Here is a 56,560-nt window from a genome sequence, read left to right as displayed (position 1 = left end):
ACGGCGGCCCGGCCCCCGGCCCCGGCCCGCCCCCGTTCTTCGCCTTCCCTTTCCCCTGTTTCCGGCTCCGGTTCCGGTTCCGGCCCCGTGTCAGGTATCGCCTGCAGTCCGGACCCGGGACATCCCGTTCGCCCTTCCCGAGTTGACCACCCCGAGAGGACACCTGTCACCATGTCGACATTCACCCCACTGAGCGGTTCCGCGGCCCCGAAGCCGGCCCGAGCGGCGGCGGTGCGCCGGAGCGCCTCCGTGGCGGCCCTGGCCGCGCTCGCCCTCGCCGCGACCGCCTGCTCCTCCTCCGGCGGCGACCCGCTGGGCGGCGGCTCCTCGACCTCGGCCGCCGGCGGCGCGTCGACCTCGGCGGCGGGCGCCGCCGGGACCTCCCCGGCCGCCGCCCCGGGCGGGACGGTCGTGGTCGGTTCCGCGAACTTCCCGGAGAACGTGCTGCTCGGCTCGATCTACGCCCAGGCGCTCCGGGCCAAGGGCGTCAAGGTCGAGGAGAAGTTCAACATCGGCAGCCGCGAGGTGCTCTACGGGCAGCTGCAGAGCGGCAGCCTCTCCGTGCTGCCCGAGTACAACGGCGCGCTGCTCGCCTACCTGGGCGGCAAGTCGGCCGACCCGACCGCGGCGGCGGTCAATGCCGAGCTGACGAAGACGCTGCCCGCCTCGCTCGGGATCCTGGAGTCCTCCCCCGCCGAGGACAAGGACACCCTGAGCATCAGCCAGGAGAGCGCCGACAAGTTCGGGCTCAAGACCATCGCGGACCTGGCCGCCAAGGCGGGCGAGTTCACCATCGGCGGTCCGCCGGAGTTCAAGTCGCGCCAGGAGCAGCCGCTGAAGGACGTCTACGGCCTGACCTTCAAGGAGTGGAAGTCGACCGGCGAGACCACGGCCAACGCCGTCAAGGACGGCTCGATCCAGGTCGGCAACGTCTTCTCCACCGACCCGAAGATCACCCAGCTGAAGCTGGTGCCGCTCGCCGACCCGAAGAACCTGTTCGGTGCCCAGAACGTCACGCCGCTGGTCAACAAGGCCAAGGTGGACGCGACGGCGACCGGTGCGCTCAACGCGGTGTCGGCCAAGCTGGACACGGCGGGGCTGCTGGCGCTGATGAAGAAGGTCGCGGTGGACAAGGAGGACCCGTCGGCGGTGGCCAAGGACTGGCTGAAGAGCAGCGGGCTGTCCTGACCTACGGGTCGCAGGGAAGCCGCCGCGGGGCGGGACCGGTCGGGAGGACGGTCCCGCCCTGCGGCGGCTTCCGCCTTCCGTCCCGCCCTCCGCCCTCTGCCCTCCGCCCTCCGATGCCGGAGCTCCGGGCGTCGATCCCTGGTTCGACAGATCTTCCCTTGAGCGGCGCGAACATGACAGTGTGACGGCATGCGCACTCGCCTTCTCGCCGCCACCCTCACGGCATTCGCCGCGGTGAGCCTCGCCGCGTGCTCCAGCTCCGGCTCGGGCTCCGGTACCACCGCGGCCGGCACCACGGCCCCCGGCTCCCCCGGTGCGTCGGCCACCGCGACCGACCCCGGGCCCGCCCCGGGAGCCACCGACACGCCCGGCACCGGCCCCACCGGCACGGCCGGCAGCTCGGCCGGAACGACCGGTGGAGCGACCGCCGGCGCGAGCACCGGAACCACGACCGGAACCACCGCCGGGGCGACCGGGTCCGCGACCGCGAACCCGCCCGCCCCGGCAGCCACCGCTCCGGCACCGGCCACCGGCGCCCCCGCCGACTCCCCGGCCCCGGCCGACCCCAACAAGCCGCCGGCCGAGCCCCCGGCCGCGCCGAAGCCGGCGCCGCCCACCGACGCGGGACTGCCCGGCAAGCCCGCCGCCGATGTCACGGCGCAGCTGGTGGCCGCCCTGGACGCGGTCGATCCGGCGATCGTCGGCGGCAAGCCCGAGCAGGCCGTCGAACGGGCCCGCAACCAGTGCCAGGCGATGTACCAGTTCCCGAAGGACCGGGCCAAGTTGATCGACCTGGCCAACCAGCGCTTCACCGATCCCGCCCATCCCCAGGGTTTCGGGGCCGAGAAGGCGGAAAAAATCCTCGACGCGCTGCGCACCGTTCTCTGCCCGTAGGTCCGAGCCAGGCCCGACGGGCCCCGATCGGCCCGGTGTCCTGAGCGCCGGGCCCGCCGTGGCCGCGCGCGACGACCACCCGCGCGGCCACGGCACCCTGCCACCGGCTCAGACGTAGCTCCAGGCGGTGTCCTTGTCGTCGGACGAAACGAAGTACATGGCTCCTCCTTTCCAGGGGTAGACGCGCACACGGGCACGAGCGTCGGCGGCGGGCGTGCCGGCGGACCGGCGCACCCGCGGACGGACGCGTACAGACGGAACGGACAATGGGGCGGCGGACGCACCGCGCGCGCCGACCGGTGCCCGGACGGACCGGAATCCGGCCCGACCGGGTGGCGGCCGCCACGACGGGCGGGCGCCGCGGCGGACGGACATCACAACGCGGGAACGTCACAACACGGGGACGTCATGGCGCGGGGGCGCCACGGCGCGAAAGGTGTTCGGATCCGCCGACGGACAAGGCGGCGGACGGGCGGCGAGGCGAACGGACACGGTCCGGCCGCCGGCCACCGGAGGCAGCGGGCGGGGACCCGGGAGCCGGGGGCTCACGCCTGCGGGCGGCAACCGCCCTCTCTGTCGAGCTTCCAGTCGAGGTCTCGCATGACTCCGATGATGTCGGAGCGTGCGCACCGGTCACAACCGGATTGTTCGACGGTTGACCGATCCTCGGCCAACCTCACCCCTTCGCCGACGAACTGTTAGGACTCTTGACAGACGAGTGGTCTAGTCCAACCATAGGCATGTCGATCCGACCGGGATGCACTGTGGGGGTGTGACCACCGGCGGCTGAGGCGCTGCCCTGCCCTGCTCCGCTCCGCCCCCAGGCCCCGTCACGGCCCATGCGCGCGTCCGCGCACGCCGCCCGCCGTGCCCTGCGTCCTTGGGGTTTGCACACCCCCGAGCACCGCCCCGCCGTACGGCCGAAAAGCTCCTCTCCCGGCCCGGCAGTCCACCCCGCACGTCCACCGCGGACGCCGCGGCACAGTCCCGCACGCTTCACCAACGTCCTGCCCCACCACGTCTGTTGGAGAAACAATGCGTCTACCCAGAACACTCCAGGCCGCCCTGACGGCCTGTGTCACGCTCGTCGCGTCGGCCGGCCTGGTGGCCGGCGCGACGTCGGCGGGCGCGGCGCCGACCGGCCCGGCCACCACCGCCGCGGCCGCGGCGACCCCGCTCCCCACCCGGGTGTTCGCCCCCTACTTCGAGGCCTGGACCGGCGAGAGCCCGGCCACGCTGGCCGCGCAGTCCGGCGCCAAGTACCTGACGATGGCGTTCCTGCAGACCGCCACCAAGGGCTCCTGCACGCCGTACTGGAACGGCGACACCTCGCTGCCCGTCGCGCAGTCCTCGTTCGGCGCCGACTTCGCCAAGATCCGTGCCAACGGCGGCGACGTCATCCCGTCGTTCGGCGGCTACACCGCCGACACCACCGGCACCGAACTGGCCGACAGCTGCACCGACGTCAACCAGATCGCCGCCGCCTACGAGAACCTGATCACCACGTACGACATCAGCCGGATCGACCTCGACATCGAGGTCGACTCGCTGGACAACTCGGCCGGTGTCGACCGCCGCAACAAGGCGATCAAGCTGGTCCAGGACTGGGCCGCCGCCAACGGCCGGCAGATCCAGTTCTCCTACACCCTGCCGACCACCACCAGCGGCCTCGCCTCCAGCGGCCTCGCGGTGCTGAAGAACGCCGTCACCAACAACGCCAAGATCGACGTCGTCAACATGATGACGTTCGACTACTACGACAACGCCGCGCACGACATGGCGGCCGACACCCAGACCTCCGCCACCGGCCTGTACAACCAGCTGGCGAAGCTCTACCCGACCAAGACCCCGGCGCAGCTGTGGGGTTCGATCGGCATCACCGAGATGATCGGCGTCGACGACTTCGGCCCGGCGGAGACCTTCACCCTCGCCAACGCCACCACCGTCTACAACTGGGCGGTCTCGAAGGGCATCAACACGCTGTCCTTCTGGGCGCTGCAGCGCGACAACGGCAGCTGCGCCGGCGCCGCCGCCCGTGACGACTGCTCCGGAATCGCCCAGAACAAGTGGGACTTCACCAAGATCTTCGCGCCGTTCACCAGCAACACCCAGCCGGTGAACGACTTCTCGGTCGGCGTGAACCCCAACTCGGGCACGGTCGTGGCCGGTTCCTCGGCGACGGCGACCATCAGCACCGCGGTGGTCTCCGGTTCGGCGCAGAGCGTCAACCTCACCGTGAGCGGCGCCCCGGCCGGGGTCACCGCCACCGTCAACCCCGGTAGCGTCACCGCCGGTTCCCCCGCGACGCTCACCGTCGCCACCACCGCCGGTGCTGCCCCGGGCACCTACCCGCTCACCGTCACCGGCTCGGCCGCCTCCGGCAGCCACACCGCCACCTACACGCTGAAGGTGACGAGCACCCAGCCGGGCAACGACTTCTCGGTCGGCGTGAGCCCCGCCGCCGGTTCGGTGACCGCCGGCTCCTCGGCGACCGCGACCGTCGGCACCACCGTGGTCTCCGGTTCGGCACAGAGCGTCAACCTCACCGTGAGCGGCGCCCCGGCCGGGGTCACCGCCACCGTCAACCCGGGCACCGTGACCGCCGGCTCCTCGGCGACCCTCACCGTCGCCACCACCGCCGCCACCACCCCGGGCACCTACCCGCTCACGGTGACCGGCACCGCCGCCTCCGGCAGCCACAGCAGCACCTACACGCTGACCGTCACCGGCGTCACCCCGCCCGGCGCGATCGTGAACGGCGGCCTGGAGACCGGCAGCCTCGGCCCGTGGACCTGCCAGACCGGCGGCAGCGTGGTGAGCACCCCGGTCCACTCCGGCTCGTACGCGCTCCAGGCGGCGGCCACCGCCTCCCAGAACGGCCAGTGCTCGCAGACCGTCACCCTGGCGCCCAACAAGGCGTACACCCTGACCGGCTGGGTCCAGGGCAGCTACGCCTATGTCGGCGTGAGCGGCGGCGCCACCGGCTCGACCTGGACCAGCGCCTCCGGCTGGACCAAGCTGAGCGTCCCGTTCACCACCGGCGCCTCCGGGACCGTGACCGTCTACCTGCACGGCTGGTACGGCCAGGGCAGCGTCTACGGCGACGACTTCTCGATCGCCTGACGGCCGGACCGGGCGCGGGCGAGAAGGTCCTGAGGTACTGAGGTACTGAGGTACTGAGGTACTGAGGGACGGACGACGGCGACCGGCCGAGCGCCACCGTCGGTCCCCGTCCACCGGCCGGCCCGCCCCACTCCCCCGCCGGGGTGCCACGACAACTGGTCGTGGCACCCCGGCGGACTCCGTTCAGCGGCCCTCCTGCGGCCGGAACGGCCCCGCCGTCGGCCGGAACGGCTAGGCGGCGGCCGGCTGCTCCGTCGCGTCGGCCGGGGCGGTCCGCGCGGGCCGCAGGAGCAGCAGGTAGGACGCCGCGGACAGCAGCGCGCAGCTGAGCACGACGACCGCGAGCAGCACCGCCGACGGGCTGCCGCCCAGGCTGCTGAGCGGGGCGACCACGGCGCCGCAGAGGAAGGTGCCGGTGCCGAGGAGCGCCGAGGCGGAACCGGCGGACTGCGGGGGGACCAGGCTCAGTGCCCGGGCGGCCGAGTTCGGCAGGACCATGCCGAGGCTGGCCATCATCACGAACAGCGAGGCGCACACCGCGACCAGCCCGAGGTCCCAGACCGCGGTGACCAGGACCAGGGACACCCCGGCGGTGATCATCACCGCGAGGCCCGTGCGCATCAGCGCCCCGGCGGTGAAGCGGGGTGCGAGGACCCGCCCGTTGAGCTGGGTGGCGCCGACGATCGCCACCGAGTTGAGCCCGAACAGCAGGCTGTAGGTCTGCGGCGACACGTGGTAGACGTGCTGGAGCACCACCGAGGAGCCGCTGATGTAGCCGAACAGCGCACCGAAGGCGAAGGTGCTGGTCAGCATCAGCCCCAGGAACGGCAGGTTGCGCAGGAGCCCGCCCATGGTGCGCAGGGTGCTGGTCAGGCCGCCGCCGCGCCGGGCCGAGGGCGGGAGGGTCTCGCGCAGGGCGGCGAAGGCCACCAGGGTGAGGAGCAGGCCCAGGGCGGCCAGTGCGCCGAAGGTGCCGCGCCAGGAGGTGAAGCGCAGCATCTGGGCGCCGAAGAGCGGCGCGAGGATCGGGGCCAGGCCGGATATCAGGGTGATCGAGGCGAGGAAGCGGATCATCGCGACGCCCTCGAAGCGGTCGCGGGCGACGGCCCGGCCGATGACCAGTCCGGCGGCGCCGGCGGCGCCCTGGACGAAGCGGGCCGCGATCAGCACGGTCAGGTCGGGCGCGATCACGCAGACGATGCTGGCGAGGGTGTAGACGACGAGTCCGGCGAGCAGGGGCGGACGCCGCCCGAAGCGGTCGCTGAGCGGACCGAAGAGCAACTGCCCGGCGGCCACACCGAACATCGAGAAGGTGAGGGTGAGCTGGACGGCGGCCGGTTCGGCGACGAGGTCCTCGGCGATCGCGGGCAGACCGGGCAGGTAGAGGTCGGTGGTGAGGGGGCCCAGGGCGACCAGGCCGCCGAGGACGACGATGGCGGCGCGGCCGGTCGCGCCGGCGGCGGCAGCGGCATCCGCAGCGGCGGCAGCAGCAGCAGCAGTGGCGGAGTCGCCGGGTGAGGCGGAGGCGGTCGACGTGTCACCGGCAGAGCCGGCGGTCGGACCAGGCATGGGGCTCCTCTCGGAACGAGCACGGCGATCGTGCTCGCTCCGTCCTACCCCAGCGCCCCGGGCCACCGACAGCCGGGGGCGGCCGCCCGGCCCATTTCGCCACCGGGCGCGAGCCCCGCAGCGGGTGCCCCGCAGCAGCGTCCCCGCAGCGGGAACGTCAGCGCGGGAGGCGCTCGGCGCGGAGGGCGGCCTGCACGGCGGCGCCGTCCTGCCAGGCGTAGAGCTGGTTGCCGGTCAGGGTGACCTTGTAGTGGCCGCAGGAGCCGGTGACCTTCGAGGTGATCCCCTCCGGGAACCAGCCCGCCTTGAGCGTGACCGGCGCCACGTGGTTGCCCTTGTTCGTCGCGGTGGTCGTGCACCCGGCGGGCAGCCGCCCCTCGGGGACGGTGGCGCGCAGCAGGCGGTCGTCGCCGGTGGTGGACATCAGGTAGTGCACCGAGGAGGCGTTGTCGGGCAGCCAGGCCGGCATCGAGCGGCGGTCGGCCTTGGCCTCGCTGCCGCTGGCGTAGCTGGCCTGCACCTGGTGCCGGCCGTCGTACCACTCGGCGACCCTCGGCCCGACCGCCACGGTGGCGACGGCGGCGGCCATGCCGGTGCCGACCACTCCGATTGCGATCTTGCCCGCGATGCCGTTCATGCCGGTGTGTCCTCTCCTGCGCCCTGCTGCTCCGCGCCGGTCCCGTCCGCCCCGTCGGGGCCGGGAGCGGCTCCCCGTTGTCTTCCATCCTGGTGGGCGCCGGGGGCCCTGACGTCACCAGGAGGTCTTGATCCACCGCCGTCCTTGGGGGGTACGACCTCCACCTTGAGAGGTACACGGGGACGACCGGTCTCGGGGTTCACCCCGGACGAGCCTGGCCCGGGACCGGTCGGCGCGCAGCCCGGCCGGGGCCGCCCGGGTGCCGTGACGGCGTGTCGCTCACCCGGTCGCCGGACGGGCGGCGGCGGGCGGCGGCGGGCGGCGGCGGGCGTCCCGCCGTTCCGGTGACCGGTCGCCCGGTCGGCGGTGGGGGCGTCAGGCCGCCGCGGTCGCGGGCACGGCGACCGGGAAGGGCCGGCCGTCCAGGGTCCAGTGCGGGTCGATCGGGCGGCCGAGGGCGGCGTAGACCTGGGCCGCGACGTCGGGGTGGCGGATCTCCCCGGTGGGCGGGGCGGCGGGGATGCCCGGTCCGGCGCAGGCCACCCAGGCGGTGCGCTCCTCGACGGTCCGTCCGCCGTGGCCGCCGACGTCCACGTGGCCGTGGTCGGTGACGACGATGACCGTCCAGGCCTCCTCGGCGTGGCCGGGCCGGGCGCGGACGGCGTCCAGGAGCCGGCCGAGCCGCTCGTCGGCGGCGCGCATCGAGGCGCGGTACTCCTCGCCGCAGCCGAGGAAGTGGGCGGTCTCGTCGACGGCGCCGAGGTAGACGAAGGAGGCCTCCGGGTCCGCGTCGCGCAGCACGTCCACGGCCTCCCGGGTGACCTCCTCGTCGACGGCCTCCCAGGCCTCGGGGGTGTCCTCGGCGGGGGCGACGTAGCAGAGGCGGCCGGGCGCGCGGAACAGCGGTCCGCCGGACTCGCCGATCACCAGCGGGTCCCAGCCGGCCGCGACGAAGGTACGGCGCCGGTCGCCCCGGGCCAGCCGGGTGGTGAAGTCGGGGAAGACGTCGAGCCGGTTGCCGCCGAGGTGGTTGCCCCAGACGCCGTGTTTGGCGGGCTCCACACCGGTCACGATGGTGGCCCAGCACGGTCCGGACATGGTGGGCGTGGACTCCGCCACCGTCACGGGCGCCAGGAAGCCGGCCTCGGCGACCTCCGCGAGCCTCGGCATCGGGACCTGGTCCAGCAGGTCGTACCGGACGCCGTCGATCCCGACGACGAGGACCCGGGGGCGCGGCAGCGGCGGTATGGACATGAGCGGGGCGGTTCCTTTCGCGGTGCGGGTGCCGACCGTGCCCGCACCGGGGCGGGCGACGGCGACCGGGCCATGCTCCACGGCCCGCCGAACCGCGGGGTTGCCTCCCGGCCAACGCCGGATGTCCTGGCCGTGTCCGGACGGCACCGTTCCGCGTCGGCCGGCACCGGGCCGGGGGTCAGCCCTGCGGGCGGAACTCGTGCACGACCTCGATGCGGCCGACGATGTGCCGGTTGAACTCAGCCAACTCCTCGGCCGGCACCCAGAGCTCGAGGATGGTGCGGCCGCCCGCCTGGCGGACGGGGTAGCGGCTCAGGAACGCGGTCTCCGCCTCGAAACGGGTGACGTAACCGCTCCCGGAGGCGGGGACGTTCCAGTCTCGCGCGATGCGGATCGCGTAGTCCTCGTTCAGCACCGGGTAGAAGATCGGCTGGTCCGGCAGGCGCGGCGGCCAGGCCCGCCAGTCGGACGCCGCGACCAGGGCCAGCTCCTCGGGGCCGGTGGGACGCCACAGCGTCGTGGTCGGCACGGCGCGCTGCACGGCGGAGGCGGTCGAGGTGGCGGTCGAGGTGGGCGTGAGCTGGTTCGTCGGGCCGTTCATGGGCACGAAACTAGCCATGAACGGCCCGGACGGGTACCGGTTTTCAGGCCCGCCCGGCACGCCCGGCGCACCGGGCGCACCGTCCGCCGGGTCAGTGGTACGCGGACTCGCCGGTGATCGCCTCGCCGAGGACCAGGGTGTGGATCTCGCTGGTGCCCTCGTAGGTGAGCACCGACTCCAGGTTGTTGGCGTGCCGCAGCACCGGGTACTCGGTGGTGATGCCGTTGGCGCCGAGCACAGTGCGGGCGCTGCGGGCGATCTCCAGCGCGGCCCGGACGTTGTTGAGCTTGCCGAAGCTGACGTGGGCCGGGCGGGCCGCGCCCTCGTCCTTGAGCCGGCCGATCCGCAGCGCGACCAGGTAGGCCTTCTCGACCTCCAGCATCATCTCGACCAGCTTCTGCTGGGTGAGCTGGAAGCCGGCGATCGGGCGGCCGAACTGGACCCGGCTCTTCGCGTAGTCCAGGGCAGCGGTGTAGCAGTCGCGGGCGGCACCGACGGTGCCCCAGAGGATGCCGTAGCGGGCCTCGTTGAGGGAGGACAGCGGTCCGCGCAGCCCGGTGACGCCGGGCAGCACGGCGTCGGCCGGGAGCACCACCTCGTCGAAGGAGAGCTCGCTGGTCACCGAGGCGCGCAGGGACAGCTTGCCGTGCACGTCGGTGGCGGTGAAGCCGGGCATGCCGGGTTCGACCAGGAAGCCCCGGACGCCGTCCTCGGTCTGCGCCCAGACCACCGCGACGTCGGAGACGGAGCCGTTGGTGATCCACATCTTGGAGCCGGCGAGCACCCAGTCCGCGCCCTCGCCGGCGCCCTTGCGACGGGCGCGGGTGCGCATGTTGGCGGGGTCGGAGCCGAAGTCCGGTTCGGTGAGGGCGAAGCAGCCGATCAGTTCGCCGGCGGCGAGACCGGGCAGCCAGCGCTGCTTCTGCTCCTCCGAGCCGAACGCGTGGATGGAGCGCATCGCCAGCGAGCCCTGGACGGAGACGAAGCTGCGCAGACCCGAGTCGGCGGCCTCCAGTTCCATGCAGGCCACCCCGTAGGCGACGGCGGTCGAGCCCGCGCAGCCGTAGCCGTCGAGGTGCATGCCCAGCACGCCGAGGGCGCCGAGTTCGGGGGCGAGTTCGCGGGCGGGGAAGACCCCGCGCTCGAACCAGTCGCCGATGTGCGGGCGGATCCGGTCCTCGGTGAACTTCCGCACGGTGTCGCGGACGAGCCGCTCCTCGTCGGTGAGCAGGTCACCGACGGCGAGCAGGTCGGCGGGGTCGATCCTGGTCGGCTTCGCCATTGAAGCTCCTTGTAGTCTCGGCGGCGCGGACCGGTCGCGGCGGCGGGACCGGTGGCGGCGTTGGGTACCGGCGAGTATTGCGCACCGGCCGCCTCCCGGGGCCGTCGGGAACGAGGGAGTGAGCATGTACACAGTCCGGCCGGTGACGGCGGAGGAACTGCTCGGCGCCGCCGAGCGGCTGGGCGGGCTGCTGGCGGACACCGTCGACGGCGGCGCCTCCGTCGGTTTCCTCGCTCCGCTCGATCCCGGCGCGGCGGCCGACTGGTGGCGGGCGCTGGCCCCGGAGGTCGGGGCGGGGCGGCTGCTGCTCTGGGTCGCGTACCCGGAGACGGGCGCAGACCCAGGCACCGACGCGGGCACCGACGCGGGCACCGACGCGGGCGCCGGCGCGGGCCGGCGGATCGCGGGGACGGTGCAGCTGCGGCCGGCGTCGACCGCCAACGGCCGGCACCGGGCGGAGGTGGCGAAGTTGATGGTCCACCGGGCGGACCGGGGCCACGGGCTGGCCGGCCGGCTGCTGGCGGCCCTGGAGGCGGCGGCCGTCGGACGCGGGATCCGGACCCTGGTGCTCGACACCGAGACGGACAGCCCCGCCGAGCGCCTGTACGCGGCGGCGGGCTGGACCAGGGTCGGCACGGTGCCGGACTTCGCGACCGACCCGGCGGGGGTGCCGCACGCGACGACCGTCTACTACAAGGCGCTGCCGGCGGCCGCCGACTCCCCTGGGCGCTGAGCGGTCGCGTCGCTACGATGACCGCTTTCGCACACGGACGAGTGACAAAGGGGTGGACCGTGGGACGTTGGGCCGTGGTGGTCGAGGAGACCGAGGGCATCGGGGACGACCGGATCTGGGGCAGCAAGGTGCTCGCCGAGGTGACGGGCACCCGGGAGGACGCCGTCGCCGAACTGCGGCGGCTCGTCCCGACCTACACCCCGCAGCACCCGTTCAACGCCCGGCGGCGCAGGCTGCTGCGGGACGGCGACAGCTACCTGCTGATCCTTCAGGGGAGCATGCGGGACTACCACTGCGTGTTCAAGGTGTGGGAGCTGCTGTGGGACAGCAAGCACCCCGAGGTGCAGCAGGAGCGGCTCGCGGCGGCCGAGGCCCGGGAGGCGGAGGCGGGCTGACGCCGGCGCCCCCGGCGGAGCCGGGGCCTCAGGCGACGCCGCACAGCCGCAGCACCGCCGTGGTCCCGGCGGCCGCGACCACCACCAGCGGGAACGGCGCGCGCCGCAGCGCCAGGACGCCCGCGACCAGGACGCCGGCGGGGCGGGCCCAGCCGGCGAAGTCGCGGCCGTCGGTGAGCGCGCCGGTGGCGACCAGGGCGACGAGCAGGACGGCGGCGGCGACGGCGAGCAGGTGGCGCAGCCGGTCCGAGACGGTGAGGCGGCCGCCGAGCAGGGGCCCGGCCAGCCGGAACGCGTAGGTGCCGGCGGCGAGCAGGAGGACGGCGAGCAGGGACATCAGTGGACCTCCTCGGCGAGCGGGCGGGGCTCACCCTCGGCAGCGGCGGCATCGGTGGAGGTGGCAGCGGCGGCGGTGTCCGGGCGGCCCGCGAACAGCAGCCCGGCCAGGGCGAGCAGCACCGGCAGGCCGGCCGGGACGAACGGGGTGGCGGCCACGGCCACGGCGGCGCCGGTCAGGGCGGCGGTGCGGGTGCGGCGGTCGGTGAGCGAGGGCAGCACCAGCGCGAGCAGGACGGCGGGGAAGGCCGCGTCCAGTCCGAGCGCGTCGGTGTCGCCGATCAGCCCGCCGGCCAGCGCGCCGACCAGGACGGAGGCGTTCCAGATCAGGAACAGGGCGAGGCCGCACACCCAGTACGCGGCCCGGCGCCGTCGCGGGTCGGGCTGGAGCAGGGTGAAGGCGACGGACTCGTCGGTGAGCAGCTGCGCCCCGAGCAGCCGCCGCCAGACCGGGCCGTCGAGGGTGTCCGCGACGGTGAAGCCGAAGGGCAGCAGCCGGGCGTTGAGGACGAGGCCGGTGACCACGGCGGCGAGCGCGCCGCCGCCGGAGAGCACGATGCCGACGGCGGCGAACTGCGAGCCCCCGGCGAAGACGAGGACGGACATGGCGACCGGCACCCAGAGCGGGAGGCCGCCGGAGACGGAGATCGCCCCGAACGAGGCGCCGACCAGGGCGTCCGCGAGGCACACCAGGGCGATGTCGCGGAGCGTGGCACGTTCGAGGGTTCGGAGGAGCGAACGCATGTCCAGTAGAGTGAACCCGAAGGGTGTCGTTCGTCAAGGCGAACGCATGGACCTGTGGAGCGAACGCTGATGAGTGGAAGCAACAGCGGACCCGGCGCCGGCGCCTCCGGGAGCGACGTCTCGGGGACCGAGCTGATCGGGCTGATCTCGGCGTCGATCCGGCGCGAGCGCGAACGCGCCGGACTGTCGATGGCCGAGCTGGCCCGCCGGGCCGGGATCGCCAAGTCGACGCTCTCCCAGCTGGAGTCGGGCGTCGGCAATCCGAGCGTCGAGACGCTGTGGGCGCTCGGCGTCGCCCTGGACGTGCCGTTCAGCCGGCTGGTCGACCCGCCGCGCCCGGTGGTCCGGGTGGTGCGGGCCGGCGAGGGCCCGGTCACCCACTCCGAGCGGGCCGACTACGCCGCGACCCTGCTGGCCTCCTGCCCGCCCAACGCCCGGCGCGACATCTACCGGATCGAGGCCGAGCCGGGCGAGACCCGGGCCTCCGACCCGCACATGCCGGGCACCGTCGAGCATGTGCTGCTGGGCACCGGACGGGCGCTGGCCGGGCCGACCGGGGCGCCCGTCGAGCTGGGCCCGGGCGACTACGTGAGCTACCCGGGCGACGCCCCGCACGTGTTCCGGGCCCTGGCGCCGGGCACCCTCGCGGTGATCGTGATGGAGCACGTCTGAGGCTGCCCGACGGGCTCCAGCCCCGGTCGGCCGACCGGGGCTAGAGCTTCAGCAGCCGGTCCAGGAACGGGTTGCCGAACACCCGGTGCGGGTCGTGGCGGTCCAGGACGGTGACCGCCTCGTCCCAGCCGGCTCCGCCGCCCGCGCGGTGACTGGCGGGAATGACCCGGTCCAGCATGTCCGCGTCCGCCCAGGCGGCGTCCTCGGTGTAGGCCCAGCCCTTGGACCACTCGACCCGCAGACCGGCCCGGGTGCCGTCGAAGGAGCGCAGCAGGGCCTGTTCGAGGTCCCGGGCGAAGCGGTGCAGCCCGGGGGTGCCGGGGAAGCCGAGCACGTCGAGCCAGACCGCGGTGTCCCACTCGGGCCGGTCGGGGCGCGGGCGCAGCGCGGAGAGCAGCGGCGGCCGGGCGCCGGGCACCCCGGACCAGGCCGGGTCGTCGGTGCCGGTGACCCGGATCTCCACCGCGCCGTTCACCGGGAACTCGCCGCGGGAGCGGTAGTCGTCGAGCAACCGCCGGTACTGGTCGGCGAATTCGGCCACCACCCACTGGAGGTCGGCGCGCCGGGCGAGGATCGCGTAGCCGTTCGCGGTGACCCGCAGGGTGGTCGGGCGGACGTACTGGAGCAGGGTGCGGGAGGGGCCCCAGAGGTCGGAGTGCAGGCCGCCGGCGAGCAGGTGGGTGAGCACCTCGCCGGTGAGCAGGTCGCGGATCAGCCCGCCGGAGAGCAGGACGTCGGTGATGTCGCCGGTGAGTCCGATCTTGGCGATCAGGTACTGGAGTTGGCCGAACAGCGGGGCTGATCCCCAGGCTCCGGCGAGGATTTGGCCGGCCAGCCGGGCGATGGGTTCCGGGATCGAGTCCGAGAAGGGGTAGTTGTAGGGCTCGTCGACGGCGCGGGAACCGAACGGGCGGTTCGGGGCGATGCTCCAGGTCTTCAGCCACGGCCGGTCGGTGTAGGCGAACCAGATCGCCTCGGCCCGGCCGTCGCGGTCGACGAAGTCGGCGAAGGTGCGCGGGCGGGAGAGGCCGCCGAGCCCGGTCGTGGTGCCGGGGCGGGCGAAGAGCTCGGTGGCGGGGATGTCCAGCCGGCTGACGCAGCGCAGCGGGCGGTCGGCGCCGGCCCGGAGCACCACCTCGGTGACGAACGCCCGGCCGAGGTGGACCAGGAAGGCGGCGCTGTCCGCCTCGGACCGGTCGAAGGTCCGCAGGGTGTAGCGGTCGGTGGCGGGGTCGAGGACGACGGCGGTCAGGCTGGTCACCTGGTTGCTGACCGAGCCGTAGCCGTGTCCGTCGGCGCGCAGTTCGCCGGCGGCGGGGACGGCGGTGCCGTGGCCGCCGATCGCGAGCACGCCGCCGACGGTGAGTTCGCCGGGGGCGGGGACGGCGGTGAGGCCGAGGCCCCGGTCGGCCAGGTGGACGAGCAGCGCCTCCATGGTGGCGCCGGTCTGGGCGCGGACGGTGGTGGGCGAGTCGGCGGTGAGGGCGGTGAGGTGGCGGGTGGTGTCGAGCAGCAGCACCCGGGCCGCCTCGGGGGTCCCGTCGGCGACGGTGAGCGGTGCCCAGGTGTGCCGGTGGCCCTGGGCGCGCAGGCGCCAGCCGTGGGCGCGGGCCCAGTCGGCGAGCGCCGGGACCTCCTCGGGGGTGCGCGGGGTGCAGGTCCAGAGCTGGTCGGTGCCGATCTCGCCGGACCAGTTCCGGTAGACGCGCTGGAAGAGTTCGGTGCCGGCGGGCAGATCGGGCGGGACGGGGGCGGCGGCCCGGGCGCTGTCCGGTCCGAGGGTGCCGCTCACCAGCCAGCCGGTGGTGCCGAGCGCGGCGGAGAGGCCGAGGAGGCGGCGGCGGCTGAGGCCGCGGTCGCCCGGCTCCCCGGCGGCCGGGTCGGGGGCGGTCGGGTCGGGGGCGGTCGGATCGGGGGCGGCGCGGTCGTCCGGACCCGGTCCGTCGTGGTGCCGATGGTGCTGGTGGTCCGGTGTTGCCGTCATGCCCGCCCCTGTGTCCGGTGGACTTTCGTCCGGTGTCTCCCCCGATTCCGGGTGAGCGTACGAAGCAGCCGTCGGGGCGCCCCGCCACGGCTCGTGATCTTCACTCGAAGGAATGAACCTTGCCGGATTTCCCGGTGGGCTCATAGGTTGATCGTGATCGCCGTCGCCGAACCACCGTCGTTCACCCGGTTCTGTCGTCCCCGCACTTCTCCGGAGGCCCCACCGTGCCCGCGCCCCTGACCGTCGCCGTCGCCCAGCCCGCCTGCGCCGAACCGGGTCGGCCCGACACCGTCGCGGTCAACGTCGAGCGCCACGCCGCCGCCGTCCGGGAGGCCGGCGGCGCCCGGCTGGTGGTCTTCCCCGAACTCTCCCTCACCGGCTACGACCTCGCCGCGCCCTCGGTCGACCCCTCCGACGAGCGCTTCGCGCCGCTGGTCGCCGCCTGCGCCGCGACCGGCGCCACCGCCCTGGTCGGCGCGCCGGTGACCGACCCCGACGGCCGCGACTACATCGCCACCCTCGCCGTCACCGGCGCGGGCGCCTCGGTCGCCTGCCGCAAGACGAACCTCTACGGGAAGGAGCCCGAGCGCTTCGCCGCCGCCGAGCAGCCCTCCCTGCTGGAGCTGGACGGCTGGCGGCTGGGCCTGGCGATCTGCGCCGACGCCGCCGACCCCGGGCACGCCGAGCGGCTGGTCGCGCTCGGCGCCGAGGCGTACGTCGCCTCCACCCTGTACGGGGCGGGCCCGGAGGCGCTGGCCACCAAGGCGGCCCGCTACCCGGCCCGGGCGGCGGACAACGGCGTCTGGGTGGTGCTGGCGACCGCCGCCGGGCCGAGCGGCGAGTTCGCCGACAGCTCGGGCGGCTCGGGCGTCTGGACCCCGAACGGCAGCGAGGTCGTCAAGGCGGGCACCGGGACGGGCGAGGTGGTGACCGCCGTCCTGGGGTAGTCACGGACATCGGGCGCAGTGCCCGACCGCGCGGGGCCGCGGCCGGTCCGGAAATACCCCGGGCCGGCGCGCGGCTGTGGTCAGCGGAAGCCGAACCCGGCCGGAGCGGGGACCCTGGATCCGCAGGGGTCCCCGGCCCCCGGTCCGACCGGGACCGTTCAGGAGGTGCAGCGCACGATGGGTGACGAGCAGTACCGGATCGAGCACGACTCGATGGGCGAGGTGCGGGTGCCGGCCGCGGCGAAGTGGCAGGCGCAGACGCAGCGCGCGGTGGAGAACTTCCCGGTGTCCGGCCAGCGCCTGGAGCCGGCGCACATCGCCGCGCTGGCACGGATCAAGGCCGCCGCCGCGCGGGTCAACGCCAGGCTGGGTGTCCTGGACGAGGAGACCGCCGGGGCGATCGCCTCCGCCGCCGAGGAGGTCGCGACGGGCCGGTGGGACGCGGAGTTCCCGGTCGACGTGTTCCAGACCGGCTCGGGCACCTCGTCCAACATGAACGCCAACGAGGTGATCGCCACCCTGGCCGGCGAGCGGCTCGGCCGGCCGGTCCACCCCAACGACCACGTCAACGCCAGCCAGTCGTCCAACGACGTCTTCCCGTCCTCGATCCACATCGCCGCCACCGCCGCCGTCAGCCACGACCTGATCCCCGCGCTGGAGCACCTGGCCGAGGCGCTGGAGCGCAAGGCGGCGGAGTTCGCGGGCGTGGTCAAGGCCGGTCGGACGCATCTGATGGACGCCACCCCGGTCACCCTGGGGCAGGAGTTCGGCGGCTACGCGGCGCAGGTCCGGCACGGGCGGGAGCGGCTGCTGGCCACCCTGCCCCGGGTCGCCGAACTGCCGCTCGGCGGCACCGCGGTGGGCACCGGCATCAACACCCCGCCCGGCTTCGCGGCGGCGGTGATCGAGGAGGTCGCGCGCGTCACCGAGCTGCCGCTGACCGAGGCCCGCGACCACTTCGAGGCGCAGGGCGCGCGGGACGGCCTGGTCGAGCTGAGCGGCCAGCTGCGCACCGTGGCGGTCGGGTTCACGAAGATCGCGAACGATCTGCGCTGGATGGGCTCGGGCCCGCGCACCGGCCTCGGCGAACTGAACCTCCCCGACCTCCAGCCCGGCTCCTCGATCATGCCGGGCAAGGTGAACCCGGTGCTGCCGGAGGTGGTGCTGATGGTCTCCGCCCAGGTGATCGGCAACGACGCGACCGTGACGGTGGCCGGGGCGAGCGGGAACTTCGAGCTCAATGTGATGCTGCCGGTGATCGCCCGCAACGTCCTGGAGTCGGTCCGGCTGCTCGCCAACAGCGCCCGGCTGCTGGCCGACCGGGCCGTGGACGGCATCACCGCCAATGTCGAGCGGGCCCGGGAGTACGCGGAGTCCTCGCCCTCGGTGGTCACGCCGCTGAACCGGTACATCGGCTACGAGGAGGCGGCCAAGGTCGCCAAGCAGGCGCTGGCGGAGCGCAGGACGATCCGCCAGGTGGTGCTGGAGCGCGGGTACGTCGAGCAGGGACTGCTCACGGTCGAGCAGTTGGACGAGGCCCTGGACGTGCTGCGGATGACCCGGCCCCAACACTGAAGTCGCAACGCCGGGGCACGCGCCCGGGGCGCGGAACGGCGGGCCCACCGTTCCGCGCCCCGGGTTCCGGGCTTCCGTCGGACGTCAGCCCTTCGCTCGGCCGGCCCGGCCGAGTCGCATCGCGGCTCCGTTCGACGTCATGGTGGCCATCGAGATGGCGGCGAGCCCCAGCAGGAACATCACGCCACCCGCGATCATGCAGGTCACGATGTTCTTGCCCCGGTTCACCTCACCCGAGACGACCCACGGGGAGACGAACGTCCACGCGCCGAGCAGGGTCGCGGCCCAGGCCCGTGCGTGGGTGCGTTCGTAGGCCGAGCCGTAGCCGGCCATCAGCACGCAATAGGCGATGCCGACGATCAGGCAGGTGACGGTCAGCGTGCTGAAGGCGGTGAAGCCGACGATCCACGGCGAGGCCGCCAGGAACAGTCCGGCCAGGACGGCCAGGGCCTCGACGGCCTGGGCCCGTGGGGTCAGGGTGACCCGCTCGTAGTGCTCCCGGAGTTCGACGATGTCCGGATGGTGCTCCATGCCCATCGGGATCTGGGTAGACACCGATACCACCTCCTAGTGCTGGAACATGGAGGGCGCAAGCCCAGTACCATTCTGGCGCCGTTGGACCGTTTTGCACCTTTTCGCCGGGGAAGCTACCCTGCCCGCCCGCCGGCCCGCCCCCTCCGCCCGACCGGGTGACCTCCGTCTCAACCCCGCCCGCCGCCATTGCGTATGCAACTCGTTGCATAGCAGGATGCCGCCCATGGCACTGGAGCACGCGATCCTCGTCTCGCTGCTGGAACAGCCCGGTTCCGGCTACGAGCTGGCCCGGCGCTTCGACCGGTCCATCGGCCGCTTCTGGACCGCCACCCACCAGCAGATCTACAAGGTGCTGCGGCGGATGGAGACGGACGGCTGGATCTCGGTCGAGGAGGTCGCCCAGGACGGGCGGCCGGACAAGAAGGTGTACTCGGCGGCCGCGCCCGGCCGGACCGCGCTCGCGGCCTGGCTGCGCGAACCGGTCGAGGCGGAGACGGTCCGCCACGAGCTCGCCGTGCGGATCCGCGCGGCGGCCTTCGACGACCCCGCCGCCCTGATCCCCGAGGTGGAACGGCACCGGGAGGGCCACGCCGCCCTGCTCGCCCACTACCTCTACGGCGAGGGGCGCGACTTCCCGGCGCCGGACACGCTCGACGCCCGGCAGCGGCTCCAGCACGTGGTGCTGCGCGGCGGCATCGAGTACGAGCGGATGACGCTCGCCTGGCTGGACGACGTGCTCGCCACCCTGCGCGAACTGGCTGCCGCCCCTCCGGCCGGCACCGAGGCCGACGCCGACTGACCCCGCGCACTCCTCGCGCCACGCTCAACGCTCCACCCCACCCTCAGCTCTCCACCTCTCCACCCTCGACCCCCGGGAGCCCGCGATGCTCTTCAACCCGCGTTCCTACGACCCCGCGCAGTTCGACGAGCCGACCCGCCGGCTGCTGCGCGCGACCGTCGACTGGTTCGAGTCGCGCGGCAAGAAGGCGCTGATCGACACCTACATCGATCGCAGCTGGTACGCCGACTTCCTCGAATTCGCCGCCAAGGAAGGCCTGTTCGCCGAGTTCCTGACGCCGTCCGCGGCCGACCCGGACAAGCGCTGGGACACCGCCAGGATCGCCGAGCTGAACGAGATCCTCGGCTTCTACGGCCTCGGCTACTGGTACACCTGGCAGGTCACCATCCTGGGCCTCGGCCCGGTCTGGCAGAGCGAGAACGAGGCCGTCCGGGCGCGGGCCGCCAAGCTGCTGGCCGAGGGCCACGTGATGGCGTTCGGGCTCTCCGAGCGCAGCCACGGCGCCGACATCTACTCGACCGACATGATCCTCACCCCGGACGGCGAGGGCGGCTTCACCGCCACCGGCTCCAAGTACTACATCGGTAACGGCAACGTCGCCGGCCTGGTCTCGGTGTTCGGCCGCCGCTCGGACGTCGAGGGGCCGGAGGGCTACGTCTTCTTCGCCGCCGACAGCCGGCACGAGGCGTACCACCTGGTCAAGAACGTCGTGAACGCCCAGATGTACGTCAGCGAGTTCCGGCTGGAGGCCTACCCGGTCCGTGCCGAGGACGTGCTGCACACCGGCAAGGCCGCCTTCGACGCCGCGCTGAACACCGTCAACGTCGGCAAGTTCAACCTCTGCACCGCCTCCGTGGGCATCTGCGAGCACGCGATGTACGAGGCCGTGACGCACGCCCACAACCGGGTGCTCTACGGCAAGAAGGTCACCGACTTCCCGCACGTGCGGCGCGAGTTGACCGATGCCTACGCGCGACTGGTGGCGATGAAGCTGTTCGCCGCCCGCTCGGTGGACTACTTCCGCACCGCCTCCCCCGAGGACCGCCGCTACCTGCTCTTCAACCCGATGACCAAGATGAAGGTCACCACCGAGGGCGAGAAGGTCATCGACCTGATGTGGGACGTCATCGCGGCCAAGGGCTTCGAGGCGGACACCTACTTCGACAAGGCCGCCAAGGACATCCGGGGCCTGCCGAAGCTGGAGGGCACCGTCCACGTCAACCTGGCGCTGATCCTCAAGTTCATGGCCAACTACCTGTTCGCCCCGGCCGAGTACCCCGCGGTGCCGACCCGCCGGGACGCCGCCGACGACGAGTTCCTGTTCCGGCAGGGCCCGGCCCGGGGCCTCGGCGCGATCCGCTTCCACGACTGGCGGACCGCCTACGACGCGCACGCGCACCTGCCGAACGTCGCCCGGTTCCGCGAGCAGGCCGACGGCTTCTGCGCGCTGCTGCTGGAGCACGCGCCGAGCGCCGAGCAGCAGGCGGACCTGGACTTCCTGCTGGAGATCGGCCAGCTGTTCGCGCTGATCGTCTACGGCCAGCTGGTGCTGGAGCAGGCCGAGCTGACCGGGCTGGACCAGGACCTGCTGGACCAGGTCTTCGACGCGCTGGTGCGGGACTTCTCCGCACACGCCACCGAGCTGCACGGCAAGGCGTCCACCACCGAGGCGCAGGCGGCGTGGGCGCTGGCGCACGTCCGCCGCCCGGTCGCGGACGGCGAGCGGACAGCGAAGGTGTGGGGCATGGTCGAGGCGCTGTCGGGCGCGTACGAGATGGCCGAGTAGTCGCTCCACGCGTAGTGCACCCGGGGGTGCCGGTCGGCGGACCGGCACCCCCGGAGTCGTGTCACCGGCCGGTTGTCAGAAGGTGAGCTTCCAACTGTCGATGTAGCCGGTGTCCTGCGGCCCGACGTCCTGGACCTTGAGCTTCCAGGTGCCGTTGGCGGCCACCGCGGACGCGTTCACGGTGTAGGTGGTCTGCACATTGGGCGCGGAGTCGCTGCTGGAGGCCTTCAGGCGGTAGGACGTGCCGTTCGGCGCCACCAGGTCGATGACCAGGTCACCGCGGTAGGTGTGCTTGATGTCCACCCCGACCTGGAGCGCGGCCGGCGCGTTGCCGGTCCGGCCGGTGACGGTGACGGCGGAGGTGACCGCCGCCCCGTTGTCCGGGATCTGCACGTCGGCGGTGTTCTCGAAGACGGTGCCGGTGGGCGGGGTGGTGCTGCCGGCCGAGAGGGTCCAGATCGCGTACGCGATGGCGTCGGTCATCCGGTCCAGCGCGGTGTCGTTGATGTTGGCGCTGGTGTCGCAGGAGGAGTGGTAGCAGCGGTCGAAGGGCTGGCCCGCCGTTCCGCCCCACTTCGCGGCCTGGGCGCTGGTCTTGGTGTAGTCGGCGCCGCTGAACAGGCCGCCGACCCGGATGCCCGCGTCCTGGAACGGGGCGTGGTCGGAGCGGCCGTCGCCCTCGAAGTCCTGCTCGGTGCTGATGCCGAGGCCGGCGAAGTAGTCGCGGAACAGGGCGTCGAGCGCGCTGTCGTAGCGGTAGGTGAAGTAGCCGGGGTTGGGCGAGCCGATCATGTCGAAGTTGAGGTAGGTCTCGATCTTCGAACGGTCGGCGACGGACAGGCTGTTGACGTAGTTCTTGGAGCCGACCATGCCGTACTCCTCGGCGCCCCACCAGCCGAACCGCAGGTGCTTGGAGGGCGTGAGACCGGCCCGGGAGACGGCGAGCGCGGTCTCCAGGATGCCGGCGGAGCCGGAGCCGTTGTCGTTGATGCCCGGACCGCCGGTGACGGAGTCCAGGTGGGCGCCGGCCATCACGACGTGCGAGGTGTCGCCGCCCGGCCAGTCGGCGATCAGGTTGTAGCCGGTCGAGCCGTTGTAGCTGAAGGTCTTCAGCGTGGTGGTGTAGCCGGCGGCGTCCAGCTTGGCCTTCACGTAGTCGATCGAGGCCTTGTAGCCGGTGCGGCCGTGGGCGCGGTTGCCGCCGTTGGCGGTGGCTATCGACTGGAGCTGGGCGAGGTGGGCCTTGACGTTGGCCACCGGGATGTCGGGGGCGGCGGCCGCTGCCGACGGGGCGGCGACGGGCGTCGTGGGGGACGCGGCCGCGGCCGGGGTCAGCAGGGCGGCCGCGAGGGTGACGACGGCGGCGGCGGACAGGGCGGATCGGCGCAGGCGGGATCGCCTCGGGGCGCGCTCGGTCAATGGAGGCTCCGATATCTGATGGGGCAGAACGGAAGCGCGCCACTTCGCGGGCGGCGTTGGGGTATTGAGGGGGTGTGGGGCCGACCGCATCGCAAAGTTGACGCGACCATGATGATTGGGGGAAGTTCCGGGCCCCGTCAAGAGGAAGCGGGCAGAACGGCGGTTGTCAGCCGTCCGCCGCCGGGCGGTCCGGGGTGCGGGGGAGCTCGGCGCGGACGAGCGCGCCGCCGTCGTGGTTGCCGGTGCTGAAGCGGCCGCCCAGCTCCTCGGCGCGCTCGGCCATCGAGCGCAGCCCCAGCCCCGACCCGGCCCGGCGGGACCCGTCGGCGTCGAGCCGCTCCGACCCGTCCGAGGGGAATCCCCGGCCGTCGTCCCAGACCTCGACCACCACCGCCTCCGGCCGCACCCGCAGCGTCAGCCGGGCCTGCCCGGCGGCCGAGTGGCGCAGGACGTTGTGCAGCGCCTCGCCGCTGATCCGCAGCGCCGCCACCTCCACCGCGGCCGCCAGCACCGGCGGCGGGTCCGGGTCCAGCACCAGCGCGATCCGCACCCGCGGCCCGTCCAGCTCCGCGACCAGCCGCCGCAGCGCCACCGCCAGCCCCTCCCCCGCCAGCGCGGCGGGCGCCAACCCCTCGGTGATCCGCCGCAGTTCGTCGATCGCCTGCCCGATCCCCGCCGACACCGCCCGCAGCGAGCGGGCCGCCGAGGAGCCCTCCGGCACGGCGGCCCTGGCGGTGTCGACACCCAGCCGCAGCCCCGACAGGGTGGGCCCGAGCCCGTCGTGCAGGTCGTGCCGCAACCGGCGGCGCTCCTCCTCCCGGGCGAGCACGATCTGCCGCCGCCCGCGCTGGAGTTCCTCGTACATGCGCAGCGAGGCGATCGCGGGCGCGGCCTGGTCGGCGAGGAAGCGGAGCACCTCGTGGTCCTGCGCGTCCAGCTCCGGCTGCCCGGCGCGCGGCGGCGCGTAGAGGTCGCCGATCACCGCGCCCTCGTAACTGAGCGGGAACACCTGGCTGTCGGGGCCGACGGTGCCGACGGAGGCGAGTTCGTGCGGTCCGGTGCGGGTGTGCAGGACGACCCGGGCGCCGGGCAGGCCGAGGGCGCCCACCACGGTGTCGCACAGCAGCGGCGGGGCGTCGGCCGGGCTGACGGCGCGGCTCAGGCGTTCGGCGAGCGCCCGCACCACCTGGTAGGGGCGGGCCCGGTCGCCGTAGTAGAAGCGGTCGACGGCCCGCACGACCCAGCGGGTGGTCGGTCCCAGCAGTCCGCCGATGGCCAGCGCCCCGGCCGCCAGCAGCTGCGCGCCCGCGTTGCTGGCGGTCGGCAGGGCGCGGCGCAGCAGCAGGGCGATGCCGAGGTAGCCGGCGATCAGCAGGGCGGTCAGCGCGAGGACGCTGAGCATCCGGCGGGTCGCCCGGTCGAGGTAGCGGGAGCGGTCGCGGGTGAACGCGTAGCCGACCGCGCCGAGCATCCAGAGCGCCGACCCGGCGAAGTAGGCCACGGCCGCGACGCTCTCCGCACTCCCCAGCTGCAGCGCGATGTTGGTCGTGACCAGCCACACCAGGTAGGGCACCAGCACGGCGGTGACGCTGCGGTGCGGCCGTGCGGAGCGGCGCCAGCGGACGGCGGCCACGGTCAGGCTGATGACGACGATGCCCCAGGCGACCAGGGTCGCGTGCCATTCGTCGATCGGCGCTCCGCCCGGGACGAGCACGTCACCGTAGTAGGGCAGCTCGTGGCCGAGCCGCACGGCACAGGCGTGCACCGCGCTCCAGACGGCGATGGCGGCGACGAACACGCGGCCCGGTCCGCCGGGCAGCCGTCCTTCGGGCAGCCAGAGCGGCAGGGCCAGCGAGACGAAGACGAACAGGGTGACGGAGGCGAGCAGCAGTGCGGCGCCGAGGGCCCGCACCGCCGGCCCGGCGTCGGCGGCGGCGCCCGCGAAGAGGACGAAGCGGGAGAGGCAGCCGCCGAGTCCGGCGGCCAGCAGGCAGTGGCCGAGGCTGCGGCCGACCGGGGCGACGGCCGGGGCGGGGCCGGCGCCGGGGGCGGGGCCGGGGCCGTCGTCGGAGGCCCGGGCGGGCGCCGCTCCGTCGGCCCCCGGTCCGGCGCGGTGGGCGAGGATGAGCAGCCCGGAGAGCGCGAAGGCGAAGCCGAGCAGAACGGTCTCGCCGTCGTGCAGGTAGAACGGCACGGCCCAGGCGGCGTCCTGGTGGGTGATGGCGAGCAGCACCCAGCCGAACCCGCTGAGCAGGGTCGCCGCGCAGGCCCAGGCGGCCGGGGTGAGGCCGCTCCGCCGGGGCGGCGCGGCCGGGCGGCCCGGCCGGGGCGCCGGTGGGCGGGCGGCTGCGGCCGGGGCCGCGGGTCCGTGGGACGCGGCGGACGCGGTGGGTGCGGTGCTGTGCCCGGTCCCGGTGGTGGCCGAGGTCGCGGCCGGTTCGCTCATGAGAGCCTCCTCTCCCGCATCCTCGGCGTCCTGGCGTCCCGGGGGCGCGGGACGGCGGTCCGGTCCCGGTCCCGACCGCGCCCGGCGGGGGCCGCCGTCGGCGGTCAGCTGTCGCCGAGGCCCATGTCCCTGGCCCGGGCCACGGCCTCCGCCCGGGTGGCGACGTGCAGCTTCTCGAAGATGTGGGTGACGTGGTTGCGGACCGTCTTCTCCGCGACCACCAGCTCGCGGGCGATCCGGCGGTTGTCCAGCCCCCGGGCCACCAGGTCGAGGACCTCCGCCTCGCGGGCGGTGAGCGCCGGGAAGAGCTGCCCGGCCTCGCGCACCCGCGCGCCGGCGAGCAGGGCGGTGATCCGCTCGGCCACGTCCGCGCCGAACACCGCGCCACCGGCCGCGACCGTCCGCACCGCGTGCAGCACCTCCTCCCGGCCCGCGCCCTTCACCAGGTAGCCGCGGGCCCCCGCCTGGAGCGCGGCGAGCAGGCTCCCGTCGTCGTCCGCCATGGTGAGCATCAGCACCGGCGGGGCCGGCCGGTCGGCGGAGAGCCGGCGGGTGGCCTCCAGCCCGGAGCCGTCCGGCAGCGAGAGGTCCATGACGACCATGTCCGGACGGTGCCGGGCGACCGCCTCCGGCACGTCGCCCACGCGCTCGGCCTCGGCGACGACCACGATCCCCTCGGCGCTCTCCAGGGCGGCCCGCAGCCCCTCCCGGAACAGCGGGTGGTCGTCGACGATCAGGACCCGCACGGGTGCGGCCGACGGCTCCTCGTCCGGTCGCGGTCCCCCGGCCAGGGGGTCTTCGGCGGGCTGCTCTTCATCCACATGGCCGACACTACCAGCGATGCCGGTGTGACTTTCCGTGATCGGAGCGCCGGGCGGCCGGACGCTTCCGGACCGAACGAGACCGCTGCCCCATGCGCCCGGGACGACGGGCGGCCGAGACTGGTGGGAACGCGCCCGACCCGGCGACCGGCCCCGGCGGAGACCCCGCCCTCAACCGTCCCTAGGCGGTGCCATGACCACGGTGACCCCTCTCCCGCCCCTGCCGCGTTCGCCCGCCGGGGCCCCGCCGCGCCGGACGCCCGCCCGGCTCCGGCTCACCGGGGCCGCGGCGCTCACCGTGCTCTGCCTGGCGGTCGCCGCGCTCTGGGTCTGCTACGTGCTGGTCCACCTCGACGCGCCCGGGGTCGAGGCCCCCCGGGACCAGCTCGCGATCCTGGTCTACGCGCTGCCCACCGCCGCCGCGGGCATGCTGCTGCACGCCCACCGCCCGGGAAATCCACTCGGTTGGGTGATGCTCGTCTACGCACTGACGTCGATGCTGCCGAGCGCGGCCGCCGCGCCCGTCTGGGTGGAGGTCTCCGACCCCGGGCTCGTCGGCGCGGCCGCCGTGGTGCGCGCGGTGTGCGACACGGTCAGCGGGACGCTGTTCTACGTCCTGCCGCTCTGGCTGCCGGCCGGGCGGCTCACCACCCGCAGGTGGTGGTGGTACATCGGCGCCGTCGCCCTCTGGGTGCTCCCGGACGCGATGTCCTTCCTGGACCGCGCGACGGTGTTCGGCCGCGCCAACCCGCTCGCCGACAGCGCCCTCGCCAACGCCTTCGGCTCCGTGTCCGACCACCTCGACCGCTTCTACGACCCGGTCGACCACCTGCTGATCGGCATCGCGGCCGCCGTACTGCTGGTCCGGCTGCTCCGCCGCAGCGCGCCCCGCCACCGCGCCCACCTGGCCGGCATGCTCGGCGCCTATCTGCTCTGGGCCGGCATGCAGGACTACTACACCCGGCGGTTCCGGTACGAGTACTGGCTGAGCTACTCGCTGTTCACGGCGGCGGGCGCGGTGTGGGCGGTCGCGGTGGCGTTCCTGGTGGTCCGGGACGGCGGGTGGCGGCTGGACCGGGCCGCCCGGTCCGTACTCGGCGGGCTGCTGCTCGCCGCCGGGCTCACCGTGGTGTTCGTGGTCTGCGCGACGGTGCTCTCGGGCTGGCTGGTGCCCGGCCGCGGCGGCGCCGCCCTGCTGCTGATCGCCCTGCTCCTCGCCCTGGGCGCGGGCCTGCCCCGGGCCGCCCGACGGGCCGTGGGCCTGGTGGACCGGCTCTACTACGGCGAACGCGCCCAGCCCTACCAGGTGCTCCGCACCCTGGCCGGGCAGGTCCGGCAGGTCGTCGACCCGGAGCGGCTGCCGTCCGCGCTCTGCGGCACCGTCGCCGAGGAACTGCGGCTGCCGGGCGTGGCCCTGGCCGTCACCACCCGGGCCGGGCGGCGCCCGCTGGCCGCGGTGGGGCGGCTGGACGGGCCGGTCCAGGGCTTCGCGCTGGTCCACCACGGCACGACGATCGGGGAGTTGACCGTCGGACTGCGGGCGGGCGAGGAACGGCTCGACCCCAGCGACGTCGACATCCTGCGCTCGCTGGCGGACCAGGCCTCGCCGGCCGTCGCGTCGCTGCGGCTCCAGGAGGACCTCCAGGCCAGCCGGGAGCAGATCGTCGCGGCGCGGGAGGAGGAGCGGCGGTGGCTGCGCCGGGACATCCACGACGGGCTCGGACCGGCGCTGGCGGGCCTGCGGCTGCGGGTCGACAACGCGGCCTCGGCCGCCGTCTCCGGGACAGGCACGGACGCGCTGGCCCCGACACTGGAGGGCATCTCCGGCGACCTGGCGCTCACGATCAAGGAGGTGCGGCGGATCACGGACCGGCTCGGGCCCGCACCGCTCGGCGAGTTCGGCCTCACCCGGGCCGTCGAGCACCTCGCGGCCACCTTCAGCAGCGACGGACTTGTCGTCACCACCGCGCTGCGACCGGACCCGCTGCCGGAACTGCCGGCCGCCGTGGAGGTCGCCGCGTACCGGATCACCGCCGAGGCGCTGAACAACGTGCTCCGCCACGCCCGCGCCCGGCACGCCGAGGTGGCGCTGCGGGTGGACGAGGCGCACCTCGTCCTGACCGTCCAGGACGACGGGATCGGCGTCGGCGATCCGCTGGGACCCGACGAGTACCTCGGCGCCGTCGACCCGGGCCCCGCCGACGCCGAACCGGCCGACGGGGTCGGGCTGCGGTCGATGTCGGACCGCGCGGCCGAGATCGGCGGCCGCTGCACCGTCGGCCGCCTCGCCACCAACGGCACCCGGGTGCTCGCCGTCCTCCCCCGCCACCCCTCCCGCAGCCCCCGCCCCGGCGCCTGAACGCGCCCGGGGGCCTCGCCCCGCGGACGCGCCCGTGCCCCCCGCGCGGTGAGGCACGGGGGGCACGGGCGGCGGGGGCGGTGCCGGGTCCGAGGGTTCGGACGGGGTCAGTTCTTGCAGTCCTTCTCGCCCGGCTTGCAGCGGCGTTCGGTGGTCGTGGTCCCGGCGGCGGGCGCCGTCCTGGCCGGCGCGCCGACGGCGCTCCTGATGACCACGGTGGCGGTGGCGATGCCGACGACTACGGACGCGACGCCGAACGTCCTCGTTCTCGTGTTCGTTGCCATGAGTGGTGCTCCAGACTTCTTGCTCCTCGAACGGTCCGACCGATCGACCGCTCTGCCCTCCACTCTGGTCGGCGGCCCGCCCCGGGCACATGGGCCTGCCGTCCTGTTCCGGTCCCAGGACGGGTGCGCGGGCACCTCGTTCCCCGGCCCCCGCCGGGGGGCGGGGGCCGGGGAACGAGGTGGTCGGACGGCGGGTGGGCGGTGGGAGCGGTCATGGCCGGCTGCGGCGGTCGGCCCGGCGCCGGGCCAGGGAGTTCCTGGTCGCGGCGGTGCGGCGCGGCGCGTCCAGCGCGAGGCAGAGCACCTCGGCGCCGAGCGGGCCGGCCTCCAGCCGCAGCGGGCAGCCCCGGGTCGCCAGCAGCAGGTCTCCGTCGACGGCCAAGTGGTCCGGCTCGTCGGCGGTCCGGCCGACGAGCAGCGAGCCGCGCAGCACGAACAGGACGGTCTCGCCGTCGGACCGTCCCGGCAGCGCGTGGTGCGCGCCGGGGCCGAGCCGCAGGTGGTCGAAGGTCTCGCAGGCGCTGGTGAGCATGGACCGGCGCGCCAGGCAGCGGACGCGGACGCGTTCGCCGTTCGGGCCGAGGAGGACGGTGGCCGAGGCGGTGGCGGTGGTGACGATCATCGTGACTCGCCTCCCTTGGGGCTCGGAGGGGTCTCGGGGCGGTCGGGGGTGTCGGGGGCGGCGGTGTCCGAACCGGTCGGGGGCCCGGCGGGCGGGGGCTCGCTTGTCGGCCGCTCGGCGGGCGGGCCTTCGGCGGGCCGGCGCTCGGCGGTCGGGCGCTCCGCCGCCGGGTGGGCGGTGGCGCCGCCCGGGCGGCCGGTGACGGCGAGGATCGCGTGGAAGTACTCGAGCCCGGCGGTACCGGCCGTGAGCACGGTGCGCTCGCCGAGCGGCAGGGTCAGGGCGGTGCCCTCGACCAGCGGGAGTCCGGAGTCGGCGACCGTCGACGCGTCGGCCTCGGCCCCGGGCACCGTGGCGGTGCCGGAACCGGCCGTGATGTAGAGGGCGCGTTCGACGCCCTCGGCGACGACCTGGACGCTGCGGCCCGGGTCGAGCCACTGCAGTCCGACGGCGCGGAGCGGTCCGGTCAGCACCCGGGTGGGGTCGACGGCGCCGCGGCGGCGGAGGTCGGTGATGACGGTGCCCGTCATGACGGGAACTCCTTCTGCTGAACTGCGGTCCCTGCTGGGCCGCTTCTGGTCTCCACGCTGCGCCGCCCGCCGTCCCGGCCGCACGGGGACCCGGTCCCGTCCTGTTCCCGGCCGGCGGCCCGGCTGTGCGGAACGGTGACCCGGCCGGGCCGGTCCGCCCAGGTGCCACGGGCTGCCGACCCGACCACGGCGGAGCGCAGTACGGCGCCGTCCACCGGGGTCAGCAGCCGTCCGTCGACGCAGTACGGACGTCCCAGGTCGGCGAGGAGCAGCAGGCCGGGCCGGGTGGCGGCGACGGCCGCGGCGGCGAGCCGGTCGAGGTCCGCTCCGGCGGGCAGGGCGGTCGCGGAGCCGTTCCGCGCGAGCAGGTCCCGGTGGGCCCGGCCGGTCGGGCGGGCGGCCACGCCGAGCCGGGCCGCCACCGCGGCGGCGAGCAGCAGGCCCAGGGCGTCGGCGTCGCCGGGCGCGAGGGCGGGGCCGAGCGTTGCCCGCACGGCGGCGGCGAGGCTGCGGCCGTAGCCGAGGGCGAGGGCGGGGCCGGTCTCGTCCGGGTCGAAGCAGACCAGGGCGGACCGGGCGTCGGCGCACAGGGCGAGCAGGGCGGTCAGCGTCCGCGCGTCGTGGCGGGCTCCGGGCGTGAGCAGGTCCGCGAGCGCCGGGCAGTGGGCGGGGCAGACGGCCAGCACATGCCGGACGACGGCGACGAGCCCGGCCCGGGTCCGTGCGGCGGGCCCGGCGGCGAGCAGGTCGGAACGCACCCAGGCCAGGGCGGCCGGGACCGGACGGTGCAGGACGAGGGCGGGACCGCAGGCGGCGGCGAGGTCGGTGGGCACCCGGACGGCGGCCGGGACGGCGCAGGCGCGTTCGCCTCCGACCGCGATCACCGTGCCGTCGGGGAGGGTATCGGCGTCCGCCCGGCCGTCGGTGCCCGGAGCGGTGCTGCGGGGCCGCGCGGGGAGCTCGTGCAGGACGGTGGGTGCCCGGGCGGCAGCGAGTGCGCGGACGCGGGCCAACTGCCCCGGGGGTGCGGTGCCGTCGGTGACGAGGACAAACCGTTGGGCCTCGAACTCGGCGATCCGCCCGCCCAGTTCGCCCCAGGCGTGCTCGCCGTCGCGAACCGCGAGGGTGAGGTGCGCGGCACCGGCCTGGATCCGCCGGTCCAACCGGGCACTGCGACGCATGGGGGCCTCCTCCCGTTCGGGGTCGGAGGCCCAGCGTGTCGCGCCCGTCGCCCCGGGCGCCTGAGCCCCGGGGCCCGTCCGCGCCCTGCCCGGTGGGCGGGACACCCGGGCCGTTGGGGCGGGGCGGCCGGTTCGGGGGGGCGGAGAGGTGGAGGCTGTCAGCCGTCGAGCGTCGGCGCCGCGTCCGCCACCGCCGACCAGGCGCGCAACCACCCGGCCGCGCCGACGAGTTCGCGCCCGTCCAGGTCGTCGACGAGCACCCCCGCGCCGATCCCGAACGGCAGCGGCAGCCACCGCCGTCCGTCGCGGCGCCGCACGGTGTCGGCGAGCGCCCCGCCGAGCGTGATCGACTCCAGCAGCGGGTGCCGGACCGGCAGTTCGAGCCGCCGCATCAGCCGGAGGATCCGTTCGGCCTGCTCCGCGTCGACCAGGCCGCGCCGCCGGGCGACCACCGTGCTCAGCGCCATGTCGACGCAGACCGCCTCGCCGTGCAGCAGTTCCGGCAGCGCGCGCGTCTCCAGCGTCGGGCTGAAGATGTGCCCGTAGTGCCTGCCGTCAGCGGCGCCGCAGTCGAACGCCGTTGCGTGGACGACGCGCGCGAGCACGGCGGCGCCGATGCCGGCGGCCTGGCACCGGGTGTCGAGCAGGTCCCGGCCGCGCCGCTCCAGCAACGCGAACAGCTCCGCGTCCGCGATCAGCGCCACCTTGAGGACCTCGGCGAGACCGCTGGCGACGTGGCGGCGCCCCAGGGTGACCAGGAAGGCCGGGTCGACCAGCGTCTCGACCCCGGGACGGTGCGCGACCAGGCCGTGCAGGGTGGTGGGGACCCGCACGAACGGCGTGGAACGGCGGTAGAGGGTGCAGGCGAGCCCGACCACCTCGGCCAGCACGCCGCCGCCGACCGCCAGCACCGGCGCGCCCCGGCGGGAGATCCCGAAGGAGGCCGTCCGGTCGGCGACCTGGAACACCGCGTCCATGGTCTTCACCTGTTCGTGGCCGGGCAGCACCAGCGTCTCGTGGTCCACGCCCCGGGCGTCCAGGTAGTGGTGGAGCCGGTGGCCGTGCAGCTCGTGCACCCGGGCGTCGACCACGAGGAGCCGACGCCCGGGCGGACCGCCGGCCTGGGCGAGCGCCGGGCTGCCCGGATCCAGCAGGCCGGGCACGAAGCGGAGCCCCGGCCGGACGGGGCCCCGGGGGGCGGCGGCCGGGGCGGTCGGGGCGGGGGGACACCCCAGGGGGGCGGGGCTGTGCTGGGTTCGGGGGAGGTTCACGGGTCGGCTCCTTCGAGCGGAACGGGGGGACGTCGCGGGGCGGACGCGGAGGGACGCGGGTGGGCGCGGAGGGACGGCCCGGCGGGCGAGGGACGGTCCGCCGGGTCGCTGTTCCCACGGTGCGGCGCCCGCCGTCCCGGATGCACGGGTGGACGGCCCCATCCGCGTCCCGACCCGGCGCGGGACCGCACACCTGTCCGGCCGGGCCGGCCCCGTCCGCGCCCCCCGTCCGGCCGCCCCGGCGACGTACCGTGGAACGGAGAGGCCGCACCCATGCCCGCCACCCGCACCCACTTCACCGACCGCACCGACGCCGGCCACCGACTGGCCGCCCGGCTCGCCCACCTGCGCGGACCCGGCACCGTTGTGGTCGCCCTGCCGCGCGGCGGGGTGCCGGTGGCCGCCGAGGTGGCCGCCGCGCTCGGCGCACCGCTGGACATCTGCGTCATCCGCAAGCTGGGCCTCCCCCACCAGCCGGAGCTGGGGATGGGCGCGATCGGCGAGGACGGGGTGCGGGTGCTGAACGATCAGGTGCTGCGGCCCGCGCGGGTCACCCCGGGGCAACTGGCCGCCGTGGAGGCGCGCGAACGGGCGGAGCTGGAACGCCGGGCCCGCCGCTACCGGGGCGACCGGCCGCCGGTCGACCTGCGCGGGCGGACGGTGGTCGTGGTCGACGACGGCGTGGCGACCGGTTCGACCGCGCGGGCCGCCTGTCTGATCGTGCGGGCGCGCGGCGCCCGGCGGGTGGTGCTGGCCGTGCCGGTGGCGCCGGAGGACTGGACGGAACGGCTCGGCGACGTCGCGGACGAGCTGGTCTGCGTCGGCACGCCCTCGCCGTTCTTCGCGATCGGCGAGTTCTACGCCGACTTCTCGCAGACCGGGGACGCCGAGGTGCTGCGCCGGCTCGCCGAGGCCCGCGACCGGCTCGGCACCGGGGCCGGACTCCCCGCCGCCGTCGCCACCGACCGCGAGCTGACCCTCCCCGCCGCCGGCGTCCGGCTGACCGGCCGGCTGACCGTCCCCGCCGGCGCCCGCGGCACCGTGGTGTTCGCGCACGGCAGCGGCAGCGGCCGGCACAGCCCGCGCAACCGCCGGGTGGCCGAGGAGCTGAACCGCGCCGGGCTGGCCACCTTCCTGTTCGACCTGCTCACCGAGGACGAGGAGCCGGACCGGCGGAACGTCTTCGACGTCGCCCTGCTCGGCGCCCGGCTGACCGACGTCGCCCGCGCACTGCCCGGGGACCCCGCGGCCGGACCGTCCGCGGGCGCCCCGCTCCCCCTCGGCCTGTTCGGCGCGAGCACCGGCGCCGCCGCCGCGCTGTGGACGGCGGCCCGGCTCGGCGACGGGGTGGCCGCCGTGGTCTCCCGGGGCGGGCGGCCGGACCTGGCCGGGCCCCGGACGCTGGCCGCCGTCACCGCGCCGACCCTGCTGATCGTCGGCGGCCGGGACCACGAGGTGATCGACCTGAACCGGCGGGCGCGCGAGCACCTGCGCTGCGAGAGTGAACTGGCGGTGGTCCCGCACGCCGGCCATCTCTTCGAGGAGCCCGGCACCCTGGAGCGGGTCGCCGAGCTGGCCCGCGACTGGTTCCGCGACCGGTTCCGCGAGCACTCCGGCGCGGGCCCGCAGACCCCCGACGACCCGCCGACGCCCGTTACGCAGAACCCGTGAAACACCGCTGATCCACCAGGCATTCTGCACAGCCCGGTCAGCGATTTCCTGATCACCTTGTACACATTGAACAGTGAAAACCCGACCTGTTGCCCAACCACCCCGACTGGAGCAAGCTCAGCGCTCAACCGCCCGCACAGCCTTGCCCATCCCCCAGCGGCGCGGCCGCCACCAGCGGATGCCTCAACGCCGAGGCCTCAATGTGGAGGAACGACCGATGACCCCGCAGACCCACGCCCTTGAGCTGACCCCCGAGGAGCGCGAGGCCGGTCTCGACGCCGAGCAGCTGCGCCGCCTCGTCGGCCTCGTCGAGCACGACCCCGCCACCGACCCGTTCCCGGTCACCGCGCAGGACGCCGTCGTCTTCGTGGTCGGCAACGCCACCCAGACGGCCCAGTTCTACCAGGTCGTCTTCGGCATGGAGCTGGTCGCCTACTCCGGCCCCGAGACCGGCCGCCGCGACCGCAAGGCCTACGTGCTGCGCTCCGGCTCCTGCCGCTTCGTGATCAAGGGCGGTGTCGCCCCGGACAGCCCGCTGCTGGACCACCACCGCCGCCACGGCGACGGCGTCGTCGACCTGGCGATGGAGGTGCCGGACGTGGACAAGTGCATCGCGCACGCCCGCGCCCAGGGCGCCACGATCCTGGAGGAGCCGAACGACGTCTCCGACGAGCACGGCACCGTCCGCCGCGCCGCGATCGCCACCTACGGCGAGACCCGGCACACCCTCGTCGACCGCTCCCGCTACACCGGCCCCTACCTGCCGGGCTACATCGCCGCCGAGAGCCGGGTGAAGCACCCCGAGGGCTCGCCGCGCCGCCTGTTCCAGGCGCTGGACCACGCGGTCGGCAACGTCGAGCTGGGCAAGATGGACGAGTGGGTGACGTTCTACAACAAGGTCATGGGCTTCGTGAACATGGCCGAGTTCGTGGGCGACGACATCGCCACCGACTACTCCGCGCTGATGTCCAAGGTCGTCGCCAGCGGCAACCACCGGGTGAAGTTCCCGCTCAACGAGCCGGCCATCGCCAAGAAGAAGTCGCAGATCGACGAGTACCTGGAGTTCTACACCGGCCCGGGCTGCCAGCACATGGCGCTGGCCACCAACGACATCCTCACCACCGTCGACGTGCTGCGCGCCCGCGGCGTCGAGTTCCTCAACACCCCCGACTCGTACTACGACGACCCCGAGCTGCGCGAGCGGATCGGCCACGTCCGGGTGCCGATCGAGGAGCTGAAGAAGCGCGGCATCCTGGTCGACCGCGACGAGGACGGCTACCTGCTGCAGATCTTCACCAAGCCCATCGGCGACCGCCCGACCGTCTTCTACGAGTTCATCGAGCGGCATGGTTCGCTGGGCTTCGGGAAGGGCAACTTCAAGGCGCTCTTCGAGGCCATCGAGCGCGAGCAGGACGCCCGCGGCAACCTCTGAGGCCGGCCCCGCCCCACGGGCGACGCCCCCGAGGGCGACAGGGCACCGCTGGAGCCGTACGAAGGTCTGGGCCCCGGAGGGTCCGGGAGGAGCAGGGACGATGGCGCACTACCGGCAGCTGGGCAGCATCCCGCCCAAGCGGCACACGCAGCACCGTACGCCCGAAGGCGGGCTGTACTACGAGGAGTTGATGGGCGAGGAGGGGTTCTCCTCGGACTCCTCGCTGCTCTACCACCGGGGCATCCCCTCGGCCGTGGTGAACGCGGTCGCGTGGGAGCTGCCCGACCAGTCGACGGTCGCCAACCACCCCCTGCTCCCCCGGCACCTCAAGCTGCACGAGCTGTTCGCGGGCCAGGAGTGGAAGTCCGCGGACGTCGTCAGCAGCCGCCGGCTCGTCCTCGGCAACGGCGACGTGCGGATCTCGTACGTCGCCGCCGGGGCGCCGAGCGAGCTGTACCGCAACGGGCTCGGCGACGAGTGCGTGTACGTGGAGTCCGGCTCCGGCACCCTGGAGACGGTCTTCGGCACGCTGGAGGTCGGCCAGGGCGACTACGTGATCATCCCCCGGGCGACCACCCACCGCTGGGTGCCGACCGGCGAGGAGCCGCTGCGCGCCTACTGCATCGAGGCGAACAGCCACATCACCCCGGTCAAGCGCTTCCTCTCCAAGTACGGGCAGCTGCTGGAGCACGCGCCGTACTGCGAGCGGGACCTGCGCGCCCCGTCCGGTCCGCTGCTGGTGGACGGCACGGACGTGGACGTGCTGGTCAAGCACCGCGGCCCGAACGGCATCGCGGGCACCCGCTACACCGTGCCGCACCACCCGTTCGACGTGGTCGGCTGGGACGGCTGCCTGTACCCGTACGCGTTCAACATCAGCGACTACGAGCCGATCACCGGGCGGATCCACCAGCCGCCGCCGGCCCACCAGGTGTTCGAGGGCAACGGGTTCGTGATCTGCAACTTCGTCCCCCGCAAGGTGGACTACCACCCGCTGTCGATCCCGGTGCCGTACTACCACTCCAATGTGGACAGCGACGAGGTGATGTTCTACTGCGGCGGCGACTACGCGGCCCGCAAGGGCTCGGGCATCGCCCAGGGTTCGATCTCGCTGCACCCCGGCGGCCACACCCACGGCCCGCAGCCGGGCGCGTACGAGCGGTCCATCGGCGCGGAGTTCTTCGACGAGCTCGCGGTGATGGTGGACACCTTCCGCCCGCTGGAGCTCGGCGAGGGCGGCCGGGCGAGCGAGGACCCGAACTACGCCTGGACCTGGGCCGGTCGGGGGCCGCAGTCGTGAGCAGCGCCCCCGCCACCCCGGCCGCCGCCGGGGCGTCCGCCGTCCCGCCGCTGTTCCAGGGGCTGTTCGACGACGCGGCGGTGTTCCCGCCCGGGAACCTGCCCGTCGCCGAGGCGGTGCCCGCGCACCTCGCGCACCGCGCCGCCCCGTACGCCGACGCCGTCGGCCCGCTGCTCTGCGGGGCGGGCCGGCTGGGCGAGTTGGCCGCCGCGGCGGACGCGCTGACGGGCACTGCGGCGCCCGCGGCGGACGGTACCGGCCCCCGGCTCCGGGTCGGCCTGGTGCTGCCGGGGGGCAGCTCCGAGCTCGGCCCGGCCCTCACCGCCGCCGCCCCGTTCACGGTGGCCGGCGTCGAACTCGCCACCCGGGACGCCCACGAGGCCGTCGCCGCACTCGACCTGCTGCTGCCGCCGGACGTGCCCGCCGCCGTCGAGCTGCCGCGCGAACTGCTGCGCGGCGACGGGCTGGAGGAGGTCCTGGACGTCCTCGTCGACAGCCCGTACCGGGCCAAGTTCCGCACCGGCGGCGTGGTCGCCGGCGCCTTCCCGGACGAGGCCGAGCTCGCGGGCTTCCTCACCGGGTGCGCGCAGCGCGGCCTGCCGTACAAGTGCACCGCCGGGCTGCACCACGCCGTCCGGCACACCGACCCGGCGACCGGCTTCGAGCACCACGGCTTCCTGAACGTGCTCCTGGCGGCGGCCGAGACCGACCCGAAGGCGGCGGCCGAGATCCTGGCCGAGCGCTCCGGCGCGGTGCTCGCCGAGGCCGTTCAAGCACTGACGGACCGTCAGGTGACGGTGATCCGCAACTCGTTCACCGCTTTCGGCACCTGTAGCATCGCCGAGCCCCTGGACGACCTGGCCGCCCTCGGCCTGCTGTCGCCCGCCCTGACGCCCCAGGAGGACCGTTGACCACCCCCCGCAGCTGGCTCGCCCCCGCGAACGACTCGCCGTTCGGCGTGCACAACCTGCCGTACGGCGTCTTCACCGCGGCCGACCGGCCCGGCGTGCGGCGGATCGGCGTCCGGATCGGCGACTTCGTCCTCGACGCGGGCGCCGCCGCCCGGGCCGCCGGGGAGCCCTCCGTCCTGCTCGACGCGGACTCGCTCAACCCGCTGCTGGCGGCCGGCCGCCCGGTGTGGACCGCGGTCCGCGCCTCGCTGACCCGCTGGCTGACCGACGAGACCCACCGGGACGCGCTCTCCCCGCTGCTGCTGCCGCTCGCCGAGGTGACGCTGCACCTGCCGTTCGAGGTCGCCGACTACGTCGACTTCTACGCCTCCGAGCACCACGCCACCAACCTGGGGAAGATCTTCCGCCCCGGGTCGGAGCCGCTGACGCCCAACTGGAAGCACCTGCCGATCGGCTACCACGGCCGCTCCGGCACCGTGGTGGTGTCCGGCACCCCGGTGAGCCGCCCGCAGGGGCAGCGCAAGGCCCCCGCAGACGCCGCCCCGTCGTTCGGGCCGACCCGCCGGCTGGACATCGAGGCCGAGGTCGGCTTCGTCGTCGGCGCGCCCTCGGTGCTGGGCGAGCCGGTCACCCTGGACCGCTTCGACGAGCACGTCTTCGGCGTCTGCCTGGTCAACGACTGGTCCGCGCGCGACATCCAGGCCTGGGAGTACGTGCCGCTCGGCCCGTTCCTCGGCAAGTCCTTCGCCACCTCCGTCTCGCCGTGGATCGTGCCGCTGGCCGCCCTGGAGCACGCCCGGGTCACCCCGCCGACCCGCGACGTCGAGCTGCTCCCCTACCTCGACGACCGCGCGGGCGACCGGCCCTGGGGCCTGGACCTCGCCCTGGAGGTCCGGCTGAACGGCCACCAGGTCTCCCGCCCGCCGTTCGCCTCGATGTACTGGACGGCTGCCCAGCAGCTCGCCCACATGACGGTCAACGGCGCCTCGCTGCGCACCGGCGACCTCTTCGCCTCCGGCACCGTCAGCGGCCCGGAGCCGGAGACCCGCGGCGCCCTGATCGAGCTCACCTGGAACGGCGAGAACCCGCTCAAGCTCCCGGACGGCACGACCCGCACCTTCCTGGAGGACGGCGACGAGGTGACCATCACCGCGACCGCCCCCGGCCCGGACGGCACCGTCATCGGCTTCGGCGAGGTGGCAGGGCGCGTCACCCCCTGACCCGACGGGGCCACCACCCGGGCCCCGTCGGCGGCACCACCGTTGGAACGGAGGGCGGCACCGGTCACCACCGGTGCCGCCCTCCGGTGTTCCCGCTTCTCACTTCGGGCAGGAACCGACCGCTTCCAGTCCTGCGACGTCGACCTGCGGGACGGTCCGCTCCGCGCGGTCCGGCCCGGTCCGCAGCACGAGCTGCGCCTGATCCGCCCGGACCAACTCCCCACACAGGTCGGTGCTGCCGGTCCGCACCCGGACCAGGTGCGAGGGCGCCGCCTCCGTGGTCGCCCAGGCCAGCCCCAGCGCGCCCACGATCAGCACCAGTCCGACCGCGCAGCACCCCGAGGCCCGGGCCAGCGCCCGGGTCACCCGGCCCACCTCCCGCTCCGTCCAGCGCCGCAGCGCCTGCCCGCCGAGCAGGATCTCCTCACCGGGCACCCCGTGCGCCGCCCGGACCGCCAGCAGCGAACCCGCCACCAGGAGCAGGAACGCCAGCGCGAGCAGCGCCGTCGCCGTGTTGCCCGCCCAGTCCGGGAGCTGGTCGAGACTGTCCCGGCCCTTCAGCAGCACCAGGACGGCGAGCAGCGCGGTCAGCCCGGTGAGGCCGGTGCGCCAGCCCTCGGCCTGCCGGCGCAGCTCCGGGAGGCGGGTGAACTCCAGGTCCCGGGCGAGTTCGGCCCACCGCCGGTCGGAGCGGGCGCTCACGGGGCGATCCGCCAGCTGGCACCGCAGCCGACGAAGCGCACCTCGGCGGGGATGCTCGGGTGCCCGTGGCCGCACTCGCAGAAGTGCACCTCGCCGTGCAGCGGCTCCGGCTCCGACTCCGACCGCGCCGTGCCGCCCGAGCGCCCGGAGAGGCGGTCGAACAGGCCCTTCGTCCCCGTGCCGGGGTTCCCGCGCCGGAACTCCGTCCCGGTGCTGCCGTGGCAGCGCGGGCACGTCCCGGTGACGCGGACCGAGCGGCCGTCCGGCGCGGCGGCCTGGCTGAACGAGGCGCCGTCGACCTCGCCCAGGTCGGCCTCGGCGTAGGGCAGGTGGTGGTCGTGCGGCGTCGGGGTGCTGCTCAAGGCCGTTCCTGTTCGGTGTCGGGTTCGGTGGTGGGCGTGATCGGCTCGGGCGGCAGGTCCAAGCTGAACAGCCCCGCGTAGAGCGCGAGTCGGTCGCGGACCCAGGCGGGCGTCTCGCCCACGCCTTCGGCCGCGAACGCCAGCCGCTCGGGCGTCACCGGGCCGGTGAGACCCGGGAGCATGCCGTCCAGGCCCACCGAGAGGATCGCGAGGTCCTGCCAGCGCGGCTGGACCGGGGGCACGTGCGGGAACGTGCTGGGCGAGTCCTCCAGGACGCCGTAGGGCGAGATGCGCTGCCAGGCCCGGTCGAGGGGTTCGCCCAGGCGGCAGGCGATGCTGAGGAGATCGAGCGGGACGAGCGGGGCGCCGGGCGGGGAGACCCGGTGGGACGGGTCCAGCGCGGCGACGTCCCAGGGGTCCGGGGCGGCCTCGGGCAGCCGGGCGGCCTCGGCCGGGGAGAGATCCGGCACCAGGGCGCCGATGGCCCTGAACTTCTCCAGGAGCCGGAACGCGTCCCGGACACCGAGCCGCTTCTCCTGGGCGTAGCGGATCAGCCGGACGGCGTCGAGGCGCGCCCAGCGCGGGCTCTCGAACCACTCGTCGAAGTCCTCGTCGTCGGCCTGGTCCACCAGTGCCCGTCGCTCCTCCCAGGCCGGCCGGAAGCCCCTCAGGTGGTCCGGGAGCTCCGGCGGCGCCAGCCCGGGCAGTCCGAGCCGCCCGGTCTCCTCGCCCGCGAGGTCCCAGAGGTAGCCCAGCGTCTGCCGCAGGTGCACGCTCCCGGTGAGGAGGACGGCGGGGGTGGGCAGCACGGGGTAGTCCGCCGCGTCGAAGCCCGAGTCCATCCCGGAGAAGGCGTAGCGGCTGGGCACCGGCAGCTCGTCCCAGGCCTCCAGCAGCGCCGCCGCGTCGGGGATGTCCACGCCCGCGGCGCGCAGGTCGTCGACGACGACGGCCCGTTCCTCCCAGGACATCGCGAACCGGCGGCTGAACGCGAGGTCCCGGAGCGATACCCCGTCCTCCAGGCGTATGCCGTCCTCCTGCAGCCAGAGCGCGGTGTCGGCGGTCTCCGGGTCGGGCACGAAGCCCCGGGCCACCGTGCCCGTCGTGTAGCGCCGCCGGTGGGCGACACCGAGCGCAGGAGCCATCTTGGCGATGACCTTCTCGGCCTTCCGCACGGTGATCTCCCACCGCGCGGCCAGGCCGATGGTGGCCGCCCAGGGGAACTCGGCGCGCCCCTCCGCGTCGACCAGCAGGTGCGCCGAGAGGACATCCCGGACGTCCGGGTCGAGCGCGGTCCACGCGGCCGTCTCCTCCCACGACGGGACCGCCCACCCGAGCCAGGCGAAGCGGGCCAGCATCCGCCGGGCCTCCTCCGCGTCGAGGCCGGTGCTCTCCGCGTGCGCCACCAGCTCCCAGGGCCCGGCCGTCGGACGAACGATCCGCCCCTTCTCGTCCCTGACGTACAGGACGGAGATCTCCCGCTCGTCGCACACGTGGTCGCGAACGGTCGCGGGCGCGTCGGGCAGCGGCCGTTCGAGGAACGGCGCGTACCCGGCGAGGCGTTCGGCGAGTTCGCCCAGGCTCCTCCGGCCCGTCGCCGAGACGCGGACCAGGCCGCGGTGGTCCTGCGGCCCGTGCCGGTACGCGTCCGTCTCGGAGCTCAGATGGCGGTCGTGACCGTCCGGCCACAGCAGCAGGTCGACGATCGCTCGATCACGGTGGTCCGGGACCCGGGCCAGGTCACCCGCGCGGACCGCGGGACCGGCCAGCTGCGGGTGCGCCATCCGCAGGCCGCGCAGAGCCCTGAGCACGTGGGCCACGGATCGATCCTGCTCGTGCGCCGCCTGGACGACATAGCGCCAGTCGCGGGAGGTCGCCTGCGCCAGCGCGGCCCAACCGGGTTCCGGTACCGGATACCCCTCCAGGGAGTACGGGGTCGCCAGGTCGGCCACGGACAGCCGGGTGCCGTGGACCGCGGCGCGCCACGGAGCGACGGTCGGGTCGATGTGCTGCCGCGAGTTCCTGGACCGCGGCGACGCCACCTGGCTGTCCGTCGGGAACCAACCCATCGCGTCCAGGTCGATCGGCCCGCCGATCTTCCGCGCGACCAGCACACCCCGACCGGCCCACTCCTCGGCGATCGTCCGGGCCGCCACCAGGTCCTGGGCCTCCAGGGCCCACAGCCACTCGGCGGTGAGAGCCTCCCAGCCCGCCAGCGCCGAGTTGCCGAGACGCCACTGCTCCGCCTGCCAGGTCTTGTCGTAGCGCTCCAACCTCTCCCGGTTGACGCTCAGCTTCCCCGCATGCACCCCGGTCAGGTTGAGCACATAGCCGAACGGGAACACGTTCGCCGCGATCCCGTCGCACAGGACCGCTCCCTTGCCCCGGACCCACCACAGGGTCCCCGGGACGGCCTCGACCGCGGTCCCGGCCTCGATCTGCTGCTTCTTGCCTCCCGGAGCCAGCACGCCCGGCTCCCACACCCGGGCCGCTCCGGAGTCCCCCCGCACCTCCAGCCGGAACTCGCTCACGAACACGACCGACCGCAGTGCCTCGACGCACGCGTCCCCGGCCATCAGCCCCGGCTTCAGGTACAGCCGGACGGCCGTGCCGCCGTCCGCCAGCGCGGCCGCCGCCCCGGCGTCGGCCTGTCGGATCCGGAACAGGCTGCCGCTGCCCGCTATGTCCACCCGCATCGCCTCGGCGGCGGGGCGCCCGTCCGTCCCCACCGGGCGGGTGGTGATCGTCATCTCGTCGGCCAGCATGAAGTAGCTGAACACGCCGATGCCGAAACGGCTGTTGGGGTAGAGGCGCAGCGCGCTGTCCTGCCGGAGCCAGGCCGCCTGTTCGCGCCGGAACTCGCCGGACTGCTCGAAGCGGCGGCCCGCGCGGGTGAAGGTCCCCTTCAGCTGATCGGCGGTCATGCCGACGCCGTTGTCCAGGCACTCGACGTAGCGGCCCCGCTCGTCCTTGCCGGTGACGATCCGGATGGAGCCGTTCCAGCTGCCGACGCTCCGGCCACCCGCGACCAGGTAGCGCTCACGCATCGCCCGGTAGCGGCAGGCGTCCATCGAGTTCTGGTACAGCTCGCGGAGTGCGGCCTCGTGCTTTCCGCCGTACAACTGCTCACCCATGAGCAGCCGCCGCACCTCGGTCTGGGCGAGCGAGAAGCGCAACAGCGGCGTGTCGTAGGCCCGTCGGCCCGCGTCCTCCGCCGGCCGCAGCCGACTGTCGGTCACCCGGGACGGCAGTCCGCCGAGCAGCACGGCCTCGGCGGCGGGCAGGCGGCGTTCCTCCATGGCCAGCAGCTGGACGAGTTCGTCGGCCTCCTGGACGACGGCGGCGAGGGCCGCGTGGATCGCCGGGTGCGGGCAGACGGCGTCGAGTTGCAGCTCCCGGACCGGGCCGTCCCGGTCGCCGGTGTCCCAGTGGGCGTGCTCCAGCGCCGACAGCACCTCGCGCGGGAGCACCGAGTCGGAGACCACGAGGTGTTCGGAGAGCACGTCCGGCAGGGTCCGGGCGTCCAGGGCCAACAGCCCCGCCAGTCGCACCAGGGCGGTCAGCGGCTGTACGCGCAGCGAACGGGCCTTTCCGCGCACCACGTGCCGGTCGGGGCAGGACACCCGGCCCTGGTCGGAGAGGTGTCCGAGCGACAGTCCGGCGGCGATCGCGCGCAGGGCGCCCGCCAGTTCCCCGGCCCGGCCACCCCTTCCGTTCTCCTGCCCGTTCCCGAGCAGCGCGGCCGCGGCCTCGTCGCCCAGGGCGGCCGGCACCGCCTGCTCGTCGGTCTGGAAGCGCTCGGCGATCCAGCGGTGGACCAGCCAGAGGACGGTGGCCTCCGACTCCGGCTCCACGCCCTCCCAGCGGTGGTACCGCCGGATCTTGTCGGCGACCTGGGGGTACTGCTCCAGGACCAGTTCGTAGTGGCGCCTCGGCTCGTCAGCCGCAGGATCGTGGTGGACGAAGTGCGGGTCGAGCTCCTCGGCCCGGCTGAGCCGTCCGGCCCAGGCCGCCTCGTGGGCGAAGACGGCGGCGACGAGCGCAGCCACCTCCAGTACAGACAGCCGCGCTTCCTTCGAGACCAGCTGCGGCAGCCGGTCGCGCAGCAGCCGGACCGGGAAGTCGTCGTCGGCCCACGGGTCGGGCAGCCGCTTCTGCGCCCGGTCGACCTGCCGGGCGACGCTCTCCACGAACGCGGTCAGGCTCTCCTGGAACGCCTTGACCTCCTCGTCCTCGGCGTCCGCCGCCAGCGCCCACAGCTCCGGTGCGCGCACGGCCTCCGACCAGGCCCCCAGCAGCCGCCGTCCGTCGGCCACGACCGCCGTCCGGGTCTCCTGCTCGCGGTCGTTGCCGTAGTAGATCTGCGGCAGTTGGGCCCGCCGGGACGACTCCCGGGTGAGCCCGTACGCCGTCCCGAACACCTCCTCCACCGTCGTCGACTCGCTGAGCGGGTCGAAGGCCCGGGCCAGCGCGGAGGTGAACAGGCTGCCGTCCGGGGTGAAGCCGCTGCGCTCCCCGGGCCCGCAGCCGGTCATCACGACGAAGCCGCTCCCCGGCGGTCCCTGGGTGATGCGGCTGCCGAAGGTCGCCCCGCCCTCGGCCTCCGGCGAGCGGCAGGCGTCCATGATCCAGAGGACCGTGCCCGCCCGGCAGTCCCGCAGGTAGCGGCTGATGTCCGCGTCCAGCAGGGAGTCCAGGATGTAGGGCTGGTCCCAGTCGGCCTCGCCGGAGTCCTCCTCCAGCGGGCCGCGGGCGTCGGAGGGGACCAGGTGGTCGGTGTCGCCGATCCGCACCCCGTGCCCCGTGAAGTACAGCAGCAGGGTCCCGCCCGGTTCCGCCCGCCGGGACGCCGCCGTGATCCGTTCGGCGATCTCGCTCCGGCTCCCGTCCTGGAGGACCTCCACCCCGGTGTAACCGCTGCCCTCCAGTGCCGCCTTGAGCGCCCGCAGATCGGCGGCCACCGTCGACTCCAGTGACGGCAGGACCTGCGCCGTCGCCGGGGCGTCCCCCACTCCGATCAGCAGCGCCGTCCGTGTCACGGTGCCCGTACTCTCCCCCACCCTGCCCCCTTGCTCTCCGCAACCGCCGCCCCTGACGGACGCCCATGATCGCACCGACCGGCCCCGTCACCGACAACAAGTACGGTGTCCGGAGGATCGGTCGGCGACGACGGACGGGAGTGGGGACGATGGGTGACGAGGTGCTGGTCCGGCAGGACGGCGGGGTGGGGCGGATCGTGCTCGACCGGCCCCGGGCGCTCAACTCGCTGACGCACGGCATGGTGCTGGACGTGCGGGCCGCGCTGGACGCGTGGGCCGGGGACGACGCGGTGCGGGTCGTGGTGCTGACCGGCGCCGGGGAGCGCGGCCTGTGCGCGGGCGGCGACATCCGGATGTTCCACGACGACGCCAAGCTCGGCGGGTCCGGGACGCGCGCGTTCCTCCGCGACGAGTACCGGCTGAACGAGCTGATCTCCCGCTACCCGAAGCCGTACGTGGCCGTGATGGACGGCATCACCATGGGCGGCGGCGTCGGCGTCTCCGCCCACGGCTCGGTGCGGATCGTCACCGAGCGTTCGGTGGTGGCCCTGCCGGAGACCCGGATCGGCCTGGTGCCGGACGTCGGCGGGAGCCGGCTGCTGTCCCGCGCGCCGGGCGAGCTGGGCACCCACCTGGGGCTGAGCGCCGCCTCGATGACGCCCGGCGACGCGCTGCTGTGCGGGTTCGCCGACCACTTCGTGCCCTCGGCGAGGCTGCCGGAGCTGCTGGCGGACCTCGACGGTTCACCGGTGGCGGAGGTCGTCGCCCGGTACGCGGAGGCGGCGCCGGCCGCGCCGCTCGCGGAGCAGCGCGCGTGGATCGACGCCTGCTACGCGGCCGACAGCGTGGAGGAGATCGTGGCCCGGCTGGTGGCCAGCGGGGTGCCGGAGGCCAAGCAGGCCGCCGAGGAGCTCGCCGAGCGGTCGCCGACGATGCTCAAGGTCACGCTGAGCGCGCTGCGCCGGGCCCGGTCGCACGGCTCGCTCGCGGAGAGCCTGGAGCAGGAGTACCGGGTCTCCTGCGCCGCGGTCGCCCATCACGACCTGGTGGAGGGCATCCGGGCGCAGGTGGTCGACAAGGACCGGAACCCGCGCTGGTCGCCGGCGACGCTCGCCGGGGTCGACGAGCGGGCGGTGGCCGCGTTCTTCGAGCCCCCGGCCGACGGTGACCTCGACCTGCGGCTCGGCTGACCGGTCCCGTTCGGGCGGGTGACCTGCTGACCGGGTGACGACCGTCTCGCGGATCGAGACTGGCGCGAGGCGGCCCGTTTCGGAGATCGTTGGACGGTCCTGGGCGCCCCGAGCGGGGCCGAGCAGCGGAAAGGGAGTCAACGGCGATGACCGAGACCTACGAGACGATCCTGGTGGACCGCAAGGGCCGGGTCGGGCTGATCACGCTCAACCGGCCGGAGGCGCTGAACGCCCTCAACACCACGCTGATGAACGAGGTCGTGGCCGCCGCCACCGCGTTCGACCGTGACCCGGAGATCGGCTGTCTGGTGATCACCGGCTCGGAGAAGGCGTTCGCGGCGGGCGCGGACATCAAGGAGATGCAGGGCAACCGGTTCCCGGACGTCTACCTGGACGACTGGCTCGGCCCGTGGGACCGCCTCGGCGCGCTGCGCAAGCCGGTGGTCGCGGCGGTGTCCGGCTTCGCCCTGGGCGGCGGCTGCGAGCTGGCGATGCTCTGCGACATCCTCATCGCGGCGGACACCGCGAAGTTCGGCCAGCCCGAGATCAAGCTCGGCGTCATCCCGGGCATCGGCGGCTCGCAGCGCCTCACCCGCGCCGTCGGCAAGGCCAAGGCCATGGAGCTGTGCCTGACCGGCCGGATGATGGGCGCCGAGGAGGCCGAGCGGGCCGGCCTGGTCTCCCGGATCGTCCCCGCCGACCAGCTGCTGGCGGAGGCGCTCGCCACCGCCGAGAAGGTCGCCGCGATGTCCACCCCGGCCTCGATCATGATGAAGGAGTCGGTCAACCGCGCCTTCGAGACCACCCTCGCCGAGGGCGTCCGCTTCGAACGCCGCCTCTTCCACGCCGCCTTCGCCACCGCCGACCAGAAGGAAGGCATGGCCGCCTTCGCCGAGAAGCGCCCGGCGGAGTTCAAGCACCGCTGACGCGACCGGTCGGTGTGGGCCCCTTCGTCCTCCGGGCGAAGGGGCCCGTTTGCTGGTCAATCCCAGCTCCGCACGGGCCGGGTGGGCTCGTCGAGCCAGGGCCCCTGCCCCTCGGCCCGGACCGTCCACCCGAACCGCTCGGGGCCGGGCCTCCCCTGCTCCTCCCACCAGCCGTGGGCCGCCTCCACCTCGTTCCAGAGCCGACGAGGGCCGTACTGCCGCACCCGTCCCTCGGGGTCGACGGCGGCCCAGGAACGGGCGTCGGTCGTTGCCACCCAGAGCCGGGCGGCGTCCTCCTCCCATGCGGTCCACACATCGCCGAGGCGGAGGCCGAGGGCGAAGCGGGCCTCCCACTGGTCCCCGATGACGTGCTGGGGATCGAAGAACGTCCGGCTCTCCTCGGGTACGTGGTCGTCGCGTACGACGTCACGGAAGATCCGCAGGTCCTGGCGCTGGGTGCGCATCAGCATGAACGCCGAGTGGGGGCTGAACCGGCCCTCTGCCCCGTCCTCTTCGACGGTGAGCTTCAGCAGCCCCCAACAGATCATCGGGCTGTCCCACGGCGTGAGGAGGATGCCGCCGAGCTCGGTCTGCTCGATCCATTCCCAGGGCACCCGGCGGACGGAGCAGGTCGAAAGGATCCGGTCGTAGGGCGCCCGGCGGCTCCAGCCGTCGGCGCCGTTGCCGTGGACCACCTCCACGCCGAGGCCGGCCGCGTTCAGGGACGCCCACGCCTGCCGGGCGACCTCCGCGTCGATCTCCACCGAGACGACGCTCCCGGGCCCGAGCCGGTACGCGAGCAGCGCCGCGTTCCAGCCGGTGCCGGTGCCGATCTCCAGCACCCGCATGCCCGGCCGGACGTCGAGGTCCCGAAGCATCCGCACGACGATCGAGGGCGCCGAGGCGGAGGACGAGGGCCAGGGATCGGCCGACTCCCGACCGTCGTTGACCTGGGTGACGATCGGCACGTCGGCGTAGGCCGCCTCGAACCAGCGCCGGTCGTCGCCGCCGAGGCCGCACGGCTCATAGCCGCCGTCGCCGTCCGCCAGCCAGACCCGGTCGGGGAGGAAACGATGGCGCGGCACCGCCTCGATCGCCTCCCGCCACTCAGGGGGGACCGGACCGCCGAGCGCTTCGCCGACGGCCCGGAGCAGGCCGCGCACGGCGGCCTGCTCCGGTCGATGCACGGAGTCCGTCACTTCTTGTCGTCGTCCTTCCGGTGCTTGGGCTCGGGCATCGGCCCCGAGCCGTCGGGCGACGGCTTGGCGGTACCGGGGTCCTTCTTGCCCCCGTGCTTGCCGTCGCTGTCCTTGTCGGTTCCCCAGGCCATGGGTGCTCCTTGCGAGTTGGGACGGTTGCGGATTGGGTGACGGCTACCGGTCCGGCGGCCGAGGTGTGGGCGGGTTCGCGGGCTTGGGCCGGGGCGGCTTCGGGTCCGTGGTGAACATGGCGAAACTCCTTTCGACTTGCGGAAGTGCCGGTCTTGATTCGCTGCCTGTGCCGCCGATCCGGCGGCACAGGCAGCGTTCAGCGGGAACAGTTGATCAACGCCACCGCTGCGACGACGACATAAAAAGCCGCTGCGACCGAAACCCCGCAAGCGGCCCAGGTCCGGACGGGATCGAGGAGCAGCTCGTTGTCCACGGAACCGTCATTCAGCGAAGACTGCGAGACGGGCAAAGAGCTCTCACAGGCGATCTCATCGGCCTGTGCGGGCAAGCCGCCGTCGGACTTCTCGATCACAGGCTCTCTCATCTGTCTGAGATGCGGGGAATCGGGATGCTCACTACCTCCTGATCGATCAACGGAGACGATTCCGAGCCTCGCCTCCCTCCGGAGCGACGAGGAATTGAACCTTCTCGCCGGGAGCTGGGCGCGAGCAGATCACGGCCCACACCTTTTTGCCGCCGAACCAGGACTCGCAGCCGGTCGCCTCCGCGTAGGCACTGACCAACTCGAGGCCTCGCCCTGACTCGTCGTCGGAGCTGGCCCTTCGCGGCCGCAGCGCCCCAGCGCCCCCATCGGTGACCACGACGGTGATCCGCTCGCCGTCGATCCACATATCGACATCGATCAACCCAAGATCGGGATGGCCGTGGCGGCCTGCATTGGTCACCAACTCTGTGAGGATCAGGATTGCCGCGAACGCCTGATCGCCGTCCCTGGCGACTCCCCATGACTGGAGGACGCTGAGGGCGTTGGCGCGGAGCACTGGTACCTCGCCCACCTCTTGGTCGATCACCCATCTGGCCCGCCGCGCACCGACCGGGACCCAAGGGCACTGACGCAACCCCGCTTCGGCGGTCGCTGCCACCATCCGCTCTCGGCCTGCTTGGACCGACGCGGCGGCACGCACGGACCGGGCAGCACTGACACCGGCCAAGTGCTCATGTGCCGCCGCGCTTACACGATGAGTGGGATTCGGTCCCATCACAGCCACCTCCGGGTGGAACGAACGAGATCTCTTTCGTCACCCGTTCGGGGAAGCATGAGGCACGGCGGAGGACCCTCCGGATAGCCTCGACCTGGACGACTACGACAGTAGAAGTTCGAGATCAGCACGTGCAGTGACCGTGAGTACGAGTTACACCGGCGCGAACTCCCGAAGGTGGGGGCTCCAGTGAGATCCAAGCCGATCCAATCCCTGACTGCGGGTCGGGGAAACTCATGTCGCCCTCGATCGGGCGTCGTCTCCGGATACGTTCTCCGGCTGATCCGGGAGCAACAGGGCTGTACGCAGGAGGGATTCGCGGAACGACTTCAAGTCTCAGCGGACACGATCGCGGGATGGGAGAGCGGTCGGCGGCCACTCACCGCCGTCCCGGTGGGCCAGATGCTCGCGACCCGTCATCGTCTCGTGCAACTCGGCGCCACCCCCTCGCTCCTACACACCTTTGAGCGTGCACTTGAGGCCGACGTGCTCCTCGCCGGTTCACTTGGGAGCGAGATGTCGGTAACTGCTAGTGCACTCGGGTCGATGGTGATGCAGCGCGATCTCATCGAGATCTTGGCGTGGCCACTCAGTGGCCAGCCTCCCCGCCGCATTCGCGAACTTCCGGAACCTGTCCGGCCGCGCCGGGGACCCGCACCTGGTGGGCCGGAACTCTCCCACTCCGAACGCGGCGGCTTCTTCGCCAACATGCGGCGTACGGCGGAGGAAGCGCGTGGCGGAGAGCAGTTCCTACTACGCCGACAAGCGCTCTATCTTGCGGGCCTCGACGACCAGGAAGACACGGGTTCGTGGCTCGCCCATCAGCAGCGGTTGGAAAGGCCGACCGACTGGCTGAGCAACTGGCTCAACCTACGTTCGGTCGCGATGGTCTCTGCTCGCCATGGCGATCAAGAGCATCTCGCCCACTTCATCGACACCGCCCTCGCCGATGAAGCCGGTGCAGCCGCGAACCTCAACTACTGGGCATATTGGATCGGAGAGCTTCCGCTTGAACACTCCGACGCGTTCATCGCGGACTCGACGCCGCCGCAGTGGTCCGGACACAAGCTGCTCGCACACTTGGCCGACGGCCTCTCCATCGACCACGGATACGTTGACCTGAACATCCACTCCGTGTGGTCCCTGCTCCAGGTACGGCCGAATCTCCTGCGCCCGGGAGTAACGACAAGTGTCCTGCGCGACAGGCTCCCCATGATGTTGGATAGCGCTGGGATCTCGACGCGCGGGCGACGTGAACTCGAAAGCATTCGCTACGCGATTCGCCTCGCCGAGGCGTGAGAGGAGTCCGAGGGTGTCCGATGATCTGTCCTCGGTGGCGCGGTTCCTGTTCGAGGCCGGGACGCTCAAGCACACCAAGCGCACCGGCTGGTGGATGGCCGGCGTCCGCGACCCCGAGTCGGTCGCCGAACACTCGTGGCGGACCTCGCTGCTCGCGTCGATCATCGCGAGGCTCGAAGGGGCGGATCCCGCACGGGCGGCCTTCCTCGCCACCTGGCACGACGTCGCCGAGACGAGGACCGGCGACGTCAACTACGTCGGGAAGAAGTACGCGACCAGCGCCGACCCGAAGGCGGTCACGGCCGACCAAATCGTCGGCATGCCCGAAGCCCTCGCATCTACGGTGCGGGACCTCATCGCCGAGTACGAGGGCAAGGAGTCGCCCGAGGCGATCTGCGCCCGGGATGCCGACAAGCTGGAGTGCCTGATCCAGGGCGTCGAGTACCTGGCCCAGGGCTACGCGAACGCCCAACGCTGGATCGACAACAGCTACGGGCGACTGACCACGAAGACCGCCAAGGATCTCGCCGACGCCGTTCTGACAGCCGACTCCCTCGACTGGCTCCGCCACGCCCTCGGGGAGAAGCCCAGCTGATTCGCCTCTCAAGTCGAGGATCACGCGACCGTGACGGTTCGGCTCCTCGGCGACAACAAACTGATCTGGCGAGTAGACCGGATCCGGCGAGGTGATCGGCGAGTTGGAACGCTCGGAGGTACGGGAGCAGTGCGAGCCCCAGACCGCAGCTTGATCGTTTCCCGGCCGCCCTTTTCGGAAGGGCGGCCGGGACAATGAACGACAGCCATGCGCAGCAGTCCGTCTCCGTGGCAGGTGAGGCGGACGTCGCGGTGCCGTCGCCACTGCACTCGGTGTCCGTCGCCGGGGTGGTGGTGCGGGAGGACGGGCGGGTGCTGGCGATCCGGCGGGCGGACAACGGGACTTGGGAGCCGCCGGGTGGAGTCCTTGAGGTGGCGGAAGGCTTCGAGGACGGTGTGCGGCGCGAGGTGTTCGAGGAGACCGGGATCAAGGTCGGCGTCGAACGGCTTACCGGTGTCTACAAGAACATGAGCCGCGGAGTCGTCGCCCTGGTCTTCCGCTGTGTCCCGGAGAGCGGGAGCGAGCAGCTCTCCGCCGAGTCGACTGCCGTCGCATGGCTCACATCGGAGGAGGCATCCGAGCGGATGGCCGAGGTGTATGCCGTGCGCGTCCTGGACGCGCTCCGAAGCGACCTGGCGCCGGCCGTCCGCGTGCACGACGGCCGGCGCCTGCTGGGAAGGTAGTGGTCCTTGAGGCCATAGGAAGTCGGCGTGGCCGACTTCCTGCGGCCCTCAGGCGTTCTCCGTCAGCGTCGTGTTGAGGCGGGCAAGGCCACTCCGCGTAGCAGCCACCACAACGCTGTCGCCCGGTTCCAGCGTCCGGGTGCGGTCCGCGTAGTTCCAGTGGTAGAGGCGGGGGCTGCGGGCCAAACGAACCGCCAGGACCCTCACTCCGCCGGTGTCCTCCAGGTCGTGGCGGTTGAGGCCGATCAGGCCGGTGCCGAGTTCGGCGGGGAGTTCGGCGATCAGCAGGACGTGGCGGAAGACCGAGAGGGTGCCCAGCACCTCGCGGCCCATCAGGGCGGCGGCGAAGGCGGGGGCCGCAAGGTACGAGGTGGAGCGCGAGACGACGTTGTCCAGGGTGGCGTAGACGTGGCTAGCGAAGGAGTCGTCGAAGAGGCGCAGCACCACCCGGACGTCGGGGCGGACGGCGCGTGCCTCCAGGGCCGCCTCCAGGTTGGTGGCGTCGTCACCGCTGACGGCGACCACGGCGCGGCTGTGCTTGAGGCGGGCGCGGCGCAACTGCTCGGCGAGGGGGCCGTCGTCGACGACGACGGGGACGCCGAGGGCGCGGACGGCGGAGATGCCGCGGGCCTGGGGGTCGCTCTCCAGGCCGACCACCGGGACGCCCAGTCCGTGGAGCTGGGCGACCACGCGGGTGCCGACGTTGCCGAGGCCGACCACGACGACGTGGTCGCGGGTGCCCGCGCCGGGGCTGCGGTGCTGGCCGCGGCGGCCCGAGGCGAGCACCTCGACCATGATCGCGGTGGCGACCGGCGCGAAGGTGATGCCGCAGAAGGTGATCACCACCTGGGCGATCCGCTGCCAGGTGCCGCCGGTGCCGCTGCCGTCGCCCGTGCCGGGCTGGTCCGGCTGGGCGGCGCCGGCGAGGTCGAGCAGGGAGGCGTAGAGGGACCAGGCGAAGTCCCCGTTGAGGTACCAGAGCAGGCCGAAGGCGAACAGCACGGCGGCCAGGGCGGTGATCAGCACCACCCGGAGGCGGGCGCTGGTGAAGAAGCGCAGGGTGTCGAGCAGCCGCCAGCGCAGCCGCCGCCACCAGGGGATCCGGACGGCGGGTTCGCTGGGCAGGGTCTGGAGCGCCGCGACACCCCCGGTGGCGGAGGACGGTTCGTCGGGGGCGGAGGCGGGGGCGGCTTCGGTGGCGCGGCGGGCCTCGGTCGCGGAGCGGATCGGGCCGCCGTCGCCGAATTCGCCGGCCAGGCGGACGAAGGAGGCGGAGTCGCCCTCCTGGTCGGGCAGCAGGCGGATCCGGCCGAGGTCCTGGCGGTCGATGCGGTCGGCGACCACGCAGATCCGGTCGGCGGCTATGTCGTCGTCGTAGGCGATGTGCAGGAAGCGGTCGCCGACCTGGACGGAGTTGGGCCGGGTCAGGGCGGCGTCGGCGAAGGCCGGGGCGGCGGTGGCGGAGCCGGAGAGCGCGGTGCCGTTCCTCAGCAGCCGCTCGATGTTGGAGCCGAGCCGCTGGTTGAACATCCGCAGCACGATGCGGATCCCGGGGTTGTGCCCCTGGGCGGACAGCGCGGCGTGGATGTTCTCCTGGTCGCTGCCGTCGACGAGGGCGATGCCGCGCGCGGTCTCGACCCGGACGGCGCGCAGCGCCTCCTCGGTGACGCTGGTGTACTCGACGACGGCGGCGACGCCGTCCAGCTGCTCGATCCGGGGTGCGTGGTCGCGGGTGCGGTCCGGGACGAGGACGACGACCGGTACTTCGTAGTGCTCGACGAGTTCGAGGACCAGGCGGTGGGCGAGCGCGTTGCCGCCGCAGACGATGTAGTGCTGACCGATCGGCTCGACCGGAGGGGTCCCCCACCCTTCAGAAGTCATATCGACGGATCTTATCGACGGTTAGTGAGGGTGAGGTGACGTTCGGGAAACCCCGGGGGAAATCCGCCCGGTCCCCCGAACGGACGCACCCGGCGGGCAGGTCGCGCCGTGGGCAGTGATCGTGGGGAACGCCGTCCGCCGCCCGCACTCCAGGAGGATGCCCCGTGGTCTCCCCGATCATCACTCCCGACGGTTCCCCGGTCCGGGGTCCGCTAGGGATGCTCGCCAAGGCCGCCTGGCAGGTGCTGCTGCTCGCCGGGCTGGTCTCGCTCGCGCTCGGGATCGTCGTGTTCGTCTGGCCCAAGCAGACGCTGATGGTGGTCGGTGTGCTGTTCGGCCTCTATCTGCTGGTCATCGGCATCGTCCAGCTGGTCGCCGCGTTCGGCACCCACGCCAGCACCGCGATGCGGGTGCTGGCGTTCATCAGCGGGGCCATCTGCGTGCTGCTCGGTCTGCTGTGCTTCCGCAGCGCGGTGCAGTCGCTGCTGCTGCTGGCGATCTGGATCGGCATCGGCTGGCTGTTCCGCGGCATCACGCAGCTGGTCGCCGCGATCTCGGACGAGACGATGCCGGCCCGCGGCTGGCAGGCCTTCGCAGGCGCCGCGAACACGCTGGCCGGTGTGCTGCTGATGGTCTGGCCGGTCGGCTCGATCAAGGCACTGACCGTCCTGGCCGGGTGCTGGCTGCTGTTCCTCGGTCTGGTCGAGATCGTCACGGCCCTCCAGGTGCGCAGCTCGGCGAAGCAGATCCCGTCCGGCGTCTGACCGGCCGGACAACCGGACAGCCGGACAACCGGACGGCGGTCAGCGCCAGACCGGGGCGTCCGTGCCCCAGCGGCCCGGCGGGCGGGACCAGTCGGTGGGGGTGCCCGCGTAACCGAGGGGCGGGCGGGCGTGGCGGAGCCGGCCGTACTCCGACCCGTCGGTGTCGGTGATCCACCGGGCGGGGTCGTAGGGCTCGTCGTTCGGCAGGACGTGCGGGTCGGCGGTGGGGGCGATGCCCTGCAGCAGCCAGGAGGCGGTGCCGGCCAGGGAGTAGCGCAGATGGCGGCTCCCCGGGCGGCCGGTGCGCTGCTCGGTGAGGGCGCGCAGGACTCCGGCGGCGATCAGGTAGCCGGTGCCGTGGTCGAGGGCCTGGGCGGGCAGTACACCGGGGCGGCCGTCGGCTCCGGCCTCGACGGCGGCGATGCCGCAGCCCGCCTGGACCAGGCTGTCGAAGCCGCGGCGCCCGGCCCACGGGCCGGTCCAGCCCCAGGCGTTCAGCTCGACGGCCACCAGGCCCGGCCGGCGGGCGAGCAGTTCGTCGGCGGCCAGGCCGTACGCGTCCAGGGCGCCGGGGCGGTAGGCGCTGACGAGGACGTCGGCGGTGGCGAGCAGCTCCTCGAAGACGGCCCGGTCGGTCGGAACGGCGAGGTCGAGGCGGGTGGAGCGCTTGCCGAAGCCGGTGTCGGCGTGGGCGTCCTCGGCCTCGGGCATCCGCGGCGGGTCGACCCGCAGCACGTCGGCGCCGAGCAGGGCGAGGGTGCGGGTGGCGACCGGTCCGGCGATCACCCGGGTGAGGTCGAGGACGCGGATCCCGGCGGCGGGCAGCTCGGCGGGGGCCAGCGGGCGGGGCGCGGCCGCGTCGACGGTCCGGCGCTCGACCAGCGGCAGGACCAGCTCCCGGGGCGGGGCGACCGCGACGGCGAGCGCCCCCGCCGTGTACGCGCGCTCCTGAACGGCGGCGGCCGGCTGCTCTCGCAGTGCGGCGGCGAGCCGTTCGGGCCCGGTGTCGGCGGGCAGGCCGAGGGCGGTGAGCAGCCGGTCCCGGTGGTGGGGGTAGTTGGCGTGGGTGCGCAGCCAGCCGTCGGCGGTCTGCCAGAAGCCCGACAGCGGCGCGAAGCTGACCGGGGCGCGGCCGTCGATCCGCAGGTGGCGTTCGCTGACGAAGGCCGTGGCGACCGCGCCCTGGTCGATCCGGACCTCGGGCACCGGGCCGCCGGAGCGCTGCGCGGCGAGTTCGGCGGCGGCCAGCGAGCAGGCGGCGACGGTGGCCCGGGCCAGCCGCCGCACGGGCAGCCGGGAGGGCAGCACCGCGTCCGGTCCGTGGAAGGAGACCCGGTCCAGCAGCGCGGCCGGTCCGCCGAGCGCGGTCCAGGCGTCGGCGGTGGGCCCGTCGACGCCGGACGGAAGCGGGTCGGCAGCGGCGGGGGCCGGGGCGGGGGCCGGTGTGGAGGCCGGGGCGGGGAGCGAACGGTCGGTCATATCGGCATTCTGCTCGGCGGGCCGGGCGGCCCGCAGTGACGGCCACCACCTTCCGACGTGGGCCGGCGGGGGGCGGTCGGCGGGAGCCCGGCGGGTCAGAAGGTGAACCGGAGCGCACGGACCCGGTGGTCGAAGCTGGAGGGCGCGCGTTCCGGTTCGCCGACCGACCGGGCCTCCGGGAGCCGGGTGAACAGCTCCCGGTAGAGCACCTTCATCTCCTGCCGGGCGAGGTGCGCGCCGAGGCAGTAGTGCGGCCCGCCCCCGCCGAAGCCGAGGTGGGGATTGGGGGTGCGGGTGATGTCGAAGGCCTCGGGGTCGGCGAACACGGTCTCGTCGTGGTTGGCGGAGCCGTAGTAGAGCACCACCTTCTCGCCCGCCCGCAGCAGCGGCCCGTCCGGTCCGCCGAGCCGGTGGTCGACGGCCAGGGTGCGGCGGAACTGGATGATCGGCGTGGAGTGGCGGACGATCTCGTCGACCGCGCCGCCGAGGTGCCGGTCGAGGTCGCCGAGCAGCAGGGCGCGCTGGCCGGGGTGGACGGTGAGCAGGTGGAGGCCGTGCGCGAGGGCGTTGCGGGTGGTCTCGACACCGGCGACGAGCAGGAGGGAGAAGAAGGCGCCGAGTTCGCGGCCGGTGAGGCGGCGGCCGTCGACGTCGGCGGTGACCAGGGCGGAGATCAGGTCGTCGGCGGG

Annotated in this window: 49 protein-coding genes (1 of these 49 cut by a window edge); 22 read left to right on the top strand and 27 right to left on the bottom strand. The window is 73.9% G+C overall.

What is annotated here, in order from left to right; genetic code table 11:
- Window positions 1-171: 171 nt before the first annotated feature.
- The 3 genes from IF01_RS0104315 to IF01_RS0104305 all read left to right on the top strand — a co-directional run bounded on the left by IF01_RS0104315 (window position 172) and on the right by IF01_RS0104305 (window position 5,205).
- On the top strand, window positions 172-1,188 hold the full coding sequence (locus tag IF01_RS0104315; protein ID WP_078879650.1) for an ABC transporter substrate-binding protein: 1,017 nt from the start codon (window positions 172-174) through the stop codon (window positions 1,186-1,188).
- A 189-nt stretch (window positions 1,189-1,377) separates the two neighbouring features.
- A complete protein-coding gene (locus tag IF01_RS45190) occupies window positions 1,378-2,082 on the top strand; it encodes a hypothetical protein (RefSeq protein ID WP_078879649.1) in 705 nt (234 codons plus the stop codon).
- A 1,035-nt stretch (window positions 2,083-3,117) separates the two neighbouring features.
- Complete coding sequence (locus IF01_RS0104305; RefSeq protein WP_030391896.1) at window positions 3,118-5,205, top strand: glycosyl hydrolase family 18 protein; 2,088 nt, start codon at window positions 3,118-3,120, stop codon at window positions 5,203-5,205.
- A 231-nt stretch (window positions 5,206-5,436) separates the two neighbouring features.
- On the opposite strand, the gene IF01_RS0104300 is transcribed toward IF01_RS0104305, so the two are convergent.
- The 5 genes from IF01_RS0104300 to IF01_RS0104280 form a co-directional block, all read right to left on the bottom strand.
- Window positions 5,437-6,774, bottom strand: coding sequence for a multidrug effflux MFS transporter (locus tag IF01_RS0104300; RefSeq protein WP_051754908.1), 1,338 nt, complete (start codon window positions 6,772-6,774; stop codon window positions 5,437-5,439).
- Window positions 6,775-6,931: 157 nt separating this feature from the next.
- The gene (locus IF01_RS0104295; RefSeq protein WP_030391894.1) at window positions 6,932-7,411 is read right to left on the bottom strand and encodes a hypothetical protein; all 480 of its coding nucleotides are present in this window, start codon (window positions 7,409-7,411) and stop codon (window positions 6,932-6,934) included.
- 375 nt (window positions 7,412-7,786) lie between these two features.
- A complete protein-coding gene (locus IF01_RS0104290) occupies window positions 7,787-8,665 on the bottom strand; it encodes an alkaline phosphatase family protein (protein WP_030391893.1) in 879 nt (292 codons plus the stop codon).
- Between the two features lie 178 nt (window positions 8,666-8,843).
- A complete protein-coding gene (locus IF01_RS0104285; protein ID WP_233289986.1) occupies window positions 8,844-9,266 on the bottom strand; it encodes an ADP-ribosylation/crystallin J1 in 423 nt (140 codons plus the stop codon).
- A 91-nt stretch (window positions 9,267-9,357) separates the two neighbouring features.
- A complete protein-coding gene (locus tag IF01_RS0104280; RefSeq protein WP_030391891.1) occupies window positions 9,358-10,548 on the bottom strand; it encodes an acyl-CoA dehydrogenase family protein in 1,191 nt (396 codons plus the stop codon).
- 124 nt (window positions 10,549-10,672) lie between these two features.
- Between IF01_RS0104280 and IF01_RS0104275 the strand changes: the two genes are divergently transcribed.
- Complete coding sequence (locus IF01_RS0104275; protein ID WP_030391890.1) at window positions 10,673-11,281, top strand: GNAT family N-acetyltransferase; 609 nt, start codon at window positions 10,673-10,675, stop codon at window positions 11,279-11,281.
- A gap of 59 nt (window positions 11,282-11,340) precedes the next feature.
- On the top strand, window positions 11,341-11,676 hold the full coding sequence (locus IF01_RS0104270; protein ID WP_157855159.1) for a hypothetical protein: 336 nt from the start codon (window positions 11,341-11,343) through the stop codon (window positions 11,674-11,676).
- Window positions 11,677-11,704: 28 nt separating this feature from the next.
- On the opposite strand, the gene IF01_RS0104265 is transcribed toward IF01_RS0104270, so the two are convergent.
- Both IF01_RS0104265 and IF01_RS0104260 read right to left on the bottom strand, forming a co-directional pair.
- The gene (locus IF01_RS0104265) at window positions 11,705-12,013 is read right to left on the bottom strand and encodes an AzlD domain-containing protein (protein WP_030391888.1); all 309 of its coding nucleotides are present in this window, start codon (window positions 12,011-12,013) and stop codon (window positions 11,705-11,707) included.
- On the bottom strand, window positions 12,013-12,756 hold the full coding sequence (locus IF01_RS0104260) for an AzlC family ABC transporter permease (protein WP_063764128.1): 744 nt from the start codon (window positions 12,754-12,756) through the stop codon (window positions 12,013-12,015). The genes IF01_RS0104265 and IF01_RS0104260 overlap by 1 nt, the downstream gene beginning before the upstream one ends.
- A 69-nt stretch (window positions 12,757-12,825) precedes the next feature.
- Here IF01_RS0104260 and IF01_RS0104255 point away from each other — a divergent pair, with 69 nt between their 5' ends.
- On the top strand, window positions 12,826-13,428 hold the full coding sequence (locus IF01_RS0104255; RefSeq protein WP_078879648.1) for a helix-turn-helix domain-containing protein: 603 nt from the start codon (window positions 12,826-12,828) through the stop codon (window positions 13,426-13,428).
- 40 nt (window positions 13,429-13,468) lie between these two features.
- On the opposite strand, the gene IF01_RS0104250 is transcribed toward IF01_RS0104255, so the two are convergent.
- Window positions 13,469-15,412, bottom strand: coding sequence for a cholesterol oxidase substrate-binding domain-containing protein (locus IF01_RS0104250; protein WP_094745461.1), 1,944 nt, complete (start codon window positions 15,410-15,412; stop codon window positions 13,469-13,471).
- A 224-nt stretch (window positions 15,413-15,636) separates the two neighbouring features.
- Between IF01_RS0104250 and IF01_RS0104245 the strand changes: the two genes are divergently transcribed.
- Together IF01_RS0104245 and IF01_RS0104240 are read left to right on the top strand one after the other, a co-directional pair.
- Entirely contained in the window at window positions 15,637-16,359 is a 723-nt protein-coding gene (locus IF01_RS0104245) for a carbon-nitrogen hydrolase family protein (protein WP_030391884.1), read from the top strand.
- 177 nt (window positions 16,360-16,536) lie between these two features.
- Complete coding sequence (locus IF01_RS0104240) at window positions 16,537-17,934, top strand: class II fumarate hydratase (protein WP_030391883.1); 1,398 nt, start codon at window positions 16,537-16,539, stop codon at window positions 17,932-17,934.
- A gap of 84 nt (window positions 17,935-18,018) precedes the next feature.
- On the opposite strand, the gene IF01_RS0104235 is transcribed toward IF01_RS0104240, so the two are convergent.
- Window positions 18,019-18,489, bottom strand: coding sequence for an SPW repeat protein (locus tag IF01_RS0104235; RefSeq protein ID WP_037778888.1), 471 nt, complete (start codon window positions 18,487-18,489; stop codon window positions 18,019-18,021).
- 202 nt (window positions 18,490-18,691) lie between these two features.
- Between IF01_RS0104235 and IF01_RS0104230 the strand changes: the two genes are divergently transcribed.
- Complete coding sequence (locus IF01_RS0104230; protein ID WP_030391881.1) at window positions 18,692-19,267, top strand: PadR family transcriptional regulator; 576 nt, start codon at window positions 18,692-18,694, stop codon at window positions 19,265-19,267.
- An 85-nt stretch (window positions 19,268-19,352) separates the two neighbouring features.
- Entirely contained in the window at window positions 19,353-21,053 is a 1,701-nt protein-coding gene (locus IF01_RS0104225) for an acyl-CoA dehydrogenase family protein (RefSeq protein ID WP_030391880.1), read from the top strand.
- Between the two features lie 75 nt (window positions 21,054-21,128).
- Here the strand turns inward: IF01_RS0104225 and IF01_RS0104220 are convergent, their stop codons facing one another.
- The 3 genes from IF01_RS0104220 to IF01_RS0104210 form a co-directional block, all read right to left on the bottom strand.
- Window positions 21,129-22,472 (bottom strand): M28 family metallopeptidase, encoded by a 1,344-nt coding sequence (locus IF01_RS0104220; protein ID WP_030391879.1) that lies wholly within the window; start codon window positions 22,470-22,472, stop codon window positions 21,129-21,131.
- Window positions 22,473-22,638: 166 nt separating this feature from the next.
- Window positions 22,639-24,918, bottom strand: a complete 2,280-nt coding sequence (locus tag IF01_RS43535) for a sensor histidine kinase (protein ID WP_051754906.1) — start codon at window positions 24,916-24,918, stop codon at window positions 22,639-22,641.
- Between the two features lie 104 nt (window positions 24,919-25,022).
- Entirely contained in the window at window positions 25,023-25,664 is a 642-nt protein-coding gene (locus tag IF01_RS0104210) for a response regulator (protein ID WP_030391877.1), read from the bottom strand.
- Between the two features lie 268 nt (window positions 25,665-25,932).
- On the opposite strand from IF01_RS0104210, the gene IF01_RS0104205 reads away from it, so the two are divergent.
- Window positions 25,933-28,098: a GAF domain-containing sensor histidine kinase gene (locus IF01_RS0104205; RefSeq protein WP_051754905.1), complete on the top strand. Its 2,166-nt coding sequence runs from the start codon at window positions 25,933-25,935 to the stop codon at window positions 28,096-28,098.
- Window positions 28,099-28,205: 107 nt separating this feature from the next.
- On the opposite strand, the gene IF01_RS48080 is transcribed toward IF01_RS0104205, so the two are convergent.
- The 5 genes from IF01_RS48080 to IF01_RS0104180 all read right to left on the bottom strand — a co-directional run bounded on the left by IF01_RS48080 (window position 28,206) and on the right by IF01_RS0104180 (window position 31,986).
- Window positions 28,206-28,382: a hypothetical protein gene (locus IF01_RS48080; protein WP_157855158.1), complete on the bottom strand. Its 177-nt coding sequence runs from the start codon at window positions 28,380-28,382 to the stop codon at window positions 28,206-28,208.
- Window positions 28,383-28,593: 211 nt separating this feature from the next.
- Window positions 28,594-29,004 (bottom strand): pirin family protein, encoded by a 411-nt coding sequence (locus IF01_RS43530; RefSeq protein ID WP_051754904.1) that lies wholly within the window; start codon window positions 29,002-29,004, stop codon window positions 28,594-28,596.
- The gene (locus IF01_RS0104190; RefSeq protein WP_030391874.1) at window positions 29,001-29,534 is read right to left on the bottom strand and encodes a hypothetical protein; all 534 of its coding nucleotides are present in this window, start codon (window positions 29,532-29,534) and stop codon (window positions 29,001-29,003) included. Before IF01_RS0104190 ends, IF01_RS43530 begins: the two co-directional genes overlap by 4 nt.
- Window positions 29,531-30,715, bottom strand: a complete 1,185-nt coding sequence (locus IF01_RS0104185; protein ID WP_106981188.1) for a dehydroquinate synthase/iron-containing alcohol dehydrogenase family protein — start codon at window positions 30,713-30,715, stop codon at window positions 29,531-29,533. The genes IF01_RS0104190 and IF01_RS0104185 overlap by 4 nt, the downstream gene beginning before the upstream one ends.
- A 158-nt stretch (window positions 30,716-30,873) precedes the next feature.
- Window positions 30,874-31,986: a 3-dehydroquinate synthase family protein gene (locus IF01_RS0104180; protein ID WP_051754903.1), complete on the bottom strand. Its 1,113-nt coding sequence runs from the start codon at window positions 31,984-31,986 to the stop codon at window positions 30,874-30,876.
- Window positions 31,987-32,259: 273 nt separating this feature from the next.
- Between IF01_RS0104180 and IF01_RS0104175 the strand changes: the two genes are divergently transcribed.
- The 5 genes from IF01_RS0104175 to fahA all read left to right on the top strand — a co-directional run bounded on the left by IF01_RS0104175 (window position 32,260) and on the right by fahA (window position 38,520).
- A complete protein-coding gene (locus tag IF01_RS0104175; protein ID WP_051754902.1) occupies window positions 32,260-33,657 on the top strand; it encodes a phosphoribosyltransferase family protein in 1,398 nt (465 codons plus the stop codon).
- A 217-nt stretch (window positions 33,658-33,874) separates the two neighbouring features.
- Entirely contained in the window at window positions 33,875-35,089 is a 1,215-nt protein-coding gene (hppD, locus tag IF01_RS0104170) for a 4-hydroxyphenylpyruvate dioxygenase (RefSeq protein ID WP_030391870.1), read from the top strand.
- Between the two features lie 100 nt (window positions 35,090-35,189).
- The gene (locus IF01_RS0104165) at window positions 35,190-36,389 is read left to right on the top strand and encodes a homogentisate 1,2-dioxygenase (protein WP_030391869.1); all 1,200 of its coding nucleotides are present in this window, start codon (window positions 35,190-35,192) and stop codon (window positions 36,387-36,389) included.
- Entirely contained in the window at window positions 36,386-37,300 is a 915-nt protein-coding gene (locus IF01_RS0104160) for a hypothetical protein (RefSeq protein WP_051754901.1), read from the top strand. The genes IF01_RS0104165 and IF01_RS0104160 overlap by 4 nt, the downstream gene beginning before the upstream one ends.
- Window positions 37,297-38,520 (top strand): fumarylacetoacetase, encoded by a 1,224-nt coding sequence (fahA, locus tag IF01_RS0104155; RefSeq protein ID WP_030391867.1) that lies wholly within the window; start codon window positions 37,297-37,299, stop codon window positions 38,518-38,520. The genes IF01_RS0104160 and fahA overlap by 4 nt, the downstream gene beginning before the upstream one ends.
- Window positions 38,521-38,619: 99 nt before the next feature.
- Here fahA and IF01_RS0104150 read toward each other — a convergent pair whose 3' ends face one another.
- Genes IF01_RS0104150 through IF01_RS0104140 form a run of 3 tightly spaced genes read right to left on the bottom strand, consistent with a single transcriptional unit; the run spans window position 38,620 to window position 44,644 of the window.
- The gene (locus IF01_RS0104150) at window positions 38,620-39,222 is read right to left on the bottom strand and encodes a hypothetical protein (RefSeq protein ID WP_051754900.1); all 603 of its coding nucleotides are present in this window, start codon (window positions 39,220-39,222) and stop codon (window positions 38,620-38,622) included.
- On the bottom strand, window positions 39,219-39,584 hold the full coding sequence (locus IF01_RS0104145) for a hypothetical protein (protein WP_030391865.1): 366 nt from the start codon (window positions 39,582-39,584) through the stop codon (window positions 39,219-39,221). The genes IF01_RS0104150 and IF01_RS0104145 overlap by 4 nt, the downstream gene beginning before the upstream one ends.
- Window positions 39,581-44,644, bottom strand: a complete 5,064-nt coding sequence (locus IF01_RS0104140) for a caspase family protein (RefSeq protein WP_244215417.1) — start codon at window positions 44,642-44,644, stop codon at window positions 39,581-39,583. The genes IF01_RS0104145 and IF01_RS0104140 overlap by 4 nt, the downstream gene beginning before the upstream one ends.
- 128 nt (window positions 44,645-44,772) lie before the next feature.
- Here IF01_RS0104140 and IF01_RS0104135 point away from each other — a divergent pair, with 128 nt between their 5' ends.
- On the top strand, window positions 44,773-45,813 hold the full coding sequence (locus IF01_RS0104135) for an enoyl-CoA hydratase/isomerase family protein (protein ID WP_030391863.1): 1,041 nt from the start codon (window positions 44,773-44,775) through the stop codon (window positions 45,811-45,813).
- 146 nt (window positions 45,814-45,959) lie between these two features.
- A complete protein-coding gene (locus IF01_RS0104130; protein ID WP_030391862.1) occupies window positions 45,960-46,739 on the top strand; it encodes an enoyl-CoA hydratase in 780 nt (259 codons plus the stop codon).
- 56 nt (window positions 46,740-46,795) lie between these two features.
- On the opposite strand, the gene IF01_RS0104125 is transcribed toward IF01_RS0104130, so the two are convergent.
- From IF01_RS0104125 to IF01_RS43525, 4 genes are all read right to left on the bottom strand, one after another.
- On the bottom strand, window positions 46,796-47,938 hold the full coding sequence (locus IF01_RS0104125; RefSeq protein ID WP_030391861.1) for a methyltransferase domain-containing protein: 1,143 nt from the start codon (window positions 47,936-47,938) through the stop codon (window positions 46,796-46,798).
- Window positions 47,935-48,069: a hypothetical protein gene (locus IF01_RS50850; protein ID WP_279617249.1), complete on the bottom strand. Its 135-nt coding sequence runs from the start codon at window positions 48,067-48,069 to the stop codon at window positions 47,935-47,937. The genes IF01_RS0104125 and IF01_RS50850 overlap by 4 nt, the downstream gene beginning before the upstream one ends.
- A gap of 197 nt (window positions 48,070-48,266) precedes the next feature.
- Entirely contained in the window at window positions 48,267-48,482 is a 216-nt protein-coding gene (locus IF01_RS0104115; protein ID WP_157855157.1) for a hypothetical protein, read from the bottom strand.
- Window positions 48,483-48,540: 58 nt separating this feature from the next.
- The gene (locus IF01_RS43525; protein ID WP_157855156.1) at window positions 48,541-48,981 is read right to left on the bottom strand and encodes an ATP-binding protein; all 441 of its coding nucleotides are present in this window, start codon (window positions 48,979-48,981) and stop codon (window positions 48,541-48,543) included.
- Window positions 48,982-49,347: 366 nt separating this feature from the next.
- Between IF01_RS43525 and IF01_RS0104105 the strand changes: the two genes are divergently transcribed.
- The 3 genes from IF01_RS0104105 to IF01_RS0104095 all read left to right on the top strand — a co-directional run bounded on the left by IF01_RS0104105 (window position 49,348) and on the right by IF01_RS0104095 (window position 51,747).
- The gene (locus tag IF01_RS0104105) at window positions 49,348-50,469 is read left to right on the top strand and encodes a helix-turn-helix domain-containing protein (protein ID WP_030391858.1); all 1,122 of its coding nucleotides are present in this window, start codon (window positions 49,348-49,350) and stop codon (window positions 50,467-50,469) included.
- A gap of 13 nt (window positions 50,470-50,482) precedes the next feature.
- Complete coding sequence (locus tag IF01_RS0104100) at window positions 50,483-51,064, top strand: HD domain-containing protein (RefSeq protein WP_030391857.1); 582 nt, start codon at window positions 50,483-50,485, stop codon at window positions 51,062-51,064.
- A gap of 194 nt (window positions 51,065-51,258) precedes the next feature.
- Window positions 51,259-51,747, top strand: coding sequence for an NUDIX domain-containing protein (locus tag IF01_RS0104095; protein WP_051754897.1), 489 nt, complete (start codon window positions 51,259-51,261; stop codon window positions 51,745-51,747).
- 48 nt (window positions 51,748-51,795) lie between these two features.
- Here the strand turns inward: IF01_RS0104095 and IF01_RS0104090 are convergent, their stop codons facing one another.
- Entirely contained in the window at window positions 51,796-53,628 is a 1,833-nt protein-coding gene (locus IF01_RS0104090) for an NAD-binding protein (protein WP_030391855.1), read from the bottom strand.
- Between the two features lie 164 nt (window positions 53,629-53,792).
- On the opposite strand from IF01_RS0104090, the gene IF01_RS0104085 reads away from it, so the two are divergent.
- On the top strand, window positions 53,793-54,392 hold the full coding sequence (locus tag IF01_RS0104085) for an HdeD family acid-resistance protein (RefSeq protein WP_233289985.1): 600 nt from the start codon (window positions 53,793-53,795) through the stop codon (window positions 54,390-54,392).
- A gap of 39 nt (window positions 54,393-54,431) precedes the next feature.
- Here IF01_RS0104085 and IF01_RS0104080 read toward each other — a convergent pair whose 3' ends face one another.
- Both IF01_RS0104080 and IF01_RS0104075 read right to left on the bottom strand, forming a co-directional pair.
- Window positions 54,432-55,871 carry a CoA transferase gene (locus IF01_RS0104080; protein WP_030391853.1) on the bottom strand — a complete coding sequence of 480 codons (1,440 nt, stop codon included), beginning with the start codon at window positions 55,869-55,871 and terminating at the stop codon, window positions 54,432-54,434.
- A 95-nt stretch (window positions 55,872-55,966) separates the two neighbouring features.
- Window positions 55,967-56,560 carry the 3' end of a cytochrome P450 gene (locus IF01_RS0104075; RefSeq protein WP_078879643.1) on the bottom strand. Its footprint extends 780 nt past the window's final position, so 594 of the gene's 1,374 nt are visible here — the last part of the coding sequence; its start codon lies off the right edge, out of view; the stop codon is at window positions 55,967-55,969.

Source organism: Kitasatospora purpeofusca (assembly GCF_000718025.1).
GTDB classification, from domain to species: domain Bacteria; phylum Actinomycetota; class Actinomycetes; order Streptomycetales; family Streptomycetaceae; genus Kitasatospora; species Kitasatospora purpeofusca.
The sequence above is the reverse complement of the archived record's forward strand: the minus strand, read 5'-3'. Positions and strand labels throughout refer to the sequence as shown.

Excerpts from the sequence above, each read along its gene's own strand:
- IF01_RS0104315 (WP_078879650.1), top strand. The coding sequence starts at position 172 with ATGTCGACATTCACCCCACTGAGCGGTTCCGCGGCCCCGAAGCCGGCC.
- IF01_RS45190 (WP_078879649.1), top strand. The coding sequence starts at position 1,378 with ATGCGCACTCGCCTTCTCGCCGCCACCCTCACGGCATTCGCCGCGGTG.
- IF01_RS0104305 (WP_030391896.1), top strand. The coding sequence starts at position 3,118 with ATGCGTCTACCCAGAACACTCCAGGCCGCCCTGACGGCCTGTGTCACG.
- IF01_RS0104300 (WP_051754908.1), bottom strand. The coding sequence starts at position 6,774 with ATGCCTGGTCCGACCGCCGGCTCTGCCGGTGACACGTCGACCGCCTCC.
- IF01_RS0104295 (WP_030391894.1), bottom strand. The coding sequence starts at position 7,411 with ATGAACGGCATCGCGGGCAAGATCGCAATCGGAGTGGTCGGCACCGGC.
- IF01_RS0104290 (WP_030391893.1), bottom strand. The coding sequence starts at position 8,665 with ATGTCCATACCGCCGCTGCCGCGCCCCCGGGTCCTCGTCGTCGGGATC.
- IF01_RS0104285 (WP_233289986.1), bottom strand. The coding sequence starts at position 9,266 with ATGAACGGCCCGACGAACCAGCTCACGCCCACCTCGACCGCCACCTCG.
- IF01_RS0104280 (WP_030391891.1), bottom strand. The coding sequence starts at position 10,548 with ATGGCGAAGCCGACCAGGATCGACCCCGCCGACCTGCTCGCCGTCGGT.
- IF01_RS0104275 (WP_030391890.1), top strand. The coding sequence starts at position 10,673 with ATGTACACAGTCCGGCCGGTGACGGCGGAGGAACTGCTCGGCGCCGCC.
- IF01_RS0104265 (WP_030391888.1), bottom strand. The coding sequence starts at position 12,013 with ATGTCCCTGCTCGCCGTCCTCCTGCTCGCCGCCGGCACCTACGCGTTC.
- IF01_RS0104260 (WP_063764128.1), bottom strand. The coding sequence starts at position 12,756 with ATGCGTTCGCTCCTCCGAACCCTCGAACGTGCCACGCTCCGCGACATC.
- IF01_RS0104255 (WP_078879648.1), top strand. The coding sequence starts at position 12,826 with ATGAGTGGAAGCAACAGCGGACCCGGCGCCGGCGCCTCCGGGAGCGAC.
- IF01_RS0104250 (WP_094745461.1), bottom strand. The coding sequence starts at position 15,412 with ATGACGGCAACACCGGACCACCAGCACCATCGGCACCACGACGGACCG.
- IF01_RS0104240 (WP_030391883.1), top strand. The coding sequence starts at position 16,537 with ATGGGTGACGAGCAGTACCGGATCGAGCACGACTCGATGGGCGAGGTG.
- IF01_RS0104230 (WP_030391881.1), top strand. The coding sequence starts at position 18,692 with ATGGCACTGGAGCACGCGATCCTCGTCTCGCTGCTGGAACAGCCCGGT.
- IF01_RS0104225 (WP_030391880.1), top strand. The coding sequence starts at position 19,353 with ATGCTCTTCAACCCGCGTTCCTACGACCCCGCGCAGTTCGACGAGCCG.
- IF01_RS43535 (WP_051754906.1), bottom strand. The coding sequence starts at position 24,918 with ATGAGCGAACCGGCCGCGACCTCGGCCACCACCGGGACCGGGCACAGC.
- IF01_RS0104205 (WP_051754905.1), top strand. The coding sequence starts at position 25,933 with ATGACCACGGTGACCCCTCTCCCGCCCCTGCCGCGTTCGCCCGCCGGG.
- IF01_RS48080 (WP_157855158.1), bottom strand. The coding sequence starts at position 28,382 with ATGGCAACGAACACGAGAACGAGGACGTTCGGCGTCGCGTCCGTAGTC.
- IF01_RS43530 (WP_051754904.1), bottom strand. The coding sequence starts at position 29,004 with ATGATCGTCACCACCGCCACCGCCTCGGCCACCGTCCTCCTCGGCCCG.
- IF01_RS0104190 (WP_030391874.1), bottom strand. The coding sequence starts at position 29,534 with ATGACGGGCACCGTCATCACCGACCTCCGCCGCCGCGGCGCCGTCGAC.
- IF01_RS0104185 (WP_106981188.1), bottom strand. The coding sequence starts at position 30,715 with ATGCGTCGCAGTGCCCGGTTGGACCGGCGGATCCAGGCCGGTGCCGCG.
- IF01_RS0104175 (WP_051754902.1), top strand. The coding sequence starts at position 32,260 with ATGCCCGCCACCCGCACCCACTTCACCGACCGCACCGACGCCGGCCAC.
- hppD (WP_030391870.1), top strand. The coding sequence starts at position 33,875 with ATGACCCCGCAGACCCACGCCCTTGAGCTGACCCCCGAGGAGCGCGAG.
- IF01_RS0104165 (WP_030391869.1), top strand. The coding sequence starts at position 35,190 with ATGGCGCACTACCGGCAGCTGGGCAGCATCCCGCCCAAGCGGCACACG.
- IF01_RS0104135 (WP_030391863.1), top strand. The coding sequence starts at position 44,773 with ATGGGTGACGAGGTGCTGGTCCGGCAGGACGGCGGGGTGGGGCGGATC.
- IF01_RS0104130 (WP_030391862.1), top strand. The coding sequence starts at position 45,960 with ATGACCGAGACCTACGAGACGATCCTGGTGGACCGCAAGGGCCGGGTC.
- IF01_RS50850 (WP_279617249.1), bottom strand. The coding sequence starts at position 48,069 with ATGGCCTGGGGAACCGACAAGGACAGCGACGGCAAGCACGGGGGCAAG.
- IF01_RS0104095 (WP_051754897.1), top strand. The coding sequence starts at position 51,259 with ATGAACGACAGCCATGCGCAGCAGTCCGTCTCCGTGGCAGGTGAGGCG.
- IF01_RS0104090 (WP_030391855.1), bottom strand. The coding sequence starts at position 53,628 with ATGACTTCTGAAGGGTGGGGGACCCCTCCGGTCGAGCCGATCGGTCAG.
- IF01_RS0104080 (WP_030391853.1), bottom strand. The coding sequence starts at position 55,871 with ATGACCGACCGTTCGCTCCCCGCCCCGGCCTCCACACCGGCCCCCGCC.